We start from the raw sequence: 57,671 nt of genomic DNA on the forward strand, positions 1-57,671 counted from the left end.
TATCACGGTCGTGTACGATGAACGAATCCATCTGCTTGAACTCTTCTTCCGTGTAGTCTTCCAGCAGATGATTGTCGTATTTACCCAGCTCAACCATTTTCACTACATGATCGTAAAGCGCTGGCGGTTCGAACTCGCCGTAAGCCTTTTTACGCAGGTGGAAAATCGCCAGGCGCGCGGCCAGGTACTGATAATCCGGCGCATCGCGGGAGATCAGGTCGGCAGCGGCCTTAATGATGGTCTCATGGATATCGGACGTCTTGATACCGTCGTAGAACTGGATATGAGAACGCAGTTCAACCTGGGAGATGGATACGTTATTCAGTCCTTCTGCCGCCCAATCCAGAACTCGATGGATTTTGTCGAGATTGATGCGTTCAGTACGACCATCACGCTTTGTCACCAGCAGACTCTGATTCATGTGGGTTTTACCTGTCCGTGAAAGAAAAAATATCCCCCGTTTATCCACAATGCCACGTTGTGACTAAGTCTGTGGATAAATACTATATATAGGGGGTAACTGATAAATGAAACGCTATATGGTGAGTATTCTAGTAGGGATTCTTTTCAGTACAAGAGTTGATTTTGAGGTTAAATTGAGGTTGCAAAAGGGTGATAATCGCTAAGTGCGCGTCTTATAAGGCCTGGAGGGCATGTCAATAATTCATAAAAAAAAATGAAAATTTGATCGAGTGCTGATTTCTTCATCTAAGGCAGGAAAAGTTCCTATGATCTGGCGCAAAAATTGCCCTGACGATCCTACTCAGGATTGGTAGGCGATACGTAGGCCCGAAAGCTGCGCGCCTTATCCGGCCTGCGATGGTTTGTAGGCCCGGCAAGCGCAGCGCCCCGGGCAAAATTGCCGGATAGCGGCGTAAACGCCTTATCCGGCCTACAGACGCAGTTAGTCAACTTGTGCGGTAGTGTGAACCATATAGTTAACATCAACGCCCGGCCCGAGCTTGAAGGTGTTGGTAATCGGATTGTAGTGCAGCCCGGTCATGTGACGCTCTTTCAACACGGTCTGATCGACCCAGTTCAGCAACTCCGCAGGCTTAATAAATTTTTTCACATCGTGCGTGCCTTTCGGCACCATGCGTAAAATATACTCCGCTCCTACCACCGCCATCAGCCACGACTTGCCGTTGCGATTAAGGGTTGAGAAAAAGACTTCACCGCCCGGTTTAACTAATTGCGCACAGGCCCTGACGACCGATTGCGGGTCCGGTACGTGCTCCAGCATCTCCATACAGGTCACGACGTCGTACTGGTGCGCATGTTTCGCTGCGTGCTCTTCAACCGTCTCCTGCACGTAATCAACCTGAATACCGCTTTCCAGCGCGTGCAGTTTCGCGACCTGCAAAGGCTCAAAGCCCATATCCAGCCCCGTTACCGTCGCACCTTCACGCGCCATGCTCTCAGCCAGAATGCCGCCGCCGCAGCCAACGTCGAGCACCTTTTTGCCGAACAGACCGCCGGAACGCTCGGCAATGTAGCCCAGGCGTAGCGGGTTAATGCGGTGCAGAGGCTTAAATTCACCCTCAAGATCCCACCAGCGTGACGCGACAGCTTCAAATTTGGCGATTTCTTCGTGATCAACGTTATGCGTCACCGGGGGTTTTTCGGCATTCATTGGCGCTTTTACTCCTTATTTGGCAAGTCGCCTGAGTATATCAGCACGACGGGATGAATAAAGCCTCCGTAGAAGACCATTCCATTTACCTGTCTCATTGCGATTGTGTTATAATTTGCGACCTTTGAATCCGGGATACAGTAGAGGGATAGCGGTTAGATGAGCGACCTTGCGAGAGAAATTACACCGGTCAACATTGAGGAAGAGCTGAAGAGCTCTTATCTGGATTATGCGATGTCGGTCATTGTTGGCCGTGCGCTGCCGGATGTCCGAGATGGCCTGAAGCCGGTACACCGTCGCGTACTATACGCCATGAACGTATTGGGCAATGACTGGAATAAAGCCTATAAAAAATCTGCCCGTGTTGTTGGTGACGTAATCGGTAAATACCATCCTCATGGTGATTCCGCGGTGTACGACACTATCGTCCGTATGGCGCAGCCTTTCTCGCTGCGTTACATGCTGGTGGATGGTCAGGGCAACTTTGGTTCTATCGACGGCGACTCTGCCGCGGCAATGCGTTATACGGAAATCCGTCTGGCGAAGATTGCCCATGAACTGATGGCCGATCTCGAAAAAGAGACGGTGGATTTCGTTGACAACTATGACGGCACGGAAAAAATTCCTGACGTCATGCCGACCAAAATTCCTAACCTGCTGGTAAACGGCTCGTCCGGTATCGCGGTAGGTATGGCCACCAACATCCCGCCGCACAACCTGAAGGAAGTGATCAACGGTTGCCTGGCGTATATCGATGATGAAGACATCAGCATTGAAGGGCTGATGGAACACATTCCTGGCCCGGACTTCCCGACCGCCGCGATCATCAACGGTCGTCGCGGTATTGAAGAAGCCTATCGTACCGGTCGCGGGAAAGTGTACATTCGCGCTCGCGCGGAAGTGGAAGCTGGCGCGAAAACCGGCCGCGAAACCATCATCGTTCATGAAATTCCGTACCAGGTGAACAAAGCGCGCCTGATCGAGAAAATCGCTGAACTGGTGAAAGACAAACGCGTTGAAGGCATCAGCGCGCTGCGCGACGAGTCTGATAAAGACGGGATGCGCATCGTGATTGAAGTGAAACGCGATGCCGTCGGGGAAGTGGTGCTTAACAACCTTTATTCCCAGACCCAGTTGCAGGTTTCTTTCGGTATCAACATGGTTGCGCTGCACCACGGCCAGCCGAAGATCATGAACCTGAAAGAGATCATTTCCGCGTTCGTGCGTCACCGCCGCGAAGTGGTGACGCGCCGTACTATTTTCGAACTGCGTAAAGCCCGCGATCGCGCGCATATCCTTGAAGCGTTGGCGATTGCGCTGGCGAACATCGATCCGATCATCGAGATGATCCGCCGTGCGCCAACGCCGGCAGAGGCAAAAGCGGCGTTAATCTCCCGTTCATGGGATCTGGGCAACGTGGCGTCTATGCTGGAACGCGCCGGTGATGATGCTGCCCGTCCTGAGTGGCTGGAGCCGGAATTTGGCGTGCGTGATGGTCAGTATTACCTGACTGAACAACAGGCACAGGCGATTCTGGATCTGCGCTTGCAGAAACTGACCGGCCTTGAGCATGAAAAACTGCTCGACGAGTACAAAGAGCTGCTGGAACAGATTGCAGAACTGCTGCACATTCTGGGCAGCGCCGATCGTCTGATGGAAGTGATTCGCGAAGAGATGGAACTGATCCGCGATCAGTTTGGCGATGAGCGTCGCACTGAAATCACCGCTAACAGCGCCGATATTAATATCGAAGATCTGATCAGCCAGGAAGATGTGGTTGTAACGCTGTCTCACCAGGGTTACGTCAAATATCAGCCGCTGACCGATTACGAAGCGCAACGTCGTGGCGGGAAAGGTAAATCTGCCGCGCGTATAAAAGAAGAAGACTTTATCGACCGTCTGCTGGTGGCTAACACCCACGACACGATTCTCTGCTTCTCCAGCCGTGGCCGTCTGTACTGGATGAAGGTCTATCAGCTGCCGGAAGCGAGCCGTGGCGCGCGTGGCCGTCCGATTGTCAACCTGCTGCCGCTGGAAGCCGACGAACGTATCACCGCCATTCTGCCGGTACGCGAGTACGAAGAGGGCGTTAACGTCTTTATGGCGACCGCCAGCGGTACGGTGAAGAAAACGGCGCTGACCGAGTTCAGCCGTCCGCGTTCCGCCGGTATCATCGCGGTGAACCTGAACGAAGGCGACGAGCTGATCGGCGTGGATCTGACCTCCGGTTCCGACGAAGTCATGCTGTTCTCCGCTGCCGGTAAAGTGGTGCGCTTTAAAGAAGATGCCGTTCGTGCGATGGGTCGTACCGCGACCGGCGTACGTGGCATCAAGCTGGCGGGCGAAGACAGCGTCGTTTCTCTGATTATTCCGCGTGGTGAAGGCGCTATCCTGACCGTGACGCAGAATGGTTACGGTAAACGTACGGCGGAAGGCGAATACCCAACCAAGTCTCGTGGCACGCAGGGCGTTATCTCCATTAAAGTCACCGAGCGCAACGGTTCCGTTGTTGGCGCGGTACAGGTGGATGATGCCGACCAGATCATGATGATCACCGATGCCGGTACGCTGGTTCGTACCCGCGTATCGGAAATCAGCGTCGTTGGCCGTAACACCCAGGGCGTAATCCTCATCCGCACGGCGGAAGATGAAAACGTGGTGGGTCTGCAACGTGTTGCTGAGCCGGTGGATGATGAGGAACTCGACTCCATCGACGGCAGCGTAGCGGAAGGGGACGAGGATATCGCCCCGGAAGCGGAAATCGATGACGACGCAGCGGATGACGCTGACGAGTAATTCGGCGTTGTGAATTGTGTGTGAAAGGAGGCCATTGCGCCTCCTTTTTTTTGCCGGATGGCGGCGTAAACGCCTTATCAGGCCGCCATCCGGCAAAGGTGCAAATCCTTAATTCATCCTTTCCACTATCATCGCAATACCCTGACCGCCGCCGATGCAGAGCGTGGCCAGCCCGAGCGTTTTATCGTGCGCAGAGAGGGCGTGCAGCAGCGTCACCAGAATACGCGCGCCGCTGGCGCCGATGGGGTGTCCCAGGGCGATAGCCCCACCGTTGACGTTCACCTTCTGCGGATCAAAACCGAGCGTCTTACCTACGGCAAGGAACTGTGCGGCAAACGCCTCGTTGGCTTCGATCAGATCGATATCCGAAAGCGTTAAACCGCTCAGTTGCAGCGCCTTCTGCGTGGCGGGAACCGGCCCCATCCCCATCAACGCCGGGGCGACGCCGCCGCTGGCGTAGGCTTTGATACGAGCCAGTGGGGTCAGGCCCGCCGCCAGCGCTGCGGATTCTTCCATCACTACCAGCGCTGCCGCGCCGTCATTGATCCCAGAGGCGTTTCCTGCCGTTACCGTACCCGCCTTGTCGAAGGCCGGGCGTAATGCAGCAAGACCTTCCGCCGTTGAATCGGCTTTCGGAAACTCGTCGCGCTCAAACACCACGGTTTTCTTACGGGATGTGACGCTAACCGGCACAATTTCGGCCTGGAATGCGCCGGAATCAATAGCGGCAACGGCTTTGCGCTGTGAGAGCAGCGCCAGCTCATCCTGCATCTCCCGGCTGATGCCGTATTCCCGGGCGACGTTTTCTGCCGTGATCCCCATATGGTAGCCGTGAGTGGCGCAGATCAGACCGTCGCGCAGGATCACATCGGAGAGCTGTCCGTCGCCAAGGCGATAGCCCCAGCGGGCTTTGGCATCCAGCAGATACGGCGCCTGGCTCATATTTTCCATACCGCCTGCGACAATCGCCTGTGCCTGTCCGGCCTGAATCGCCTGTGCGGCAAGCGCCACGCTTTTGAGGCCGGAGCCGCATACTTTGTTAACGGTAAAGCCGCAGACCGTCTCTGCGAGGCCGCTTTTGAGCAGTGCCTGACGCGCCGGGTTTTGCCCAAGACCAGCCTGTAGCACATTGCCCATAATCACTTCATCCACCCGTTGCGGGTCGAGCTGCGCGCGTTCAAGCGCCGCTTTAATCACGGTGGCGCCAAGGTCGATGGCGCTGGTGGTTGCCAGTGCGCCGTTAAAACTGCCGATTGCGGTACGCGCCGCGCTGACGATGACACAGTTTTTCATCTTCTGTTCCTTAAAAGTGCGTGGTTGCCGTCAGAAAAAGGTCAAACCGATGACAAAAATGATCCCGGAGAAGAGCAGGGCGGTGATGCAGTAGCCCATAATGTCGCGTACCCCGAGTCCGGCGATTGCCAGGGCGGGCAGCGCCCAGAATGGCTGCGCCATATTCATCCACTGCTCACCGTAGGCGATTGCCATGACTGACTTGCCGAGGTCTGCCCCCAGCGCCTGAGCCGCAGGCATGACGAATGGCCCCTGGATAACCCAGTGGCCGCCGCCTGATGGCACGGCAAAGTTAATCAGCGCAGAGCTGAAAAAGGTCATCACCGGGAAGGTGTCTTTGTTGGCGACGTTGATGAAGAATTCAGTGATAAGGCCACCGAGGCCGGAGTGTTCCATCATCAGTTGGATCCCGGCGTAGAAGGGGAACTGCACCAGAATACCGGCGGTACTGCGCGCTGCGGCGCTGATGGCGCGCATGTAGGCCATTGGCGTTTTGTGCAGCAGCAGACCGGCGATCATAAACATCAGATTGACGGTATTGATGGTGATGTTGAATCCCTTCTCGGCGAAGTAGAGCCCCAGATAGGCAATCCCTAATGCGCCAATGATCAGCGCGAGAATGCGGCTCTCTTCCAGTTTTTCCGACGGTGGCGCGTCAGCCGGCAGTTTCTTCTGAAAATCAGCCTCTTCCAGCAGCAACTTCGGATCGATGCTGACCACGTCGGAGGGTTTTGGCGTCATCATCCGGGTAATAAACGGCATTACCACGATGAGGCCGAGTGTGATGAAAATATTGAACCCGGTGAACAGGGTGTCGCTAACCGGGATCAACCCCGCGACGTGCTCTACCGGGTTGCCTGGCGTTGCGGCCAGCAGGGGCATAGAGCCAGAGAAGCCGCCGCCCCAGGTGAGAAAACCGATATAGGCGCAGGCGATAAGCAGCGGATAATCGGAACCCGGCACGCGACGGGCCACTTCACGGGCAAACATTGCGCCGACCACCAGACCAAAGCCCCAGTTGATCACGCAGGCGACCGAGCCAAAGAAGGTCACCAGCATGACGCCCTGGGCGGGCGTCTTAGCGGCTGAAGCGGCGGTACGCAGCAGGCTTTTAACCGGACCGGAACTGGCCAGGGCGTGGCCCGTCACGATAATCAGCGCCATTTGCATACCGAAAGCCAGCAGGTTCCAGAAGCCGTCGCCCCAGAACCTCACCATACTGACCGGCGTTTGCGGCGTCAGCCAGAGAGCGATCCCAAACGTCAGCAGGGTTAACAGCATTGCGAAGATCAGCGGATCAGGAAGCCAGCGGCTGACGACCCGCGTCATAAAGCGTGAAATACGCCCAATCATGCGTCACCTCTCTGAATGACCAGATCGGCCGTAACCTCAAAGTGCGCTTCAGTTTTTGCCCGCAGGGTTTCCAAATCACACCCTTCGGCGATTTCTGTCAGCCACATCTTGCCGTCGATAAAGCGAAATACAGCCAGTTCGGTAACCAGCATATGCACCGCGTGCTGGGCGGTGAGCGGCATGGTGCACTGGCGCAGAATTTTCGCCGAGCCGTCTTTCGCGCAATGTTCCATTGCAATGATCACTTTGCGCGCGCCGGTGACCAGATCCATTGCGCCCCCCATGCCGGGGACCATTTTGCCGGGAACCACCCAGTTGGCGAGGTTTGCCTGCTCATCCACCTGTAGCCCGCCGAGTACGCAGGCGTCAACATGGCCCCCGCGAATCAATGCGAACGACATGGCGCTGTCGAACATTGCCGCGCCGGGCAAAATGCCGCAGGGTTGACCGCCAGCGTTCACCAGATCCGGGTGGGCCGTCGTGACCGGCCCCAGTCCCAGAAAGCCGTTCTCAGATTGCAGGGTGATGTGAATGTCATCCGGCAGGTAGTTTGCGACCATCGTCGGCAAACCAATTCCCAGGTTAACCACGTCGCCATCATGCAGCTCTTGCGCCACGCGGCGCGCAATACGTTGTTTAGCATCCATTATTTGCTCTCCTGTGGAATAACGATGTGGTCGATAACGGCGCCAGGGGTGACAATCTGGTCAGGCAGTAGATCGCCTGTTTCAACCATTTCGTCAGGCTCAACCAGGGTGATGTCTGCGGCGAGAGCAATGAGGGGGTTAAAATTACGGGCACTGAGCTGGTAGGTCAGGTTGCCGAGCGGGTCGGCGCAGTGAGCGCGAATAAGCGCCAGATCTGCACGCAGTGGACGCTCCAGCAGCCAGGTTCTGCCATCGAGCTGAAGCGTTTGCTTTCCCTCTTCAACCACGGTGCCGACGCCAGTCGGGGTCAGAAAACCGCCCAGCCCGGCGCCGCCGCAGCGGATTTGTTCAATCAGGGTGCCTTGCGGAACCAGTTGAACCTCCATCTCTTTGGCAATCATCCGCCGACCCGTTTCCGGGTTGGTGCCGATATGGGAGGCGATGACCTTGCGCACCCGGCCATTTACGATAAGCGGGCCGATGCCGGTATCGACAAATGCGGTATCGTTGGCGATCAGCGTCAGGTCCCTGACACCGGATTCAAGTAAGGCTTCAACAAGGCGGGGCGGGGTGCCTACCCCCATAAAACCGCCGACCATGATGGTCATGCCGTCACGAAAGAAGCCTGAGGCGTTCTGTAAGGTAATCAGTTTTGTTTTCATTATGTTTCCCTTTTGCATACTCCATTTTGGGTACGCAAAGGGAATAGCAAGCGGGATGCCAGGATTAATAAACCGAAAAGAGAAGGGTTAACCTGATGAATATAAAAATTAATTTTTACTGTGAGGGGACGAGAGGGCGTGAGGCGCTATGCAGAATTTTGCGCACTGTGCAAAATTCTGCATAGCAACTTCTGGTATCAGAGGCCTGCCGGATCGATGCCGTACTCCTGCAATTTGTACATCAACGCGCGTCGGCTGATGCCCAGCATTAACGCGGTGCGCGTGCGGTTTCCCTCCTGCTGCTCCAGAACTTCCATAATGATTCGGCGTTCTTCGCGTTTAATCTCTTCTTTCAGGTTCCGTTCACCGGGTTGGGCTGGCTTTATTCCGCTGGCGTGACTCACCGACTGGCGGAACTGGGTAGGGAGGTCTTCGGCAAAAATCACCGCCCCGGTGTTCATCACTACCGCGCGCTCAATCACATTGGATAATTCGCGGATATTACCAGGCCACGGCCAGGCGGTGAGAAGTGACATAGCGGAAGGGTCGATTTCAATAATATCCCGCTGGTTTTCTGAGCTGAATTTCTGCAAAAAGTGGTTGGCCAACAGGGGGATATCTTCCCGCCGCTCACGCAAAGGAGGAAGCGTCAGATGAATCACATTTAGTCGATAAAACAGATCTTCACGGAAGGTGCCTTCTTTCACCATTTCCTGCAAATTCCGGTTGGTGGCGGCGACAATGCGGATATCAACCTGAATAGTTTGATGCCCGCCAATGCGTTCAAACTCCCTCTCCTGGAGGATTCGCAGCAGCTTAGCCTGTAACACCAGCGGCATTTCGCCTATTTCGTCCAGCAGCAGCGTTCCCTGATGAGCGCGCTCAAACAGCCCCTGACGTCGCGTTTGTGCGCCGGTAAACGCCCCTTTTTCGTGGCCGAACAGTTCGCTTTCCAGCAGTGATTCCGGCAGCGCCGCACAGTTAATCTTGATGAAGGGGCCGTTTGCCCGGCGTGAGTTATAGTGAATGGCGCGGGCGATCAACTCTTTTCCAGTGCCGCTTTCGCCGCTAATGAGCACGTTGGCCTGGGAAAGCGCGATTTTCGCGGTATCTTTGCAGATATCCATCATCCCCGGACTGTTGGTCAGGATATGTCCCCATTGCCAGCTGGTGCTCAGCGCCTGATGCAGGCTGCGGATCTCCTGTTTCATGGCCTGAAGCTGCAAGGCCCGCTGAATCAATAAGTTCAGTTCATCGAGGTCGAACGGTTTAATCACATAATCAAATGCGCCGCTGCGCAGTGCTTCTACGGCGGTTTCCACTTCAGCGTAGGCTGTCATCAGAATAATGGGAACCCGTGGATGCTGTGCGCGCATCACTTTCAGCGCTTCAATGCCGTTCATCTCCGGCATGCGGATGTCCATCAGCACCACGTCGGGCGGCGCGTCGGCAAAATGTTGCAGCGCTGTCTGACCGTTACTGGCGCACTGGGTTTCATGCCCTTGCAGCGAAAACGCGGTGGCGAGCATACGGCGAACATTATCTTCGTCATCAACGATGAGAATACGGTAGCGAGTTTTCATTCTGACGAGGTTTCCTGCGGGTTAATCGGTAAAATAAGGGTAAAGGTCGCGCCGCATCCGGGCATACTGGTAACGTATATGTCGCCCTGATGCGCATTGATGATGCGCTGACTTAACGCCAGCCCGAGGCCGGTTCCTGACGCTTTGGTGGTGAAGAACGGATCAAAGATTTTTTTCTGCAAAGCGACGTCAATACCGCAGCCATTATCTTCAATGGCGATCGCCAGATGCGTGGTCGTGTAGCGCCAGGTTCGGATACGAATTTCGCCGCGCGCGCCTATCGCCTGCACCGCGTTGATAAGCATGTTCAGGAGCACCTGTTTGAGCAGTTCGCGATCGGCGACGATCGTGGGCAATGCGGCGTTGAATTCCGTATTGAAGTTGATTCTCGCCTGTACCCCGGAAGTCTGCACCAGGATCAACGCCTCCTCGATCAGCGTATTAATGGATACCTGCTGCCACTGACTTTGTCGCGGTCGGGAGAAGTCCAGCAGTTGCTGGATGACTTTATTAATAGAATCAATTTCTTTCAGTACGACGGACAGATATTCCTGATGGGCAGGCAGATTGATTTGCTGGCGAATAATCTGCACATAACCCCGGATGGCGGTGAGCGGGTTGCGCACTTCATGCGCCACGCCTGCCATCAGTTCACCCAGCGTGGCGAGTCTCTCCGTTTGCGCCAGACGGCGCTGCGCCTCTTTACGGGCGGTTAAATCGGAAAACATCACCAGCGCGCCAATCAACTCACCGTCAGCGTTATGAATACGACTGGTGGTGACGCTGAGTTCAATTGTCCGGTCACGTGCGGGGAAGCTGACTTCCTGAGCCAGATGTTCGGTGCCGTTCTCCAGAGTGTCAAGCACAGGGCTGGAAAAATGAGGATCGGCGAACAGCGTTGAGTAGGGGCGCCCGGCCAGTTCATGCAGCGTATAACCCGTGATGGTCTCTGCGGCAGGATTCATCGTGGTGACATTACCTTGTCTGTCGATTGCGATAACCCCATCGGCGGCGTTCTCAATAATCAGATCGTTCAGCGTCTTAGTTTCCCGCAGTGTCTGCGCCAGAGCGTTGACGCTGCGGCTGATTTGCCCCAGTTCACCGGGGAGATCGGGTAACTGGGCCGGCGTTTTCTGCGCAAGAGTAGGCAAGCCTTCAGTGATGATATCGATATTGGCGCTCAGGCGGCGTGAGAAGAGAATGATCAGTAACAGGCTGCTGATAAGCCCCGCCGCCAGAACGGCAATAATACGAACATCCATTTTCCAGGCCTGTCGGCGAATATCTTCGGTCAACTCATTCGCCCAGATATAACCAATGACCTCGCCATGCCGCGCTATCGGAATCATTGAGTTGAGGATATCGCCGCGCACCTGCCGGCCTGAAAATACCACCGGGGCGTTGGTACTCATGACCTCCCGGCCAGGATGGTCGGGAGCGATAGTGACCCCGACGTTGTTTTGATACAGTGCCGAAGGGGCGTAGGTGATAATGGCGTCCAGCGCCTTATTGTAATAGCCCGCGCCAATTCCCGGGAACGCGCGAGTGATACGCTCAGTGACCGGTGATAACTGCGCATTCAGCGCGCGGATACGCTCATCGCGCGGCAGATTTTCCTGCTGGTTGAAGCTGTCGCCCAGCGCTTCATCAAGCAGATGCACGACAGCCGATAATTTTTTCTCTTTTTCAGATAAGACCGCTGATCGGCCTTCGGTTTCTACGATATAACCAATAGAGAGCGTCGGCACGATGACCATCAGGATAGCCATCAGTATCATTTGATTGCGTAAGCGTCGCGGGTAAAGCCGTCTCAGGTAGCGCATGCTGACATCCGTGTGGTCTTTATCAGGCAAACGCCGATTATCGGGGGTTGAGGCGCAGGTTTCTCAGCGGTATATCATATTCCCGCAAAGAGAGGGCATTGCGACGCCGGGCATTTACCGCTACCTTAACCACACTCTATTTATCGCCTGAGGCGGAGCTTCGCCCCTTTGAAATACCTTGCTTCCTTTCGTACAACCCTGAAAGTTTCGCGCTACCTGTTCAGAGCGTTGGCGTTACTGATCTGGCTGCTGATCGCTTTTGCTTCGGTGTTTTACATCGTCAATGCGCTGCATCAGAGAGAGTCTGAAATCCGTCAGGAATTCAATCTCAGTTCCGACCAGGCGCAGCGCTATATTCAGCGCACGTCTGACGTAATGAAAGAACTCAAATACATTGCCGAGAATCGCTTAACGGCGGAAAACGGCGTGATGTCCAGCCGGGCGCGCGACGATAAAACCGTGGTGCCCAATTTTGAGCCGCTGTTTGCCGACTCCGACTGTGCGGCAATGGGGAATGCCTGGCGCGGGTCGCTGGAGTCGCTGGCCTGGTTTATGCGCTACTGGCGCGACAATTTTTCTGCGGCCTACGATCTGAATCGTGTTTTCCTGATTGGCAGCGACAATCTCTGTATGGCGAATTTCGGCCTGCGCGATATGCCGGTCGAACGTGATAATGCGCTGAAAACGCTGCATGAGCGCATTGTTAAGTACCGCAATGCCCCGCAGGAAGAGAGCGGGAATAACCTTTTCTGGATTAGCCAGGGGCCGCGCCCCGGCATCGGCTATTTTTATGCCCTGACGCCGGTTTATCTGGCCAACCGCTTGCAGGCGCTGCTGGGCGTCGAGCAGTCCATTCGGATGGAGAACTTTTTCACGCCGGGAAGTTTGCCTATGGGGGTGACGATCCTCGATGAAAATGGTCATCCGCTGATTTCGCTAACCGGGCCGGAAAGCAACATCAGGCCGGAACCCCGCTGGATGCAGGAGCGCTCCTGGTTTGGCTACACGCCAGGGTTCCGTGAGCTGGTTCTGAAGAAAAGCCTGCCGCCATCGTCGCTCAGCATTGTCTACTCCGTACCGGTCGACCTGGTGCTGGAGCATATTCGAATGCTGATTCTGAATGCCATTCTGCTGAATGTGCTGGTGGGCGCCGCCTTGTTCACGCTGGCGCGTATGTATGAACGGCGTATCTTTATTCCGGCGGAAAGCGATGCTCAGCGGCTGGAAGAGCATGAGCAGTTTAACCGGAAAATCGTCGCTTCCGCGCCGGTGGGGATCTGCATCCTGCGCACCATTGACGGGGTCAATATTCTCAGTAATGAACTGGCGCATACCTACCTCAATATGCTCACCCATGAGGACCGGCAAAGGCTGACGCAAATTATCTGTGGTCAGCAGGTTAACTTCGTCGATGTGTTGACCAGCAACAATACCAATCTGCAAATCAGCTTTGTCCATTCGCGCTATCGTAATGAAAACGTGGCGATTTGCGTGCTGGTGGATGTGAGCGCGCGCGTCAAAATGGAAGAGTCGTTGCAGGAGATGGCGCAGGCGGCGGAGCAGGCGAGCCAGTCCAAATCAATGTTCCTTGCGACCGTGAGCCACGAGCTGCGCACGCCGCTGTACGGGATTATCGGTAACCTCGATCTGCTGCAAACCAAAGCGTTGCCGAAAGGGGTCGACAGGCTGGTTACGGCGATGAACAACTCCTCCAGCCTGCTGCTGAAAATCATCAGCGATATTCTCGACTTCTCAAAAATCGAATCCGAGCAGTTGAAGATTGAACCGCGTGAGTTCTCGCCGCGTGAGGTGATGAACCATATTACGGCCAACTATTTACCGCTGGTGGTGAGAAAACAGCTTGGCCTGTACTGCTTTATTGAACCGGATGTACCGGTTGCGCTGAACGGCGACCCGATGCGTCTGCAACAGGTGATTTCTAACCTGCTGAGTAACGCCATCAAATTTACCGATACCGGTTGTATTGTGCTGCATGTGCAGTGTGATGGCGATTATCTCAGTATTCAGGTACGCGATACCGGCGTGGGGATTCCGGCGAAAGAGGTTGTGCGTTTGTTCGATCCTTTCTTCCAGGTGGGAACCGGCGTGCAGCGTAATTTCCAGGGAACCGGCCTGGGACTGGCGATTTGTGAAAAACTGATCAGCATGATGGATGGGGATATCTCCGTCGATTCAGAGCCCGGGATGGGCAGCCAGTTTACGTTACGCATTCCACTTTATGGCGCGCAGTACCCGCAGAAAAAAGGCGTCGAAGGGCTGGCTCAAACGCGTTGCTGGCTGGCGGTACGCAACGCGTCGCTGTGTCATTTTATTGAGTCCAGCCTGGCGCGAAGCGGTGTCGATGTGCTTCGTTACGAAGGGCAAAAACCGGCGCCGGAAGATATTCTGATTACGGACGATGTGCTGGAGCAGGCATGGCAGGGGCGTGCGGCGGTTGTTTTCAGCCGCCGCCATATTGGTATTCCGCAGGAAAGAGCGCCGGGCGAGTGGGTACACAGCGTGGCGTCGCCGCATGAATTGCCTGCGCTGCTGGCGCGGATTTACAGTATTGAGCTTGATAACGACGCGCTTGCAACGGCGCTGCCTGCGCCGGATAAAACCGACGCGACGAATGACGACATGATGATCCTCGTGGTGGACGATCATCCGATCAACCGTCGTTTGCTGGCCGATCAGTTGGGATCGCTGGGGTATCAATGCAAGACCGCGAATGACGGCGTCGATGCGTTGAACGTGCTGAGTAAAAACCATATTGATATCGTGCTGAGCGACGTCAACATGCCGAATATGGACGGCTACCGTCTGACGCAGCGCATTCGCCAGCTGGGGTTGACGTTGCCGGTGGTCGGCGTCACGGCTAACGCGCTGGCGGAAGAGAAACAGCGTTGTCTGGAGTCCGGTATGGATAGCTGCCTGTCCAAGCCGGTGACGTTAGATGTGCTTAAGCAGACGCTGGCGGTGTATGCGGAGCGGGTGAGAAAGACGCGGGCATAAAAAAGGCCGGATGGCGGTTTCGCCTTCTCCGGCCTACTGCGGTCATCAACGTCGGCCTGATAAGCGCAACGCCATCAGGCACCTGACGTTTGATCAGTCTTTGTCCGCCGGGCTCAGCGTGACGGAAGAGAGGTAATTCAGCAGCGCGATATCGTTTTCGACGCCCAGCTTCATCATCGCCGATTTTTTCTGGCTACTGATGGTCTTAATGCTGCGGTTCAGTTTCTTGGCGATTTCCGTCACCAGGAAACCTTCTGCGAACAGACGCAGGACTTCACTCTCTTTCGGAGACAGACGTTTGTCGCCATAACCGCCCGCGCTGATTTTCTCCAGCAGGCGGGAGACGCTTTCCGGGGTAAACTTCTTGCCCTTTTGCAGCGCGGCCAGCGCTTTAGGCAAGTCAGTCGGCGCGCCTTGTTTCAGCACAATCCCCTCAATGTCGAGATCCAGCACCGCGCTCAGAATTGCCGGGTTGTTGTTCATCGTCAGAACGATGATCGACAGGCTCGGGAAATGACGTTTAATGTATTTGATGAGGGTAATCCCGTCACCGTATTTATCTCCCGGCATGGAGAGGTCGGTAATCAACACATGCGCATCTAATTTAGGCAGGTTGTTGATCAGTGCTGTGGAATCTTCAAACTCGCCGACAACATTCACCCACTCGATTTGTTCAAGTGATTTGCGAATACCGAACAGTACAATCGGATGGTCATCGGCAATAATTACGTTCATATTGTTCATGTATTGGGCTACCTTGCTACAGCAAGCTCTTGACGTAGCTGTCAATGTCGCTGATGTATTTTTCTATACCTGGAGCATCTTTCTCACGAATAAGATGTTCCAGCGTTTCACATAACTGCTTGCCGGGTACCAGATTAAGCATAGCAAACACGCCTTTCAGGCGGTGGGCTGTCTGCGCCAGCGCAGCGAAATCACTGGTCGCTGCCTCAGTATACAACCTCTTAACATCATCCGGTACTGTGTCTACAAAGAGCGCGTAATAACCGCTGGCATGAAGTTCGGCGTTTTCATCTCCGCCGAGGGGCGACTCTGGAATCTCTTCCTGCGCCAGTTGCTCTTCTATCAGTTGTAGTACAGCTTCCTGCATAGCGTTGCTCATATTAAAGTTGACGCGCAGTTGGCCAGGACCCATTTTCCGCACGCCTGACTCATCATCGCTTAAAAGCAAGCCGGAGGCAGTAAGATTAGACGGATTATCAGTTAAAAAGAGATCATATTCTTGACTTATTTGCCGATCATCCGGCGTGATGCAGGTGGCTCCCCAGTTTTCCAGCTGACGCAACACAATATTGCGCACGTCATTAGAGGTGACGTCAACCATTACGCAAACGTCATCCAGCAAGCGCTCTTCATCATTTACATGTTGGTCATGCGGAGTCATTTTAACATGTACGGTATAGCGCGTCCCCAGCGCATCGCGTGCTTTAATATTCAGATGCCCGCCGAGCTTACGCGCCAGCTGATCGCACAACCAGAAGGTTAACGGATTCGCTTTCCCGTAGCGGTCGCTTTGCGTTTCATTGATATACGGGAAATGGAGATTGTCGATCTCATTGAGCGTCACGCCTTCACCGGTATCCAGAATGCGGAAGGTCAGGCGTTCTTCAGCCGACTCATCCTGATCGACTTCCAGCGTGATTTTCCCAATCTGCGTGGTCGTGACCGCGTACTGGATCAGCAACAGCAGAATGCGGCGCAGGGCGTCACGGTCGCCACGGCGTTCATCGTTGGCGCTAAGGTGGTTTTTGATCAGCAGTTGCAGACCTTTACGCTTAATCGCAGGCAGAACGTCCGGCACCACTTCGTCAATCAGATCCTGAATGGAGAACAGCGTCGGCTCGCTTTTCCAGGTATCATTCTCCAGAATATTCGCCAGCTGAATTTCATCTATCATACGCACCAGAACATCCGCCTGGTTCGCCAGCTTCTGGCTTTCCGGCGTGTCTGCGGCAGCGGCGTTGATCGCCAGTATCCGCACGGGTTCTTTCAGGGCATTGCCAATATTTTGCATAAACGCGGCGCGGCCCTGCTGGTTTTTCTCATACAGACGCTGCGCCTGCCTGAGCTTTTTGTTCACCAGCACTTCCCGGTCCTGATCGCGAATAATAAAGATCTGCGTGCGAGGGGCGACCTGGCTGCGGAACAGGCGAATTTCATACAGCTCGTTATTGATCGTCGCCTGAATGATGCCCTGATGCTGCTCCGCCATGCTGGTGATGTTTTGCAGATTTAAATGCGGCAGCAAATGGTCGGCGATTTTATTGCTGATGACGGTGCGATTGGCCTCCTGGTCATGCACCAGCAGCCCCAGCGGCAGCAGGGAGACGATCTCTTCATTAATCGCGCGCAGAATACGCAGTTCATTATTTGCGGTATTGTTTGTCGCCACTTCCGTTGAACGGCCAGGCTGGTGTCGGAAGGTGGTGTAGCCAAACAGCGCCAGCGCAAGCAGGCCGATATTCAACAGTAACGGCAGCAGGATATTTTGCAGCGTATCAAGCAATAGCGTGCCGAAAGGAACCTGCCAGACCAGCCGCATATCGGTTGAGTTCAGCGCGGAAGAAATCTCAATTTTGGCGCTGTTGAAGCTGATGCTGACGCTGTCTGGAGACTCTTTCTCCGTATTACGTACCGTCGTGGTTGAGGAGTCGGGTTCCAGGCGGAAGCTGTCCAGCGGCATTCCCGGCGGGATCAGGTCGTTGATCGGCAAATCGAACGCCACAACCGTCGCCAGATGCCCCGGCTGATTAAAAGTGGTGCGCAGCGTAAAGTAATGGCCGTTTTGCCACGCCAGACGACGTAACGAAGAGAAGCTTTCGCGTTCATCCAGCGCATTCGCCTGTTGCAGCATCTCCGCCCGACGGGAATCGACAATATTGCCAATCGCGGACTCTTTAAAGCCGGAGGAGAGATCCTTGAGCGGCAGGGTGGAGATGAGAATCAGGCTGTTGTCCTGCCCGTTCAGATAATACATCGACCAGGGCACGTTCTCCGCGCCCCACAGCGTATCGAGATAGGTGGAAATCCGCTGGGTCATTTCCAGCGTTGAGCTGTCATGCGAGCCAAAGATAAGCGCTTCGGTCTTACGGCGCGGTTTTTCAAGGTAGTAGACGTCTTGTTTCAGACGCGTTTCCTGCAAACCCTCGCTCGTGGATGGGCTAGCCGTCGCGGCAATGTTGTCATAGATTTGCCTGGTCACGTAACGCCAGGTGTCTACGCGCTTATGAATAGCATGGGTGATATCGACAATCTGATAGCTCTTGTCTTTCAGCCAGGCGTTGACCGCGCTTTGCACCATCACGCCCATCGTTACAAGTAACACAATGATCAGTAATAAGAAGAAACGGGTAATGCTTCCCGGCAGAAGGGAGAATCGGGTAGAAACCGTTGTATCAGACTGACTCATTCGTGTTTATGACCTGTTAAAACAACGCTAAAGAGGAAAGGGCAGTATAAAGGGTACTGTGTGAATTTCCATACTCTCGCTCATCAGACACGCTGCATTTTTCCGCCCGCGCCGCGAAGGTGTTTCCCTAAGCAAAACGTGTACAGCGTTGGCGCAGATGTATAAATATAAACACAATGAAATAAAATTTAGCACTAAATAACAAGAAATTATTTGTTGGCAGGAATGGTGATTATCACGGAGGGGGTAGTAAACCGTTGTGATTATTTAAACCCGGTAGCACAAGAAGATAAAATTTGTGTAAAGAAGGGTAAAAAAAAACCGAATGCGAGGCATCCGGTTGAAATAGGGGTAAACAGACATTCAGAAATGAATGACGGTAATAAATAAAGTTAATGATGATAGCGCTGTCTATTTTAGTTGCGAGTGAAGATTTTGTTTTATCATTCAGTGCTATGATTTTCATGAATATAATGCATTGAATTATAATGAAAAATAAATATGTTTTGATGATTCGTGCTTATTTGTCCCATTTTTTGCTTTTAAAAAAGTTCCATGCCATTAATAATTTGAAACACCTATGGCGATAAATGAAACATTTTAAAGATTTTAGTATCATATCCGTGTTGGATTATTCTGCATTTTTGCGGAGAATGAAATTGCCGACTGGTTAAGAGGGTTAATCAGTATGCAGTGGCAATAAAAAAGCAAATAAAGGCATATAACAGAGGGTTAATAACATGAAAGTTAAAGTACTGTCCCTCCTGGTACCGGCTCTGCTGGTAGCAGGCGCAGCAAATGCGGCTGAAGTTTATAACAAAGACGGCAACAAATTGGACCTGTTCGGTAAAGTCGACGGTCTGCACTATTTCTCTGATGACGATGGCAACGACGGCGATCAGACCTATATGCGTCTCGGCTTCAAAGGCGAAACCCAGGTTAACGATCAGATCACCGGCTACGGTCAGTGGGAATATCAGATTCAGGGTAACGACGCTGAAACCACTAACAACTCCTGGACCCGTGTGGCGTTTGCTGGTGTGAAATTTGGCGATGCAGGTTCCTTCGACTACGGTCGTAACTACGGCGTAATCTACGATGTAACGGCCTGGACCGACGTTCTGCCGGAATTCGGCGGCGACACCTACGGCGCGGATAACTTCATGCAGCAGCGTGCTAACGGCCTGGCAACCTACCGTAATACAGACTTCTTCGGTCTGGTTGAAGGTCTGAATTTTGCGTTGCAGTATCAGGGTAAAAACGGCAGCGCCAGCGGTGAAAACGACGTTGCGGATGGTCGTAGCCTGCTGAAACAGAACGGCGACGGCTTCGGCGGATCTCTGACCTATGATATCGGCGAAGGCTTCAGCGTTGGTGGTGCAATCACCTCTTCCAAACGTACTGCTGACCAGAATTCGGCTGGCGTATACGGCAGCGGCGATCGTGCGACCGTTTATACCGGTGGTCTGAAATACGACGCTAACAACGTTTACCTGGCAGCGCAGTACTCTCAGACTTACAACGCAACCCGCTTTGGTTCTTCCCAGAACAGCCGTAGCGACTCTTATGGCTTCGCTGATAAAGCGCAAAACTTCGAAGTGGTTGCACAGTACCAGTTCGACTTCGGTCTGCGTCCGTCCGTGGCTTACCTGCAATCTAAAGGTAAGGACATCTCCAACGGCACCACCAACTACGGCGATCAGGATATCCTGAAATACGTTGATGTTGGCGCGACCTACTACTTCAACAAAAACATGTCTACCTACGTTGATTACAAAATCAACCTGCTGGATGACAACACCTTTACCCGTAACGCGGGTATCAGCACTGACGACATCGTTGCTCTGGGCCTGGTTTACCAGTTCTGATTGCGAACAATGTCAACTAAAGGGCCTGCGGGCCCTTTTTTAATGCGTTTTTTACGGCGTACAAATAGCGATTTTTGGTGTACTCTTGCGCGCGTTCGCATGAGGATAATCACGTATGGAAATGACCTTTTGTCGGGCAGCGCTGCTGGCCGCGACGATCTTTTTTGTGGGGTGCGATGATGCCCCAAAACCGGCTGATACAGCGTCACCTGCTGCAACCGTACTGGAAGGGAAAACGATGGGCACCTTCTGGCGGGTCAGCGTGGTGGATGTGGACGCCAGCCGTGCTGAGGAATTACGTAACAGAATTCAGACGCAGCTTGATGCCGACGATCAGCTGTTGTCCACGTACAAAAATGACTCGGCGCTGATGCGCTTCAACCATTCGCAAAGTCTTTCTCCCTGGCCGGTTAGCGAAGCAATGGCCGATATCATTACCTCGGCGCTGCGCATTGGCGCGAAAACCGACGGCGCGATGGATATCACCGTGGGGCCGCTGGTGAATCTGTGGGGGTTCGGCCCGGAGCAACAGCCGGTTAATGTGCCCACACAGCCGCAGATTGACAGCGCAAAAGCAAAGACCGGGCTGCAACATCTGCGGGTTATCAATCAGGCGCGACAGCAATATCTGCAAAAAGATCTGCCGGATCTGTTCGTCGATCTCTCAACAGTGGGGGAAGGGTATGCGGCCGATCATCTGGCGCGCTTGATGGAACAGGAAGGCATTGCCCGCTATCTGGTCTCCGTCGGCGGCGCCCTGAACAGTCGCGGCATGAATGCGCAGGGGCAACCCTGGCGTGTGGCGATCCAAAAACCGACCGATCAAGAAAACGCGGTACAGGCGATTGTCGATATTAACGGGCATGGCATCAGCACCTCCGGCAGCTACCGTAACTATTACGAACTGGACGGGAAGCGCCTGTCTCACGTCATTGATCCGCAGACCGGGCGTCCCATAGAACACAATCTGGTCTCCGTGACGGTTATCGCCCCGACGGCGCTGGAAGCGGACGGCTGGGATACCGGGTTGATGGTGCTCGGCACGGAAAAGGCCAAAGAGGTGGTGCGCCGGGAAGGGCTGGCGGTGTACATGATCATGAAAGAGGGCGAGGGGTTTAAAACCTGGATGTCGCCGCAGTTCAAAAGCTTCCTCGTGAGTGATAAAAATTAAAAAGCAAGATTTCGGGTTTTCGTGCGCTGACTTACGGACACACTGAGACTAAGCACTATGCTTAATGAAGGAGTCCATGATGAAAAATCTCTCACGCATAAACGACGATGCACGCTGGCAGTCGGTGCTGGATCGCGATCCTGACGCCGATGGTCAGTTTGTTTTTGCGGTACAGACCACCGGCATCTTTTGCCGACCGTCCTGTCGGGCAAAACACGCGTTGCGGCAAAACGTTCGTTTCTTTGCCAGTGCGGAGCAGGCGCTGGCCGCAGGATTCCGCCCCTGCAAACGCTGCCAGCCAGACAAAGACAACGCCCGACGGCATCAGCTGGATAAAATCACGCACGCCTGCCGTTTACTGGAACAGGATGCCCCCATCACGCTGGACGCCCTGGCGCAGCAGGTGGCAATGAGCCCATTTCATCTGCACCGGTTGTTCAAAGCCACGACGGGGATGACGCCAAAAGCCTGGCAGCAATCCTGGCGCGCCCGCCGTCTGCGCGATGCGCTGGCGAAAGGAGAGACGGTAACGCAGGCGATCCTGAACGCCGGTTTTCCCGACAGCGGCAGTTACTATCGCAAAGCGGATGAGACGCTCGGCATGACGGCGAAGCAGTTTCGTAAGGGCGGCGATAATCTCCCCGTTCGCTATGCCCTCGCGGATTGTGCGCTGGGACGCTGCCTGGTTGCGGAGAGCGAGCGGGGAATCTGCGCGATTTTGCTGGGCGATGATGATGCCGGGCTTATCGCCAGCCTGCATGAACTGTTTCCCGCCGCGCAGGATGAACCCGCTGATCGCCCTTTCCAGCAGCGCGTGCGCCAGGTTATCGCCAGTATTAATGCACGCGATATGCCGCTGTCACTGCCGTTAGATATTCAGGGCACCGCGTTCCAGCAGCAGGTCTGGCAGGCGCTGCGCACGATTCCCTGTGGGGAAACCGTCAGCTATCAGCAGATCGCCAGCGCAATCGGCAAGCCGAAGGCGGTTCGTGCCGTTGCCAGCGCCTGCGGGGCAAATAAACTGGCGATTGTGATCCCGTGCCATCGAGTGGTGCGCGGCGACGGCGCGCTATCGGGTTATCGTTGGGGCGTGGCGCGCAAGGCGCAGCTTCTGCAACGAGAGGCGCGACATGAGGATAAATGATGCTGGACTTATTTGCGGATGCTGAACCCTGGCAAGAGCCGCTGGCGTCCGGCGCGGTTATCTTGCGCCGTTTCGCCTTTCGCGAGGCGCCATCGCTGATTGAGGCCATCGCGGTGGTCGCCGCGCAGTCGCCATTTCGCCAGATGGTGACGCCCGGCGGCTATACCATGTCGGTGGCGATGACAAATTGCGGTCAGCTCGGCTGGACGACGGATCAACACGGATATCTCTATTCTCCCGTCGATCCGTTAACCGGGCGGCGCTGGCCGCCGCTGCCTGAGATCTTTACCAGCCTGTGTCATCGCGCGGCGATCGCGGCGGGCTATGCTGATTTTCAGCCGGATGCCTGTCTTATCAATCGCTATGCGCCCGGCTCAAAGTTGTCGTTGCATCAGGATAAAGACGAACCGGATCTGCGCGCGCCGATTGTGTCGGTTTCTTTGGGCCTTCCGGCCATTTTTCAGTTTGGCGGCCTGCGTCGTAACGATCCGTTAAAACGCCTTTTGCTGGAGCACGGCGATGTGGTGGTCTGGGGCGGTGAATCGCGACTGTTTTACCACGGCATACAACCGCTTAAAGCGGGCTTTCATCCGCTGACGGCGGACTGTCGTTACAACCTGACGTTTCGCCAGGCGGGTAAAAAAGAATAAAAATAAGAATTATTATTGCTGTCGGCGTTGAGATGTTTAAACTGCGGGCTGTTATTCCTTGCCCGGGTTGTATGAATGGAACTACTTCTTCTTGTCTGGCGGCAGTATCGCTGGCCATTTATCAGCGTGATGGCGCTCAGCCTCGCCAGCGCTGCGCTGGGGATTGGTCTGATTGCCTTTATCAATCAGCGCCTCATCGAAACGGTAGATACCACGCTGATGGTGCTGCCGGAATTTCTCGCGCTGCTGCTTTTACTGATGGCGGTGACGCTGGGCTCCCAACTGGCCTTAACCGCGTTAGGGCACCATTTTGTCTATCGCCTGCGCAGCGAATTTATCAAACGTATTCTGGACACGCAGGTTGAGCGCATCGAACAACTGGGCAGCGCCTCGCTGCTGGCAGGGTTAACCAGTGATATCCGCAATATCACGATCGCGTTCGTGCGCCTGCCGGAGCTGGTTCAGGGGATCATCCTGACGGTGGGTTCCGCCGCGTATCTGGCGATGTTATCCACCAAAATGCTGCTGGTGACGGCAATCTGGATGGCAATCACCATCTGGGGCGGGTTTGTGCTGGTGGCGCGCGTGTATAAGCACATGGCGACGCTGCGCGAAACGGAAGATAAGCTGTATCAGGATTTTCAGACGGTGCTGGAAGGGCGCAAAGAGCTGACCCTGAACCGTGAGCGCGCGGAACATATCTTTAACCATTCGTATATCCCGGATGCGAAAGAGTATCGCCACCATATTATTCGCGCCGATACGTTCCACCTGAGCGCCGTTAACTGGTCAAACATTATGATGCTGGGCGCGATTGGTCTGGTGTTCTGGATGGCGAACAGCCTGGGCTGGGCGGATACCAACGTGGCGGCGATCTATTCGCTGACGCTGCTGTTCCTGCGCACGCCGCTGCTCTCTGCGGTTGGCGCGTTGCCGACGCTGCTCACCGCGCAGGTGGCTTTCAACAAGCTGAATAAATTTTCGCTGGCACCGTTTAAAGCGGAATTTCCTCGTCCTGACGCCTTTCCTGACTGGAAAACGCTGGAGTTACGCAATGTCGTTTTCCATTATCAGGATAATGCGTTTTCAGTAGGGCCGCTCAACCTGACCATCCAGCGCGGGGAACTACTGTTTCTGATTGGCGGCAATGGTAGCGGGAAATCGACGCTGGCGATGCTGCTGACGGGGCTGTACCAGCCTCAGTCAGGCGAAATTTTACTGGATGGCAAAACGCTTTCCGCAGAGCGTCCTGAGGACTACCGGAAACTCTTTTCCGCTGTGTTTACCGATGTCTGGCTGTTTGATCAACTGCTGGGGCCGGAAGGCAAACCGGCCAAAGCGGAACTGGTGGAAAAGTGGCTTGAGCAACTGAAAATGGCGCACAAGCTGGAGCTGCGCGATGGCCGGATTCTGAACCTGAAGCTGTCGAAAGGGCAGAAAAAGCGCGTGGCGTTGCTGCTGGCGCTGGCGGAGGAGCGTGACATCATTCTGCTGGATGAATGGGCCGCCGATCAGGACCCGCATTTCCGCCGTGAATTTTATCAGGTGCTGCTGCCGCTGATGCAGGAGATGGGCAAAACCATCTTTGCGATCAGTCATGACGATCATTACTTTATTCACGCCGATCGCCTGCTGGAGATGCGTAACGGGCAGTTGAGTGAGCTGGTCGGCGATGAACGCGACGCCGCCTCCCGCGATGCGGTTGCGCGTACCGCCTGATCCTGTAGGCCGGATAAGGATTAGCCGCATCCGGCCTGGTTGCCCGATGGCGCGACGCTTATCGGGCCTGCCATTCCCTGCATGATGCTGATTTTTTGTCCATTCGCGGTGCCGTTTATTGTTATTTATATAACCTCACGCCATGCTTAATGGCATCTCATTTCATGGATTTATAATTAATGTCCGCAATGACCAAAAACAGCGCCAGACTGCGCGATGAAGAGCGTGCGCGTCTTATCTGGCTGCTCACCACCGATAAAGCGATTATTTCCGCCCTGTCAGGCAAGCTCACCCTGGCTGAGCAATATGATGTCGGTACGCTGGCCGACGATATTGCTGAGGTAGGGGCGCTGGTGGCTCACCTGCCGCCGCCGGACCTGGCGGATACCCTTGAAGCGCTGCCTTCCGAAGAACGTCATGCCTTATGGCGGCTGGTCGAGAATGAAAAACGCGGCAAAGTGCTGCTGGAAGCGTCCGAAAACGTCTGGGATGACCTGATTGATGAAATGACCGACCGCGCGCTGTTGGACGCGCTGCAATACCTCGACATTGACGAACAGATTTATCTCGTTCAGCACCTGCCGCGTAACCTCACCGGGCGACTGCTGGCGACGCTGCCGCCGGAGGAGCGCGCCCGTGTCCGTCAGGTTATGCACTACGAGAAGAATCGCGTCGGGGCGATCATGGAGTTCGAGGTCATCACCGTGCGCCCGGACGTGACGCTGGAGGTGGTGCAGCGCTATTTACGCCGTCTGGGAAAAATGCCGGAAAACACCGACAAACTCTTTGTAACGAACCGGAATAAAATACTGGTCGGCGAGCTGTCTCTGACGCGTATTCTGCTCAGTGACGTGCAGCGTAAAGTCAGCGACGTGATGGATGACGATCCGCTGACCTTTGCCCCGGAAGATATCTCTGAGAATGCGGCGCGCACCTTTGAACGTGACAACCTGGTCAGCGCCGCCGTGATCGATCCTTCCGGCAAACTGATGGGACGCCTGACCATCGATGAGATCGTTGATGTGGTCTACGAAGAAACCGACACCGATCTGCGTCGCATGGGGGGGCTGAGCGCCGAAGAAGATGTCTTTGCGCCCGTCGCCAAAGCGGTAAAAACCCGTTGGGCATGGCTGGCGATAAACCTGTGCACGGCGTTTATCGCCTCCCGGGTGATCGACGGCTTTGAACACACAATCTCGCAGCTGGTGGCGCTGGCTTCTCTCATGCCGATTGTCGCCGGGATTGGCGGCAATACCGGGAATCAAACCATTACCATGATTGTTCGCGCGCTGGCGCTGCAAAATATTCAGCCCGGCAACCTGACCTTTCTCATTTTGCGTGAAATGGGCGTGGCGCTGGTCAATGGCCTTGTCTGGGGCGGCATCATGGGCGGCGTGACCTGGTGGCTCTACGACGATATCGCCCTTGGCGGCGTTATGACGCTGGCGATGGTGCTTAATTTATTGGTGGCGGCGCTGATGGGCGTGATCATCCCGATGACGATGGTAAAGCTCGGGCGCGACCCGGCGGTCGGCTCAAGCGTGATGATTACCGCCATTACCGATACCGGCGGTTTCTTTATTTTTCTGGGGCTGGCGACGGCATTTCTGCTTTAACCGCCTGATTACGCCTGATCATCCGTAGCAGCAAAAGCATGGCGATGAGCGATGCGGGAATGCTGTTGCCCCGTTAATCGTCAATAACCTTATAAATATTCAACGTATTACTAACGTTTTTAAAATCTTAATATAATTTATAAACAATATTTAAATCTTTTACCTGAAGTGTTAACGTTGATGCCGCTCGATTTTCACCTGCAAAAAGCAAAAAAACGATACTAAAAGTAAGGCATTAACATTATGAAAAAAGTGACTGCCATGCTCTTCACCATGGCTGTGGGGCTGAATGCTGTCTCGATGGCGGCAAAAGCGAAAGCGACCGAAGAGCAGGAAACGGATGTACTGTTGATTGGCGGCGGCATCATGAGCGCCACGTTGGGAACCTATTTGCAGGAGCTGGAACCGGAGTGGTCAATGACCATGGTTGAGCGACTGGATGGGGTTGCACAGGAGAGTTCTAACGGCTGGAACAACGCCGGAACAGGCCACTCCGCGCTGATGGAACTGAACTACACGCCGAAAAAAGCCGACGGTTCCGTCAGCATCGAAAAGGCAGTCGACATTAACGAAGCCTTCCAGGTTTCCCGCCAGTTCTGGGCGCATCAGGTACAGAGCGGCGTTCTGCACGAACCACACTCGTTTATCAATACCGTTCCGCACATGAGCTTTGTCTGGGGCGATGATAACGTCAATTTCCTGCGCGCCCGCTATACCGCGTTGCAGCAGAGCACGCTGTTCCGCGGTATGCGTTACTCCGAAGATCATGCGCAAATTAAAGAGTGGGCGCCGCTGGTCATGGAAGGTCGCGACCCGAAACAGAAGGTTGCCGCGACCCGCACTGAAATTGGTACTGACGTGAACTACGGGGAAATCACGCGTCAGCTGGTGGCATCGTTGCAGAAAAAACCGAACTTTGCGCTGCAACTGAATACCGAAGTCCGTGGATTTAAACGTAACGCGGATAACTCCTGGACCGTGACCGTCGCCGATCTGAAAAACGGTGAAGCAGAACATGCGATTAAGGCGAAATTTGTCTTTATCGGTGCGGGCGGCGCGGCGCTGAAGCTGTTGCAGGAGACGGGCATTCCTGAAGCGAAAGATTACGCGGGATTCCCGGTTGGCGGCCAGTTCCTGGTTTCAGAGAACCCGGATGTGGTTAACAACCACCTGGCGAAGGTATACGGCCAGGCGTCGGTCGGCGCGCCGCCGATGTCCGTACCGCACATCGATACCCGTATCCTGGATGGCAAACGCGTCGTGCTGTTTGGGCCGTTCGCGACGTTCTCCACGAAGTTCCTGAAAAACGGTTCGCTGTGGGATCTGCTGAGTTCGACCACGACCTCTAACTTTATGCCGATGGTCAACGTAGGGATGGATAACTTCGATCTGGTGAAATACCTGATTAGCCAGGTGATGCTGAGCGATGATGAACGCTTTGAAGCGCTGAAAGAGTACTATCCGCAGGCGAAGAAAGAAGACTGGCGTTTGTGGCAGGCGGGCCAGCGTGTGCAGATCATCAAGCGTGATGAAGACAAGGGCGGCGTACTGCGTCTGGGCACTGAAGTGGTCAGCGACAAAGACGGTACGATTGCCGCGCTGCTGGGCGCGTCTCCGGGGGCATCCACTGCTGCGCCGATCATGCTGCATCTGATGGAAAAAGTGTTTAAAGAGAAAGTGGCCAGCCCGGAATGGCAGGCGAAGCTGAAAACGATTGTTCCGTCTTACGGGACTAAGCTGAACGGCAATATTGAGGCCACGGAACAAGAGCTGCAATACACCAGCGACGTTCTGGGGCTGAAATATGACAAGCCGCAGGTGGTGGACGAAGCGCCAAAACCGCAGCTTAAGCCGCAGGTTCAACCGCAGCCGGCGCATAAAGCTGTCGCGGATATCGCGCTGTAAAAACGTATTGCGGCATGCCGGATGGCGCTGCACTTATCCGGCCTACAACGAGCAATATGTAGGCCGGATAAGGCGGTATGCCGCCATCCGGCAAAACGTTCCTTAACGCGTCACTGCGTCCTGTACTTTATCTTCCGCTTTCCAGATACGGTATTTCACCTCTACGTTAGCCGGGGTGTACACCACGATCGGCAGCTTGCTGTTATAACGCACCATTCCGGCATCGCCCAGATAGGCCGTCACAAACTTCTGCTCTTTCTTGCCATCCGGGCAGGCCATCATGGTAGAAACCGGGGAGGTTACTTTATCAAAAACGTAGTAGTCGTAACCCCAGCCTTCCAGCGTTTTGCTCGCCAGTTCGCCGCCAGGACGGTGATGGTTGCAATCCACTTCCAGCGTCTGGCCGATCAGCAGTTCCACTTTCAGGGTAGACTCATCTTCCTGGGGAGTAAGCTGGATAACCTGGCGCTTCATCCCTTTTTCCGCTTTCGGATACGGCGCGATTTTTTCCAGAGGTTGCGTATTGGCATCGCTGGTCGCCGCCCATGCGGAGGTACTGGCGAAAGCCGCTAACAGTACAGCAGGTACAATTGTCTTCATTTTCGAGTTCACAGCGTTTCCTTTCTTCTGTCTTCTGAACGATTCCCGGCAGGTTAACACATTCATATTGGCTATTAATCTAAATTTACTTATATTTTAAGATGGTTAATTGAATGTTTACTTGTTTGATAGCGATATATTCCATTTCTTACGCGTTAAATAGGATTATTCTCCAATTAAGCCTTTCGTTATATACTTATTGATATAACCCTTTGAAATGTGAACAAAAGCACATTCAGATACGCTAACCCCACACTCTTTTGATCCGGCGACAGCATTTACCCCAATCGGGGTATGCACCTCTAACACATCCTGAAATATCTTACCGATCATAATAATGACTTAGTGGTAGTGCGGTTTATTTAGTCGTTCACCTTCCGGTGTGAGCGTCGTGATGGAAGGGCGATGTCATGGTTGATCTATCCCGTCGAGGAATACTGACAGGCAGTTGGCGCAAAGCCAACAGCGGGCTCCGTCCGCCCTGGTCTGGGGACGAATCACACTTCCTGACGCACTGCATCCGTTGCGACGCCTGCATTCAGGCATGTGAAACCGACATTTTACAGCGGGGGCAGGGCGGCTATCCGGGCGTTAATTTTAAGCAGGGTGAATGCAGCTTTTGTTATGCCTGCGCGCAAGCCTGTCCTGAATCACTCTTCCTTCCGCGCCACACCAGGGCATGGGATCTGAACTTTACGATTGGGCAGAATTGTCTGGCGTATCAGTCCGTTGAGTGTCATCGCTGCCAGGATAGCTGCGAACCACTGGCGATAACGTTTCGCCCCACGCTGTCAGGCATTTATCAGCCGCAACTCGACAATCAGGCATGCAGCGGATGCGGGGCGTGTGTCGCTATTTGCCCGACATCAGCGATCAATGCGGAGTACAACCATGCAGCACAGTAACTGGCAGGTCTGTAGCCTGGTCGTCCAGGCCAAAAGTCAGCACATCACCGACATCAGCACGCAATTGCACCAGTTTCCGGGCTGTGAAGTCGCGCTGAGCGATGTCGACAGCGGTCAGTTGATCGTGGTGGTGGAAGCAGAACACAGCGGAACGCTGATGCAAACAATTGAGTCGGTACGCAACGTTGCGGGCGTGCTGGCGGTGTCGCTGGTTTATCACCAGCAGGATGAGCAAGGTGAGGAAACACCATGAAACTCAGTCGTCGTAGCTTTATGAAAGCTAACGCCGTTGCGGCCGCTGCGGCGGCTGCCGGGCTAAGCGTGCCGGGCGTCGCCCGCGCAGTGGTTGGTCAGCAGGAAGCCATCAAATGGGACAAAGCCCCGTGCCGTTTTTGCGGAACGGGTTGCGGCGTGCTGGTCGGTACTCAGCAGGGCCGTATTGTGGCCTGTCAGGGCGATCCTGATGCGCCGGTCAACCGTGGCCTTAACTGCATTAAGGGCTATTTCCTGCCCAAGATCATGTATGGCAAAGACCGTTTAACGCAGCCGATGCTGCGCATGAAAGACGGCCAGTACAACAAAGAAGGCGAATTTACCCCAATCAGTTGGGATCAGGCCTTCGATGTGATGGAAGAGAAATTTAAGGCCTCCCTGAAAGAAAAAGGGCCGGAAGCGATTGGTATGTTTGGTTCCGGGCAGTGGACGGTCTGGGAAGGTTATGCCGCCGCGAAGCTGTTCAAAGCCGGTTTCCGTTCCAACAATATCGACCCGAACGCGCGCCACTGCATGGCGTCGGCGGTGGTGGGCTTCATGCGTACTTTTGGTATGGATGAGCCGATGGGGTGCTACGACGATATCGAACAAGCCGACGCCTTTGTGCTATGGGGCTCTAACATGGCGGAGATGCACCCGATCCTGTGGTCGCGCATCACCAACCGCCGTCTGTCCGATCCGAACGTTAATGTCGCGGTTCTCTCAACCTTCCAGCATCGTAGCTTTGAGCTGGCGGATAACGGCATCGTCTTTACGCCGCAAAGCGATCTGGTGATCCTCAACTATATCGCCAATTACATCATTCAAAATAATGCGATAAATCAGGATTTCTTCAGCAAATACGTCAACCTGCGTAAAGGGACGACCGACATCGGTTATGGTCTGCGTCCAACGCACCCGCTGGAAAAAGCGGCGAAGAATCCGGGCTCCGACGCCTCTGAGCCGATGAGCTTCGACGAGTACAAAGCGTTTGTCGCGGAGTACACGCTGGAGAAAACCGCAGAAATGACCGGCGTGCCGAAAGATCAGCTGGAGCAGCTGGCGCAGCTGTATGCCGATCCGAAGAAAAAAGTGATCTCCTACTGGACGATGGGCTTTAACCAGCATACGCGTGGCGTATGGGCCAACAACCTGGTGTATAACCTGCACCTGTTGACCGGCAAGATCTCCCAGCCAGGCTGTGGTCCGTTCTCCCTGACCGGTCAGCCTTCCGCCTGTGGTACGGCGCGTGAAGTTGGGACATTCTCCCACCGCCTGCCTGCGGACATGGTGGTCACTAATGAAAAACACCGTGATATCTGCGAAAAACACTGGCAGATCCCAACGGGCACCATCCCGGCGAAAATCGGTCTGCACGCCGTAGCGCAGGATCGTGCGCTGAAAGACGGCAAGCTGAACGTCTACTGGGTGATGTGCAACAACAACATGCAGGCCGGGCCGAACATCAACGAAGAGCGTATGCCGGGCTGGCGCGATCCGCGTAACTTCGTCATCGTCTCCGATCCGTACCCGACCGTCAGCGCGCTGGCCGCTGACCTGATTCTGCCAACGGCGATGTGGGTGGAGAAAGAAGGGGCCTACGGTAACGCTGAGCGTCGTACCCAGTTCTGGCGTCAACAAATTAAAGCGCCGGGTGAAGCGAAATCAGACCTGTGGCAGCTGGTGCAGTTCGCTCGTCGTTTCAAAACGGAAGAGGTCTGGCCGGAAGATCTGCTGGCGCAAAAACCAGAACTGCGCGGCAAAACCCTCTACGACGTTCTGTTTGCCACGCCTGCGGTCAGCAAATTCCCGCTGACCGATCTGGCGGAAGACCAGCTGAACGATGAATCCCGTGAGCTGGGTTTCTACCTGCAAAAAGGGCTGTTTGAAGAGTACGCCTGGTTTGGTCGCGGACACGGCCACGATCTCGCGCCGTTCGATGATTATCACAAAGCGCGCGGTCTGCGCTGGCCGGTGGTTGACGGTAAAGAGACCCAGTGGCGTTACAGCGAAGGCCATGACCCGTATGTCAAAGCGGGAGAAGGCTACAAGTTTTACGGTAAGCCGGACGGCAAAGCGGTGATTTTCGCCCTGCCGTTTGAACCCGCCGCGGAAGCGCCGGATAAAGAGTATGACCTGTGGCTCTCTACCGGTCGCGTACTGGAGCACTGGCACACCGGCAGCATGACGCGCCGCGTGCCTGAGCTGCATCGCGCCTTCCCGGAAGCGGTGCTCTTTATTCATCCGCTGGACGCGAAAACGCGCGACCTGCGCCGTGGTGATAAGGTCAAAGTCATCTCCCGCCGTGGGGAAGTGATTTCGGTTGTTGAAACGCGCGGGCGTAACCGTCCGCCGCAGGGACTGGTGTACATGCCGTTCTTCGACGCCGCACAGCTGGTGAACAACCTGACGCTGGATGCGACGGACCCGCTCTCTAAAGAGACGGATTTCAAGAAGTGCGCCGTCAAACTGGCGAAGGTGTAACACACCATGTCCCGGTCAGCGAAACCCCAAAATGGCCGCCGCCGCTTTTTGCGCGATATGGTTCGCACGGCAGGCGGGCTGGCTGCCGTTGGCGTAGCGCTGGGGTTACAGCAGCAAACCGCTCGCGCAACGGGCGTGCGGTTGCGCCCGCCGGGGGCATTGAGTGAAGACGCGTTCGCCAGCGCCTGCGTGCGCTGCGGGCAGTGCGTTCAGGCATGTCCGTATGACACCCTGAAGCTGGCGACGCTGGCTTCGGGTTTGTCTGCCGGTACGCCTTACTTTGTCGCCCGCGATATTCCCTGCGAAATGTGTGAAGACATTCCATGCGCCAAAGTTTGCCCCAGTGGGGCGTTGGATCGAGAGATCGAATCCATTGACGATGCGCGCATGGGGCTGGCGGTACTGCTGGACCAGGAGAACTGCCTTAACTTCCAGGGACTGCGCTGCGATGTTTGTTATCGCGAGTGCCCAAAAATCGATGAGGCGATCACGCTGGAGCTGGATCGCAATATGCGTACCGGCAAACATGCGCGCTTTCTTCCCACCGTTCACAGCGACGCCTGCACCGGCTGCGGTAAATGCGAAAAAGTCTGTGTGCTGGAACAACCGGCGATAAAAGTGTTGCCGCTGTCGCTGGCGAAAGGGGAGTTGGGGCACCACTACCGCTTCGGCTGGCTGGAGGGGAAAGATGGCAAATCGTAAACGCGATGCCGGGCGCGAAGCGCGAGCGAAAAAAGGCTGGTGGCGCAGCCATCGCTGGCTGGTTTTGCGGCGGATAAGTCAGTTTCTGGTGCTGGGAATGTTTCTCAGTGGCCCGTGGGCGGGCGTCTGGATTCTGCACGGTAACTACAGCAGTAGCTTGTTGTTGGATACCATTCCTTTAACCGACCCGCTGATAACGTTGCAAAGCCTTGCCAGCGGGCATTTACCTGCCGCCGTTGCGCTGACTGGCGCCGCCATTATTACGGTGCTGTATGCCCTGGCAGGAAAGCGATTATTTTGCAGTTGGGTCTGTCCGCTGAACCCAATTACCGATTTTGCGAACTGGCTACGCAGAAGGTTTGACCTGAATCAGTCCGCAACGATTCCGCGTCATATACGGTACGTCCTTCTGGTTGTCGTGCTGGTGGGATCGGCGCTAACCGGAACGCTACTGTGGGAATGGATAAACCCGGTTTCCCTGCTGGGGCGTAGCCTGGTGATGGGATTCGGTAGCGGTGCACTGCTGATTATCGCTCTGTTTTTATTTGATTTACTGGTCGTTGAACACGGCTGGTGCGGACATATCTGCCCTTTGGGCGCGTTGTATGGCGTGCTGGGAAGTAAAGGCGCGCTAACGGTGGCGGCGAAAGATCGCGAGAAATGTAACCGCTGTATGGATTGTTTTCATGTTTGCCCGGAACCGCACGTCCTGCGTGCGCCGGTGCTGGATGAGCAAAGCCCGGTGCAGGTCACCAGCCGCGATTGCATGACGTGCGGTCGCTGCGTGGATGTCTGTTCTGAGGACGTATTTACAATAACAACACGATGGAGTTCGGGAGCGAAATCATGAAAAGCCATGACCTGAAGAAAGCGCTGTGTCAATGGACGGCCCTGCTTGCCCTGGTGGTGAGTGGTGCGGTTTGGGCAGCAAACGGAGTGGATCTGAGCCAGTCGCCGGAAGTTTCGGGGACGCAGGAAGGGGCGATTCGCATGCCGAAAGAGCAGGAACGTATGCCGCTGAACTATGTTAATCAGCCGCCGATGATCCCGCATAGCGTTGAAGGTTATCAGGTAACGACCAATACCAACCGCTGCCTGCAATGTCATGGTGTGGAAAGCTACCGTACGACCGGCGCGCCGCGTATTAGCCCAACGCACTTTATGGACAGCGACGGCAAAGTTTTAGGCGAAGTCGCGCCGCGTCGTTACTTCTGTTTGCAGTGCCATGTGCCGCAGGCGGATGCCGCGCCGATCGTGGGTAATACCTTTACTCCGTCGAAAGGTTACGGGAAATAAGAGGTCATTATGGAAAATTCTAACCGTAAACCTGGTGTGATTAAGCGGGTCTGGCAATGGTGGCGTCGCCCCAGCCGCCTGGCGATCGGCACGTTGCTGTTAATCGGTTTTGTTGGCGGCATTATTTTCTGGGGCGGTTTCAACACCGGGATGGAAAAGGCCAACACCGAAGAGTTCTGTATCAGCTGCCACGAAATGCGCAACACCGTCTATCAGGAATACATGGAAACCGTGCACTACAACAACCGCAGCGGTGTTCGCGCCACCTGTCCTGACTGTCACGTTCCGCACGAGTGGGGCCCGAAAATGATCCGTAAGATCAAGGCCAGTAAAGAGCTGTACGGGAAGGTGTTCGGCATTATCGATACTCCGCAGAAGTTTGAAGATCACCGTCTGACAATGGCGCAGAGCGAGTGGCGACGGATGAAAGACACCAATTCGCGGGAGTGCCGTAACTGCCACAACTTCGAATTTATGGATCTCACCGCTCAGAAAGGCGTTGCCGCCAAAATGCACGACCAGGCAGTGAAAGAGGGGCAAACCTGTATCGACTGCCACAAAGGGATTGCGCATAAACTCCCGGATATGCGCGAAGTGAAACCGGGCTTTTAATAATGAGTGGGTATGCTTGAAGCCAGAGAACTGCTCTGCGAGCGGGATGACAGAATACTGTTCAGTGGGCTGTCGTTTCGCGTGAACGCAGGGGAATGGGTACAAATTACCGGGGGCAACGGCGCGGGGAAAACCACCCTTTTGCGGTTGCTCACCGGGCTGGCGCGCCCCGACGCAGGGGAAGTGTGCTGGCAAGAGCAGGCGTTGCACCGCGTGCGCGACAGCTACCATCAAAATCTGTTGTGGATTGGACATCAGCCGGGGATTAAAACCCGGCTTTCGGCGTTGGAGAACCTGCGCTTTTTCCACCATGACGGCGATACGGCGCAGTGTCTGGCCGCGCTGGCGCAGGCGGGGCTGGCCGGATACGAAGACATCCCCGTCAACCAGCTTTCCGCTGGACAGCAACGGCGCGTGGCGCTGGCGCGTCTGTGGCTGACCCGCGCGACGCTCTGGATCCTCGACGAGCCGTTTACCGCCATTGATGTCAATGGCGTTGAGCGTCTGACGCAGCGCATGGCTGAACATACACAGCAGGGCGGGATCGTCATCCTCACCACGCACCAGCCGCTGAATGTCGCGACTGACAAAATACGGCGCATCGCGCTGACCGGCGAGAGGGCAGCGCAATGATGTGGCAAATCTTTCGTCTTGAGCTGCGCGTGGCGTTTCGTCATAGCGCGGAAATTGCTAACCCGCTGTGGTTCTTTCTGATTGTTATCACGCTTTTCCCACTGAGCATTGGCCCGGAGCCGCAGCTGCTGGCGCGCATTGTTCCCGGCATTATCTGGGTGGCGGCGTTGCTCTCCTCGCTGCTGGCGCTGGAGCGTCTGTTTCGCGATGACTTACAGGACGGCAGCCTGGAGCAACTGATGCTCCTGCCGCTGCCGTTACCGGCGGTGGTGCTGGCGAAAGTGATGGCGCACTGGGTGGTGACCGGTCTGCCGCTGCTGATCCTCTCCCCGCTGGTGGCGTTATTGCTGGGAATGGATATGTACGGCTGGCAAATCATGGCGCTGACTCTGCTGCTTGGCACGCCGACCCTGAGTTTTCTTGGCGCGCCGGGCGTGGGGTTAACGGTGGGCCTGAAGCGCGGCGGCGTATTGCTGAGCGTGCTGGTGCTGCCGCTGACCATTCCGTTACTGATTTTCGCCACTGCGGCGATGGATGCGGCCTCCATGCATTTGCCCGTTGAGGGATACATGGCGATTTTGGGCGCGTTGCTGGCGGGCAGCGCAACGTTAAGCCCTTTTGCTACGGCGGCAGCGTTACGTATCAGCATGCAGTAGCGCGGTCTTTGACTGGCGACAAACTGTAGGATGCCGGATGACGTTACGCTTATCAGGAAAGTCTGTAGGTCTGATAAGGCGTCTTTGCCGTCATCCGGCATAACTGAAGTTTCATTCGTTTTGATTGAATCTGGTGACTGAACTATGTGGAAAACTCTTCATCAACTGGCGATTCCCCCACGGCTTTATCAGATCTGTGGCTGGTTCATCCCGTGGCTGGCGATAGCCAGCGTGGTGGTGCTGGCGGCGGGCTGGGTCTGGGGGTTTGGCTTCGCGCCTGCGGATTATCAGCAGGGGCAAAGCTACCGCATCATCTACCTGCATGTCCCGGCGGCGATCTGGTCGATGGGGATTTACGCCTCGATGGCGGTTGCCGCATTCATCGGTCTGGTCTGGCAAATGAAAATGGCTAACCTGGCGGTGGCGGCGATGGCGCCTGTTGGCGCGGTGTTTACCTTTATCGCGCTGGTTACCGGTTCTGCCTGGGGAAAACCGATGTGGGGAACCTGGTGGGTATGGGACGCGCGATTGACCTCCGAACTGGTGCTGCTGTTCCTGTACGTCGGGGCGATAGCGTTGTGGCACGCCTTTGACGATCGCCGCCTGGCGGGGCGCGCTGCGGGCATTCTGGTGCTGATTGGCGTCGTTAATCTGCCGATCATCCACTACTCGGTGGAGTGGTGGAATACGCTACATCAGGGATCAACACGTATGCAGCAGAGCATTGACCCGGCGATGCGCGCGCCGCTGCGCCTGGCGATTATCGGTTATCTGCTGCTGTTTATCACGCTGGCGCTGATGCGGATGCGTAACCTGATTTTGTTAATGGAAAAACGTCGCCCGTGGGTGAGTGAACTGATTTTAAAAAGAGGCCGCCAATGACCAGCGCATTTGCATCCTGGAGTGATTTCTTTGCTATGGGCGGTTACGCCTTTTATGTCTGGCTGGCGGTTGTGATGACAGTGATCCCGCTGGCGGCGCTGGTGGTGCATACCGCCATGCAGCACCGCGTGATTTTGCGCGGTGTGGCGCAGCAGCGAGCGCGTGAAGCGCGGATGCGTGCGGCGCAGGCGCAGCGGGAGGCGGCATGAATATCCGTCGAAAAAATCGTTTGTGGATAGCCTGCGCGGTGCTGGCCGGTTTGGCTCTGACTATCACGCTGGTACTTTATGCGCTGCGTTCCAATATCGACCTGTTCTATACGCCAGGCGAAATTCTCTACGGTAAACGCGAAACGCACCAACTGCCTGAAGTGGGGCAACGCCTGCGCGTCGGTGGCATGGTCATGCCCGGAAGCGTGAAACGCGACCCGGATTCGCTGAAAGTGAATTTCAGCATCTACGACGCCGAAGGCGTGGTGGATGTGACGTACGAAGGCATTCTGCCGGATCTGTTCCGCGAAGGGCAGGGCGTGGTGGTGCAGGGGGAGCTGGGCGAGAAAAACCATGTGCAGGCGAAAGAGGTGCTCGCCAAACATGATGAAAACTATACCCCGCCGGAAGTTGAAAAAGCGATGCAGGAAAACCATCGTCGCCCGGAAAGCGTTTATAAGGATAAAGCATCATGATGCCTGAAATTGGCAACGCGCTGCTGTGTCTCGCACTCGGCGTGGCGCTGTTGCTGTCCGTTTATCCGCTGTGGGGCGTGGGGCGCGGCGATGTGCGCATGATGGCCTCGGCGAGGCCATTCTCCTGGCTGCTGTTTATCCTGGTGATGGGCGCGTTTCTGGTGCTGATCAATGCCTTCGTGGTGAATGATTTTACTGTTACCTATGTCGCCAGCAACTCCAACACGCAACTGCCGGTCTGGTATCGCGTCGCCGCGACCTGGGGAGCGCACGAAGGGTCGCTTCTGCTATGGGTATTGCTGATGAGCGGCTGGACGTTTGCCGTGGCCGTGTTCAGTCAGCGGATGCCGCTGGATATCGTCGCCCGCGTACTGGCGGTGATGGGAATGGTCAGCGTCGGTTTTCTGCTGTTTATTCTGTTCACCTCCAACCCGTTTTCCCGTACGTTGCCCAACTTTCCGATTGAAGGGCGCGACCTGAATCCGCTGTTGCAGGACCCGGGGCTGATCTTCCACCCGCCGCTGCTCTATATGGGCTATGTCGGTTTCTCGGTGGCGTTTGCGTTCGCGATCGCCGCGCTGATGAGTGGGCGTCTGGACAGCACCTTTGCCCGCTTTTCCCGTCCCTGGACGCTGGCCGCATGGGTATTCTTAACGCTGGGTATCGTGCTTGGCTCTGCCTGGGCCTATTACGAGCTGGGCTGGGGCGGCTGGTGGTTCTGGGACCCGGTGGAAAACGCCTCATTTATGCCGTGGCTGGTGGGCACCGCGTTGATGCACTCCCTGGCGGTGACTGAACAGCGCGCCAGCTTCAAAGCCTGGACGCTCCTGCTTTCAATATGCGCCTTCTCACTCTGCCTGCTCGGTACTTTCCTGGTGCGTTCTGGCGTGCTGGTGTCGGTGCATGCTTTTGCCTCCGACCCATCGCGCGGGATGTTTATTCTCGCCTTTATGGTACTGGTGATCGGCGGTTCGCTGCTGCTGTTCGCGACGCGCGGACACAAGGTTCGCTCGCGGGTGAATAACGCGCTCTGGTCGCGTGAGTCACTGCTGTTAGCCAATAACGTCCTGCTTATCGCCGCCATGCTGGTGGTGTTGCTGGGAACATTGCTGCCGCTGGTGCATAAACAGCTCGGTCTGGGCAGTATTTCAATCGGCGAACCGTTCTTTAATACCATGTTCACCTGGCTGATGGCGCCGTTCGCGCTGCTGCTGGGCATCGGGCCGCTGGTTCGCTGGGGACGTGACAGACCGCGCAAGTTGCAGCGGTTGTTGGTTATCGCGCTGGTGAGCACGTTAGTGCTGTCGATGCTGCTGCCGTGGCTGTTTGAAGACAAGATTGTCGCCATGACGGTGGTCGGGCTGGCGATGGCGTGCTGGGTATTTGTGCTGGCGGTAGCGGAAGTCGCGCAGCGCGTTTCGCGCGGTACGAAAATGACGCTCAGCTACTGGGGAATGGTCGCCGGGCATGTTGGGCTGGCGGTGACGATTGTCGGCATCGCGTTTAGCCAAAACTACAGCGTGGAACGTGATGTCCGCATGAAAGCGGGCGACAGCGTCAGCATCCACGACTATCAATTCACCTTCCGTGAAGTGAAGGAGATTACCGGCCCGAACTATCGCGGCGGGGTGGCGATTATCGGCGTGACGCGGGAAGGTAAAGCAGAAGCGACGCTGCATGCGGAAAAACGTTTTTATAACAGCACCAGCTCAATGATGACGGAAGCGGCGATCGATGGCGGGATCACCCGCGATCTGTATGCCGCTCTCGGCGAAGAGTTGGACAATGGCGCATGGGCGGTGCGCCTGTATTACAAACCGTTTATTCGCTGGATCTGGGCGGGAGGGCTGTTGATGGCGCTTGGCGGGTTGTTCTGCCTGTTTGATCCGCGCTATCGCCAGCGTTCATGCCCGCAAAAAACCGCGCCGGAGGCTGTATGAAGCGCAACGTACTGTTAATACCTTTCGTCATTTTTCTGGTTATTGCGGCGGCGTTGCTGTGGCAGTTGGCGCGTAATGCGGAAGGGGACGATCCGACGAATCTGGAATCGGCGCTGATTGGCAAACCGGTGCCGACCTTCCGTCTCGAATCGCTGGAAAATCCTGGTCAGCATTATCAGGCAGACGTGCTGACGCAGGGGAAACCGGTGCTGCTTAACGTGTGGGCGACCTGGTGCCCGACCTGCCGCGCTGAACATCAGTATCTGAATCAGCTGTCTGCGCAGGGAATTCGCGTGGTTGGTCTGAATTACAAAGACGATCGCCAGAAAGCGATTACCTGGCTGAAAGAGTTAGGGAATCCTTATGCGTTAAGCCTGTTTGATGGCGACGGTATGCTTGGGCTGGATCTGGGCGTTTACGGCGCGCCGGAAACCTTCCTGATCGACGGTAAAGGGATCATTCGTTATCGCCATGCAGGCGATCTGAACGCCAGAGTATGGGAAAGTGAAATAAAACCGCTCTGGGAGCAGTACAGCAAGGAGGCCGCGCAATGAGATTCTTACTGGGCGTGCTGATGCTGGTGATCTCCGGCTCGTCGCTGGCTGCCATTGATGTTATGCAGTTCAAAGATGAAGCGCAGGAGCAGCAGTTCCGCCAGCTCACCGAGCAGCTGCGCTGCCCGAAATGCCAGAACAACAGCATCGCGGACTCTAACTCGATGATTGCCACCGACCTGCGTCAGAAGGTTTATGAACTGATGCAGGAAGGTAAAAGCAAGCAGGAGATCGTTGATTACATGGTGGCGCGCTACGGTAACTTCGTCACCTACGATCCGCCGCTGACGCCGCTTACCGTGCTGTTGTGGATCTTGCCGATCGCCGCTATTGGCGCTGGCGGCTGGATTATCTTCGCCCGTTCGCGGCGGCGCGTACGTGTTAAACAGGAAACCTTTTCTGATGAGGTGACGCCGAAGGGACGCCAGGCCGGATTATGGCTGTTTGCTCCCGGGGTTGTGATCGCGCTGATTGTCGGGGCGGTAAGTTACTACCAGACCGGTAACTATCAGCAGGTAAAAATCTGGCAACAGGCTACGGCGCAGACGCCAGCGCTGCTGGAGCGTGCGCTGAACCCTGACGCGCAGCCGCTGAATGAAGAAGAGATGACACGCCTGGCGCTTGGTTTGCGTACCCGACTGCAAAGCGATGCTGGCAATGTGGAAGGCTGGATTATGCTTGGGCGTATCGGCATGGTGCTGGGGAATGCCAGCACGGCGACGGAAGCGTATGCCAATGCGTACAGACTGGATCCCAAAAATAGCGATGCCGCATTAGGGTATGCGGAAGCGCTGACCCGTTCTTCCGATCCTGATGATAATCGTCGGGGAGGGGAGCTGTTGCGCCAGTTGGTGAGAAGCGATCATGCCAACATTCGGACGTTGAGTATGTATGCGTTTAATGCCTTCGAGCAGCAGCGTTTCGGCGAGGCGGTCGCAGCCTGGGAGATGATGCTGAAATTGCTGCCCGCCAATGATTCCCGCCGGGCAGTGATTGAACGCAGTATTAAGCAGGCATTAGCGCAGCTTTCGCCGCAGGCGGAATAAATGAGTGTGGCAAGGCCGGATAGTACTTGCCACGCGACTTGTAGGCCCGATAAGCGTAGCGCCATCGGGCATATCTTGTTACTGCATTCCGCGTGTTTGTAAAAAGAGAATGGTCGCCGCGACGCGCGAGCGCACGTTCAGCTTTCGCAGTAAATTACGAATATGCACCTTAACCGTCTGCTCAGAAATATTCAGCACGGAGGCAATCTGTTTGTTCGACAGCCCCTGAGCCAGTTCGTGCAGCACGTCCAGTTCGCGTTCAGTGAGCACGCTAAAGGGATCTTCCTCTGCGCCAAACAGTTCCCGTTCGCGCAGGTATTCGCTGACGCGATCGCTGAATACCTTGCCGCCGTTGGCGCCAGCACGAATCGCTTCCAGCAGCACTTCCGGGTCGCTGTCTTTCAGTAAATAGCCATCCGCCCCGGCATCAATCAGCGCGTACACGTCACTGGCAGAGTCGGAAACCGTCAGGATAATGATCTGTGCGGTGACGCCATCCCGACGCAGCGCATTCAACGTATCAAGCCCGCTCAGGCCTTTCATATTCAGGTCAAGCAGGATCAGATCAAGATCGAGACGGCTTGCCAGATCGATAGCACTCGCCCCATCGCCAGCTTCGGCAACGACATTAAATGCGGTATCCAGTTCCAGTAATTGACGAATACCTCGTCGCATAAGTGGATGATCGTCCACAATAAGCACCTGAAAAGGCGTTGCTTCAGGCATACTATTCTCCTGAGTACATACTCGTATCATTATTGTTTTTAGCGCGAAAATCGTCCAGATTCATCGCGTTGATGAGAGAATAAATTTTACCCTATTTTGGGCATGGGTAAGTAGTAAAACCTTTTGATTATGCGGTGTTAGCACAGTACTGGAAGGGAACGGCAGACATAAAAAAACCAACCGTAAGAGGTTGGTTTTTCTAAGGGATTTTGGTCGGCACGAGAGGATTTGAACCTCCGACCCCCGACACCCCATGACGGTGCGCTACCAGGCTGCGCTACGTGCCGACTTGTGGATGCCAATACTACCGCTTTCCACCACGAATGCAAGGGGATGTCTTGCTAACTGATTTATAATTAATCAGTTAGCAATGAATCGTTTCTCGTCGGTCAGTACCTGCAACAACAGGCTCAGCTGCGGCTTCTGGTCTTTGATCTTCTCGCCGTGTAGATCGTACGTCTGATAGGTGCCGTTATTGTTCAGTACCAGCGTCATTTCCGGCGTGGTAATCGCCAGCGTACTGCCGTCCGCCGCGGTCACCCAGTAATGGCGGCGCGTGGCATTGAACAGATCCTGTCCCTGCGAGTACTCATTGGCTGGCGTACTGACGTGCAGCAGTCGCTGCATCAGCGTCGTCATCAAATCCGTATGGTCGGTCAGAGTGTTGATTCGCTGCGCTGGCGTGCCCGGCCAGTGAATGATCAACGGCACTTGCAGATGGCCGCGAGACCAGGCGAAATGGCTCTCTTCCTGCGCTAACGGTACGCCGCGACCGCCCGTAATGATCACCACGGTGTTGTTGAGTTTCCCTGCGTCACGCAGTGCGCTGAGCACCCGGTTAATCTGGGCATCCACGTTCTCTGCGGCGCGGGCATACCGTTTCGCAAAGTCTTTCTGGTTGCTGTCGTCAACGTTTGTGCCGTTGAAGGAAACCCATGAGAACCAGCGGTTATCTTCCTGGGCGTAACGTCCTAACCAGTTAATCCACTGGCTCGCCGTCTGCTCGTCGGACTGCGTTTGCACGGTTGGCATGGAGAAGTCAGACAGCAGCGCCTGGCGGTAGAGCGGGCTGGTGAAGCCGTCAGAAGAGAATAACCCTAACTGATAGCCTTGCTGGTTCAGCGCCGAGATCAGCGCGGCAGGCGTTCTGGTTGACAGAATACCGTCCATATAGCTGGGCGATACGCCATAGAACAGACCAAATATTCCATTGTCAGACGTGTTGCCTGAACTCATGTGGCGCGTGAACGACGTATTCTGTTCGGCGAATGCGGCCAACGCGGGCATCTGTTTTTCATAGCGGGAGTAGTTCAGCGCGTCGACCGTAATTAACAGTACGTTCTGGCCGGTACCCATGTCGCGATATTGCAAATCGCTCAGCGGATACTGAACGGAAACGGCTTCCGGGTTGCCTTGTTCCACCAGACGGCGCTGATACTCCTGCGCATCCAGCAGGCCATGTTTTTCCAAAAAACGGCGCGCCGTCATCGGGTATGACAGCGGTAAATTCGCGCGCTGCATGGTGATCGGGCGATAGAAGTTGGCGTCTGCCCAGATATACACCACATGCGAAGCGATAAATGAGACGAAAAAGAACGCGGCAAGCGGTTTGGCGAAATGGCGGCGTCGCGTCAGGCTGCGCAGCTTTTGCCAGCTCCAGGTCGCAAACAGCATTTCGATTAACAGGATGACCGGCACGCTAATAAACATCAGTTGCCAGTCGCGCGCCATCTCGTTCTGATCGGGGTTAATGACCAGTTCCCAGACAATGGGATTCAGGTGCAGGTGGAAGCGGGTAAAAACTTCGCTGTCGATCAGCAACAGCGTCATACCCGCCGTTGCCAGGATGGCTGACAAAAAACGCATCAGCCGCTGGGACATGACAATAAATGTCAGAGGAAACAGGATCAGCAGGTAGGCGGCGAACACCAGAAAGCTGAAGTGCCCGACAATGCTCAGGTACGAGTAAATACGCCCTGCAAGCGTTGTCGGCCAGTCTGCGACAAACAGGTAACGGCTACCGAGCACCATGGCCAGCAGAATGTTGAACAGTGCAAACCAGTGCCCCCAGCTAACCATCTGGGAGACTTTTTCACGGTAGCGCTGACGATGAGTTACCATAAATAGCCGTTCGTTTCCCTTAATGCGCTTTGTCGTCGTTAATTGAAGACTGTAATGCGCGGGCAAAAGAGTTCGCAATCGCCTGGCGTTGAGCCGGTGCGATGCTGGTGTTGATAAGGTTGGTGACCATGTTTCCCAGCACCATCAGGGAAAGGTCGGTCGGTGCCTTATGTTTTTCCAGTACGTTGAGCAGGTCACTCAGTAATTGTTCAACGTGTTCGTCACTATAGCGGGAGTGTTGTGGCATAAATCGCAATCAGTTTGTTCATGAAAGGGCAACATATTACCGTAGCAACAGTTTTTTTTCTGCTTTTTTATCTCCTGTTGCGTCACCGCCCGTCAGGTGATTGAATACCGCCCGGTCATAAAGGAGAGTTTATCATGAGTCTGGATATCAACCAGATTGCCCTGCACCAGCTTATCAAACGTGATGAGCAAAATCTTGAGCTGGTCTTGCGCGATTCATTACTGGAGCCGACAACCACCGTTGTCGATATGGTGGCTGAACTGCACCGGGTCTATAGCGCCAAGAACAAAGCGTACGGCCTGTTCAGCGAAGAGAGTGAACTGGCGCAAACGCTGCGGTTGCAGCGTCAGGGCGAGGAGGATTTTCTTGCCTTTAGCCGTGCGGCGACCGGCCGTTTACGCGACGAACTGGCGAAATACCCGTTTGCGGACGGCGGTATTGTCCTGTTCTGCCATTACCGTTATCTGGCGGTGGAGTATCTGCTGGTGGCGGTGCTGAACAACTTAAGCAGCATGCGCGTGAATGAGAACCTGGATATCAACCCGACGCACTATCTGGATATTAACCATGCGGATATTGTGGCGCGTATCGATTTGACCGAATGGGAAACGAACCCGGAATCCACCCGTTATCTGACCTTCCTGAAAGGCCGGGTAGGGCGCAAAGTGGCCGATTTCTTTATGGATTTCCTGGGCGCCAGCGAAGGGCTGAACGCGAAAGCGCAAAACCGGGGGCTGTTGCAGGCGGTGGACGATTTCACCGCAGAAGCGCAACTGGACAAAGCTGAACGTCAGAATGTCCGTCAGCAGGTGTACAGCTACTGCAATGAGCAATTGCAGTCTGGTGAAGAGATTGAGCTTGAATCGCTGTCGAAAGAGTTATCCGGCGTCAGCGAAGTCAGCTTCAGAGAATTTACCGCTGACAAAGGCTATGAGCTGGAAGAGAGTTTCCCGGCGGACCGCAGCACGCTGCGTCAGCTGACGAAATATGCCGGGAGCGGCGGTGGGTTAACCATCAACTTCGACGCCATGCTGTTAGGTGAGCGGATTTTCTGGGACCCGGCGACCGATACGCTGACGATCAAGGGAACGCCGCCAAACTTGCGCGATCAGCTCCAGCGTCGGACGTCCGGCGGTAATTAACGGTTTTGACGTTATGTGTTGTAACGCCGGATAGCGGTGCAGGCACCTTATTCGGCTTACGGTTCATCGCCTTGTCGCGCACCATAAAAAAACCCCGCCGTGGCGGGGTTTTTCTTCAACTTGTTGGCGATTACGCGCGAACGAAGTCGATGTGAGTCAGCTTCGGCTTGAACGCGTGACGCTGTACAGCCTGAGCTTTAACTTTTACTTCTTTACCGTCAACAACGATGGTCAGAACTTCGCTGTAGAACTCAGCTTTAGCTTGCATGTTCATAACCTGGTCGTGGTCCAGTTCGATAGCAATCGGGGCTTCAGCGCCACCGTAGATGATTGCCGGGAACTTGTTAGCGGCGCGCAGGCGGCGGCTCGCACCCTTACCCTGCTCTTTACGTACTTCTGCGTTGATAGTAAACATTTAAAATCTCTCTTAAATAATTCCTGTTACAGGCGACCCAGCAACAGGTAAGTGATCTGCTTTGCGTATGCAAAAGCGGGCGAGATTCTATACTCAAATGGCTATCACATCAATCAAAAGTACGATTAACCGCGCAATTCATGTGCCCGCCGGAAGCGGCCTTCATAATCGAAGACTTTTTCGCGCACCTGCCAGTACTGGCCTTTCATGCGGGCGACGACAAAATCAGGGTGGCGAAGCAGCGCCTGTTGCGCCAGGATATCCGCCGCAGCGATCCAGCGTAACGGAATACCCGGCGTGCGGGTATGCGGGCGAATAAACAACTGTTCAAAGGCGGTGCGTTGAGCGGGCGTCTGCAATCGGAAGCGCTCACTCACATCGGCGCCGTCCTCATCGTAGTAGGTGATTTTCAGCCATTCGCCTTTCTCATCATGCCCGTGTTGTAACGCCATCCCGCTACAGCGCAATACCAGCGCATCTTTGAGTTTTAGCGCCGCTTTCAGCATATCGTCCGGGTCAACCAGAATCGTGTCGCACTCCCGGCAGCGCCGGGCGGCGATATCGTTTTCCGCGTTGCATTGCGGGCAGTTTTTAAAGCGGAAGCGAAAATCGCACTGTTCGCGATGCCCGTCATCATCTTCAAACCAGCCCTGGCAGCGGCGACCGAAATGCTCAATCAGCGTGCCGTCAGCGGTGGTTTTCCCCCAGAAGGTATTGGCGAACCCGCAGGCAGGGCAGAACACCTGCACGGGAACGTTGTCACTTTTGCCTTTTGGCGTGCCCACTTCCGGCGCATACAGATCGTGCGGGTTTCCGGCATAGTCGAGGATCAGACAGTCGGTTTTTCCAGGCGCAAGCCGCAGACCGCGCCCCACGATTTGTTGGTAAAGACTGACTGACTCTGTCGGGCGCAGGATAGCGATAAGATCGACATGCGGCGCGTCAAACCCGGTCGTCAGCACGGCGACGTTCACCAGATAACGAAAGCGCTGGGCTTTGAAATCGTTAATCATCACGTCGCGCTCTGCGCCCGGCGTGTCCCCGGTAATCAGCGCCGCATCATCGGCGGGCAGCAAACCCACAATCTCTTTGGCATGTTCGACGGTGGCGGCGAAAATCATCACCCCTTTGCGGGTTTGGGCAAATTCAACAATCTGGCTGATGATGTGCGGGGTCACGCGCTGCTGCTTTTTCAGCTCGCGATTGAGGTCAGCTTCGCTGAACAGGCCGTTACTCTGTGCCTGCAGGCGGCTAAAATCATACTGCACCACGGGCATATCCAGACGCTCCGGCGGCGTCAGATAACCATGCTTAATCATGTAGCGCAGCGGTAACTCATAAATGCAGTCGCGAAAGAGCGCTTTTTCGTCGCCGCGCACCATGCCGTGGTAATGGAAATGATAAATCCAGCCTTTGCCTAGCCGGAAAGGGGTGGCCGTCAGGCCGAGCAGGCGTAAGTGGGGATTCACTTTACTCAGGTGCGCCAGGATTTGCTGATACTGACTCTCTTCATCGTCGCCGATGCGGTGACATTCATCGACAATCAACAGCGAAAACTCGCCCTGGAAGGCGTCAAGGTTACGGGCGACCGACTGCACGCTGCCAAACACCACCTTGCCGTGGCTCTCTTTACGCTTCAGACCGGCGGCGAAAATGTCGGCCTCCAGCCCCAGCGCGCAATATTTGGCATGGTTTTGCGCGACCAGCTCTTTTACATGCGCCAGCACCAGCACGCGCCCACGCGCCACTCGCGCCAGCTCGGCAATCACCAGACTTTTGCCTGCGCCGGTTGGCAGGACAATCACGGCAGGCGTGCGGTGGCGGCGAAAATGGTTGAGCGTGGCATCCACGGCTTCTTGCTGGTAAGGGCGAAGTGTAAAAATCATGGTCTCACTACGATGAACGGTACAGGGAATAGTATGCCATGAATCATTTCCCTTGAGCGATGGTTAGAGCCCGTTATACTGGATGGACAACGGCTTCATTTTTCGGGCGTTATGCCCGATTTCCGTATTATTACAGGCAAAATCAAACTCATGCGACTTGATAAATTTATCGCTCAGCAACTCGGCGTCAGCCGTGCTATTGCCGGGCGTGAGATTCGTAGTAACCGTGTTACCGTCGATGGCGAAATCATCCGAAACGCGGCGTTTAAACTCCTGCCAGAACATAATGTCGAGTACGATGGCAACACGCTGGTTCAGCAAAATGGCCCGCGCTACTTTATGCTTAATAAGCCTCAGGGCTATGTCTGTTCAACGGACGACCCGGATCATCCCACGGTACTCTATTTCCTTGATGAACCTGTCGCGTACAAGCTGCATGCCGCCGGGCGGCTGGATATCGACACCACGGGACTGGTGTTGATGACGGATGATGGCCAGTGGTCACACCGGATCACCTCTCCGCGCCATCATTGCGAGAAAACCTATCTGGTCACGCTGGAATCGCCGGTAGCTGCGGATACCGCCGAACAGTTTTCCAAAGGCGTGCAACTGCATAATGAGAAAGATCTCACCAAACCGGCCGTGCTGGAGGTGATCACCCCGACGCAGGTGCGTCTGACCATTAGCGAAGGGCGCTACCACCAGGTGAAGCGGATGTTCGCCGCCGTGGGGAACCATGTTGTCGAACTGCACCGCGAACGCATCGGCGCAATTGTGCTGGATGACGACCTCGAACCTGGCGAGTATCGCCCGTTGACCGAAGAAGAAATCGCCAGCGTCGGTTTATAGACCCGGTGAGCCAGGCGCTTTACGTCCCGCTAAATTCAGGAGTTCATTTGTGACCACCCGGCAGCACTCATCCTTTGCCATTGTTTTTATCCTTGGCCTGTTAGCCATGCTGATGCCGCTGTCGATTGATATGTATCTTCCGGCGCTGCCGGTGATTTCTGCCCAGTTTGGCGTACCGGCGGGCAGCGCGCAGATGACCCTCAGTACCTATATTCTGGGGTTCGCCGTGGGGCAGCTTATTTACGGCCCGATGGCGGACAGTCTCGGGCGCAAGCCGGTGATCCTCGGCGGGACGCTGGTGTTTGCGGCGGCGGCGGTGGCATGCGCGCTGGCGCAGACTATCGACCAGTTGATCATCATGCGTTTCTTCCACGGTCTTGCCGCCGCTGCGGCGAGCGTGGTGATCAATGCCCTGATGCGCGATATCTACCCGAAAGAAGAGTTCTCCCGCATGATGTCATTCGTCATGCTGGTAACGACAATCGCGCCGCTGATGGCGCCGATTATTGGTGGGTGGGTTCTGGTGTGGTTGAGCTGGCATTACATCTTCTGGATTCTGGCGGTGGCGGCGATTCTGGCATCGGTGATGATTTTCTTGTTGATTAACGAGACGCTTCCCGTTGAACGCCGTCAGCCGTTCCATATTCGTACCACGATAGGGAACTTTGCCTCGCTGTTCCGACACAAACGCGTACTGAGCTATATGCTGGCCAGCGGATTTAGCTTTGCGGGAATGTTCTCGTTCCTCAGCGCCGGCCCGTTTGTGTATATCGAGATTAACCATGTGTCGCCGCAGCATTTTGGCTATTACTTTGCGCTGAACATTGTGTTCTTGTTTGTGATGACCATTATCAACAGCCGCTTCGTGCGCCGGGTTGGGGCGTTGAATATGTTCCGTACCGGGCTATGGATTCAGTTTGTGATGGCGGCCTGGATGGTATTCAGCGCGCTGTTTGGCGTGGGCTTTTGGGCGCTGGTGGTTGGCGTCGCGGCGTTTGTCGGATGCGTTTCTATGGTCTCTTCAAACGCGATGGCCGTTATTCTGGATGAATTTCCGCATATGGCGGGCACCGCCTCGTCGCTGGCCGGTACGTTCCGGTTTGGCATTGGCGCGATTGTCGGGGCGCTGCTGTCGCTGGCAACCTTTACCTCCGCCTGGCCGATGATTTGGTCGATTGCTTTCTGCGCAACCTGCTCCATTCTCTTCTATCTCTACGCCAGCCGCCCGAAAAAACGGTGATCTAATACACAACATGGAAGCCGGAAGGCTTCCTTTGTTGACGTACATCAACGTCAAATCCATCATTTTTTCCATTTATGTTTATTTTATGTAAAATCAATTTATGTAAAAAGTCACATCATTGTAGTTAAAAAGGTTGAGTTAGATCGCAGAAACGGGTACATATAGCCCGCAAATACGTCCGGCACTGGCAAAAAATATTTTAATAACGGGCTGTACAGGCCGCTCAGACCAGGGATGTAAGCGTTTTCGATCTGTTTAAGGACGGGTTGTCAATGATGTGTTAATATGGATGTAAATAAATTGTGAAGTGAATGTGCTTCCGGGGAAAGAAAGTGACTACATTACAACTCTCAATCATTCATCGTTTACCGCAGAACTATCGGTGGTCAACGGGTTTTGCAGGTTCAAAAGTTGAACCGATTCCGCAAAACGGGCAGAACACAGAAAACAGTCTGGTGGCGCTCAAACTCCTGAGTCCCGATGGCGACAGCGCATGGCCGGTGATGCATACACTTAGCCAGGCGCTTAGCGACATCGAAGTGCCTTGCTCCGTTCTGGAGTGCGAAGGCGAGCCGTGCCTGTTTGTTAATCGTCAGGACGAATTTGCCGCGACCTGCCGCCTGAAAAATTTCGGCGTAGCGATAGCGGAACCCTTTTCGAACAACAATCCTTTTTGAGCGTCAGCTTAGCGCGAGCAACTGACGCGTATACTCCTGTTGCGGTGCGGTAAAGACACGCTCACATTGCCCCTGTTCCACCACTTCTCCTTGTCGCAGTACAATGACCTGATGGCATAATGCGCGCACAACATGCAGATCGTGGCTGATGAAAATGTAAGCCAGGCGATGCTTTTGTTGTAAAGATTTCAACAGCGCCAGGATTTGTGCCTGAACCGTTCTGTCCAGCGATGATGTCGGTTCATCCAGAATAATCAGCGACGGTTTCAGTATTAGCGCCCTGGCGATAGCGATACGCTGGCGCTGGCCACCGGAAAATTCCGCCGGGTAACGATGGCGCGTCTCAGCATCCAGACCCACTTCCTTCATGACGGCGATAACCTGTTCTTCGCGCTGCCCGGCAGAAAGGACCGGTTGATGAACGCGTAAGCCTTCTTCAATAATTTGCAGTACGTTGAGGCGGGGGTTCAGCGATGAGTTCGGGTCCTGAAATACCACCTGAATACGGTGACGAACCGGCAGCAACTGACGGCGGGTTAAATTTTGCAACGGCTGGCCGTCAAAAGTGATGCTGCCCTGCGAGCGAATCAACCGCAGTAAGGCCAGACCGGTAGTGCTTTTTCCTGACCCGGATTCACCGACCAGCCCCAGCGTTTCACCGGGTCGAAGCGCGAAACTCACCTCGTTAACCACGACGTTATGATCCACCACGCGTTTCAGAACCCCTTTTCGAATCGGGAATGCGACGCGAAGCTGGTTCACTTCCAGCAGCGGCGACGACTCACCGGGCAATGGAACCGGGGAGCCGGTGGGTTCGCTGTTCAGCAACTTCTGCGTATAGGGATGCTCAGGCGTGCTAAGCAACGGCAACGCACGGTTTTGCTCCACGCATCGTCCGTTTTGCATCACCGCCACGGTGTCCGCCAGTTTTTTCACAATGCTGAGATTATGGGTGATAAACAGCATACCCATATTCAGTTCGCGTTGCAGTTCACGCAGCAGTTGCAGGATTTGCGCCTGTACGGAGACATCCAGAGCGGTCGTGGGTTCATCGGCGATTAACAGTTCAGGATGCGTGAGCAACGCCATTGCGATCATCACGCGCTGGCGTTCGCCGCCTGAGAGTTGATGGGGATAATCGCTCAGCCGTTTCGCGGCCTGACGAATCCCTACGCGATCCAGGCAGCTCAGGATTTCGGCCCTGGCGGCCTCACGGCGCATTCCCCGGTGCAGGGACAGCACTTCGTAGAGCTGTTTTTCCAGCGTATGCAACGGGTTTAGCGATACCATCGGTTCCTGAAAAATCATGGCGATTTTATTGCCCCGCACGCCGCGCAGCGTCTGCTCGCTGGCGTGGAGCAATGACTCGCCATGAAAACGGATATCGCCCGCGAGATACACCGCAGGTGGAGAGGGCAGCAACCGCAGAATCGACAGCGCGGTGACGCTTTTACCGGAGCCGGATTCGCCCACCAGCGCCAGCGTTTCGCCTGCGTCAACCTGTAGAGAGATGTCGTTAACAACCGTGCGCACGTTCTCCTGATGGCGAAAACCTACCGATAAATTCTCAATAGTTAACAGAGGATGCGTCATCTTATACCGCCTTGTTGGGATCAAACGCGTCGCGTACTGCTTCGCCAATAAAAATCAGCAGCGACAATAACACCGCGACGGACAGGAACGCGGTGATCCCAAGCCACGGCGCCTGCAAATTATTTTTACCTTGCAGAAGTAATTCGCCGAGGGAAGGGGAGCCGAGCGGCAGGCCAAATCCGAGAAAATCCAGCGACGTCAATGTGGTAATCGAACTGCACAAAATGAACGGTAAAAAGGTCAGCGTGGCGACCATCGCGTTGGGCAGCATGTGACGCAGGATAATGCTGCGATCGCTGACGCCCAGCGCCTGTGCGGCGCGGATGTAGTCAAAATTGCGCGTGCGCAGGAATTCCGCGCGAACCACCCCGACCAGGCTCATCCAGCCAAACAGAACGGTAATGGCCAGCAGCCACCAGAAATTGGGTTGCACCACGCTTGAGAGCAGAATAATCAGAAACAGCGTCGGCATTCCTGACCACACTTCGATGAACCGTTGCCCCCACAGGTCGATTTTTCCGCCGTAATACCCCTGCAACGCACCCGCCAGCACGCCCATTACGCTGGAACAGAGGGTAAGCATCAAACCAAACAGGATAGAGATTCGCGTGCCGTAGAGGATACGCGCCAGCACGTCGCCGCCATTCGCGTCGGTTCCCAGCCAGTTTTGTGTGGACGGCGGAGAGGGGAAGGGTTTATCAGTGGCAAAGTTGATGCTGGTGGCGCCAAAACGCACGGGCGCCCACAGCACCCATCCGTGGTTTTCAAGCTGCTTTTGCAGCCAGGGGTCCTGATAATCCGCCTGCGTTGCGAACGGCCCGCCGAAATCGCTTTCGCTGTAGTTTTTGACCAGCGGAAAGTACCAGCTTCCCTCATAGCGCACCAGCAGCGGTTTATCGTTGGCGACCAGTTCGGCGCACAGACTCAGGCCAAACAGCACCAGGAAAATCCACAGTGACCAGTAGCCCCGGCGATTATGACGAAAACGCGCCCAGCGGGCCTGGTTTGCAGGGCTTAATCGCGGCATCAGCGTCCCTCAAAATCAATGCGTGGATCAACCAGCGTATAGCTGATATCGCTCAGGATATTCAGCAGCAAGCCGATCAGGGTGAAAATGTATAACGTGCCAAACATTACCGGGTAGTCGCGTGACACGGTCGCTTCGTAGCCCAGCAACCCCAGCCCGTTTAAGGAAAACATCACTTCAATGAGCAGCGAACCGGTGAAAAACATGCTGATAAAGGTGGCCGGAAAACCGGCGATCACCAGCAGCATGGCGTTGCGGAAAACGTGCTTCCACAGAATGTTTTTTTCGCTCACCCCTTTTGCGCGCGCGGTGACAACGTACTGTTTGCGGACTTCATCCAGAAAAGAGTTTTTGGTCAACATGGTCAGCGCGGCGAACCCGCCGATCACCGTCGCCAGTACCGGTAACGTGATATGCCAGAGGTAGTCGGTAATTTTCTGATACCAGGGCAGGGAATCAAAATTGGCGGATACCAGGCCGCGCAGCGGGAAGAGGTCGTAATAGCTACCGCCAGCAAAGAAAACGATCAATAAGATGGCGAACAGGAAGGCGGGGATAGCGTAGCCAACGATGATAAAAGCGCTGCTCCAGATGTCGAAACGGCTGCCGTTATATACCGCTTTGCGGATGCCCAGCGGGATCGACACCAGATAAATGATGAGCGTACTCCACAATCCGAGCGTAATGGACACGGGCAGACTGTCTTTGATTAACGTCAGTACGGATGCGCTGCGAAACAGGCTGTCGCCGAAATCAAAACGAACATAGTCCCAGAGCATTTTAAAGTAGCGCTCATGAACCGGCTTATCAAAGCCGTAGCGATGCGTGATCTCCGCGATCACCTCGGGATCTAACCCACGTCCGCCGCGATAGTGGCTGTCGCTAATATTCCCTACGCCGGTCTGGGCGTGGCTGGCGCGAACGCCTTCGCTACCGGTGCCGGGCAAGGCGCCAGACTGGCCGAATTCAATGGCCGCGATCGCCTGGTCAACCGGGCCGCCCGGTGCGATCTGGACAATAAAAAAGTTGATTGTAATGATGGCCCACAGCGTCGGGATCACCAGTAACAGACGTCGAATCAGGTAGGCGCCCATTTATTCTCCCTGTCGTCTGGCGGCGGGAAGTTTTGCCGCTTTGTTGACGTCATACCACCAGGTATCCAGTCCAATGGTGTAGATCGGCCGAATGGCCGGATGGGAAAATTTATCCCACCAGGCGAGCCTGTCTTCCGCCATATACCACATTGGCAGCATGTAGTAATTCCAGGTCAATACCCGATCCAGCGCCCGCCCGAGGGGAACCAGCTTTGTTTTATCGCCCTGGGCGGCAATGATTTGGGCAATCAGTTTATCAATGACCGGGCTTTGCACGCCTGGCGCGTTATAGCTGGAGTCAATGTATTCAGACGCCCAGGATATTTGTAGATCGGAGCTGGGCCACGGCATGGCGCGCCACAGTCGCGGCATCATGTCGTAGTCGCGACTGCGCATACGGTTGGTGATTTGCGAGTTATCAACCTGGCGGATGTTCATCGTGATGCCAAGACGCTGCAAATTATGCTGGAAGGGGAGAACCCACTGGCTGTTGCCGCCTGCCGGAAGCAGCAGTTCAAAGCTCAGCGTTTTGCCGGTCGCGCTGTTAACGCGTCGCTGACCTTTCAGTACCCATCCCGCCTCTGTGAGTAATTTATCGGCCTTCAGCAGGTTTTCCCGATCGTAGCCATCGCCGTTTGAGACTGGCGGCTGATAAATCCGGGTAAAGACCTCCGGCGGTAGATCCTTTTTCATGGGTGCGAGTAAGACCAGTTCGTCTGCACTGGGGTAGTTTCTGGCGGCATACTCGGTATTCTGGAAATAGCTGTTTGCCCGGCTCCAGGCATTATAAAACAATGCCTTGTTCATCCATTCGAAATCAAATGCCAGGGTTATCGCTTCACGCACGCGACGATCGTTAAATACCGGACGCTGAATATTAAAGGCCAGCCAGCGCGTATCCTGTGCGGATTCATTTTTCTGTTCGTCTTTAACGATGTAATGGTTATCGAAGTTTTTACCGGTGTAGCGCGTCGCCCAGTTTTTTGCGTCATTCTCCAGACGCAGGTCAAACGCCCCGGCCTTAAAGGCTTCAAACGCAACGTTGTCATCAAGGTAGTAGTCGTAGCGGATGGTATCAAAGTTCCAGCGCCCCCGGTTTACCGGCAGGTTAGCAGCCCAATAGTTTTTTACCCGGGAATAGACAATATACTGGCCCATTTTCCACTGGGTTATGCGATACGGGCCGCTGGCAAGAGGAGGCTTAGAGAGTGGGTCGCTGAGCTTATGATCCTTCCAGAATTTTTCCGGCATGACCGGTAAAGAAAACAGGCTGAGCATATCCTCTTTACCGGGTTTGGCTAATTCAATGCGGACGGTAAGCGGAGCGATGGCTTTGACGGTCGTGCCTTTGTATACCAGACGAAATTGCGGCACGCCCTCGGTCATAAATTTATGGAAGGTGAAGGCGACGTCGCGGGCAGTGATGGGCGAACCATCATGAAAACGGGCGCGTGGGTTGATGGTCACTTCCACCCAGGAGTAATCCTCCGCATATCGCGCGTTGTCGGCAATGAGCGGGTAGTAGCTGCCGGGTTCATCGTCAGAGGTGGTAAAAAGCGTGTCGTAAAGCTGCTCGGTACGTGCGCCAGGATTACCGCGCATGGAATAGCGGTTGAAATTATCGAATGTCCCGGTCGCGGAAAGCGTTATCCGCCCCCCTTTTGGCGCCGCCGGATTGACATAATCGAAATGATTAAAATTGAAGGCGTATTTGGGTTCGCCAAGCACGGAAAAGGCGTAACTTTCTTTGATGGCCTGAGCCTGTACGCCAAAGCTGGCCAGGGCGACAAACAGAAGCATTACGCGAGCAATCATCGGAAAATGGTTTCCTTTTCTTATCACCTGCCACCGTCAGGCAAGCGTCAATCCTGAATAATAAGTGACGCAGCCTCTGTTGTGAATCCATTCGGGCAGAAGAGTGCCGTCACCATTTCGGCGCGGGCCGGGTATTCATCCAGTGAACGAAGTCCTCAAGCGCTAAAGGGCGGCTAATCCAGTACCCCTGGAGGAAGTTGACGCCATGATCGCGTAGCCATCGGGCCTGCTCCGGGGTTTCCACCCCTTCCGCAACGGTCAGCATATGCAGGCGCTTAGAGAGCATCAAAACCGCATCCAGAACTGGAGAGGTCACGGTTTCCGTACCAATCGCATTAATAAAGCCCCGGTCGATTTTCAGGTAGTCCAGCGTAAAGCGTTCCAGATAGATGAGGGCGCTATGGCCGGTGCCAAAATCATCAATTGCGATTTCGAATCCAGCACAGTGCAGCCACTCAAATAATTTAGCCGCTTCATGTTGATTGAGCATATCGCGTTCGGTAATTTCCAGTACGATCTGAAAATGATGCGGCGGTAAGGATTCCGCCAGGAGACGGATGTCCTCTTTAAAGCTGTTGCTGTGCAGGTGGTCAGGCGCGATATTGATGCCAAACTTTGCCCCGACAGGCAGTACCTTCTGCAACGCGGGGGCGTCGCGCGCCACGAGTTTAAACAGATGCTGGGTGAGCGGCACAATAAGCTGCTGGGCTTCCGCATAATGAATAAACGCGTCAGGTGGAATTTCGCCTGCCGTAGGGTGACGCCAGCGTAACAGCACTTCCAGACCCGTGACCCTGAGCGTTTGGGTATCAACGACCGGTTGATAGACCACATAAAATTGTTCGCGCTTGATAGCCACCAGGATCTCTCGCCCCGGCTTCAGGCGGATAGAGCTGATGTAGTAGCAGAGCAGGGCGGCGATGATACCACTCATACTGCCCAGCAGCAGGGCATAGCCCACGTCGTTATAGGTCCAGCTGTCGGCGTATAGCTGTATCTTCAGCGGCAGCCCTTTTATTGTCGCCTGGCGCGAAGGCGTACCCGACAGCTCTTTCACGGTCATTAAATGCGAAGAAAACGTCGAGAGCACGGTATCGCCAATAATTAATGCGATGCCATCAAAATCTTCCTGTCGGGCGGTGTAAATAAGGTAGGGCGTCAGGTTGATATTCAGCGAGGTAAATACGCCGCTCTCTTTTAATAACGGGTTGCGATACCAAATCGCCATAGCCGGTTTATCCGGCATCATCGGCGTGCCGGGAAGTATCGCCATATCAATCT

The 57,671-nt window shown here is 55.0% G+C and carries 50 protein-coding genes and 1 tRNA gene (2 of these 51 only partly in view); 28 read left to right on the top strand and 23 right to left on the bottom strand.

Translation table 11 applies throughout. The features are described 5' to 3' along the window. Together nrdA and ubiG are read right to left on the bottom strand one after the other, a co-directional pair. On the bottom strand, positions 1-421 hold the beginning of the coding sequence (gene nrdA / locus OGX80_RS17770; RefSeq protein WP_012131522.1) for a class 1a ribonucleoside-diphosphate reductase subunit alpha. It extends 1,865 nt beyond the left edge of the window; only the first 421 of its 2,286 coding nucleotides appear in the window; its start codon is at positions 419-421; its stop codon lies beyond the left edge, outside the window. A gap of 483 nt (positions 422-904) precedes the next feature. Next, positions 905-1,633 carry a bifunctional 2-polyprenyl-6-hydroxyphenol methylase/3-demethylubiquinol 3-O-methyltransferase UbiG gene (gene ubiG, locus OGX80_RS17775; protein ID WP_012131523.1) on the bottom strand — a complete coding sequence of 243 codons (729 nt, stop codon included), beginning with the start codon at positions 1,631-1,633 and terminating at the stop codon, positions 905-907. Positions 1,634-1,792: 159 nt separating this feature from the next. On the opposite strand from ubiG, the gene gyrA reads away from it, so the two are divergent. Next, entirely contained in the window at positions 1,793-4,429 is a 2,637-nt protein-coding gene (gene gyrA / locus OGX80_RS17780) for a DNA topoisomerase (ATP-hydrolyzing) subunit A (protein WP_233644092.1), read from the top strand. Between the two features lie 108 nt (positions 4,430-4,537). On the opposite strand, the gene OGX80_RS17785 is transcribed toward gyrA, so the two are convergent. From OGX80_RS17785 to atoS, 6 genes are all read right to left on the bottom strand, one after another. Next, positions 4,538-5,722: an acetyl-CoA C-acetyltransferase gene (locus tag OGX80_RS17785; protein WP_012131525.1), complete on the bottom strand. Its 1,185-nt coding sequence runs from the start codon at positions 5,720-5,722 to the stop codon at positions 4,538-4,540. 30 nt (positions 5,723-5,752) lie between these two features. Beyond that, positions 5,753-7,075, bottom strand: coding sequence for a TIGR00366 family protein (locus OGX80_RS17790; protein WP_012131527.1), 1,323 nt, complete (start codon positions 7,073-7,075; stop codon positions 5,753-5,755). Continuing rightward, complete coding sequence (locus OGX80_RS17795; protein WP_115181375.1) at positions 7,072-7,722, bottom strand: 3-oxoacid CoA-transferase subunit B; 651 nt, start codon at positions 7,720-7,722, stop codon at positions 7,072-7,074. Before OGX80_RS17795 ends, OGX80_RS17790 begins: the two co-directional genes overlap by 4 nt. Further along, positions 7,722-8,384, bottom strand: coding sequence for an acetate CoA-transferase subunit alpha (gene atoD / locus OGX80_RS17800; RefSeq protein WP_024130160.1), 663 nt, complete (start codon positions 8,382-8,384; stop codon positions 7,722-7,724). The genes OGX80_RS17795 and atoD overlap by 1 nt, the downstream gene beginning before the upstream one ends. Positions 8,385-8,581: 197 nt before the next feature. Then, positions 8,582-9,967, bottom strand: coding sequence for an acetoacetate metabolism transcriptional regulator AtoC (gene atoC, locus OGX80_RS17805; protein ID WP_012131530.1), 1,386 nt, complete (start codon positions 9,965-9,967; stop codon positions 8,582-8,584). After that, entirely contained in the window at positions 9,964-11,790 is a 1,827-nt protein-coding gene (gene atoS, locus OGX80_RS17810; RefSeq protein WP_233644093.1) for a two-component system sensor histidine kinase AtoS, read from the bottom strand. Before atoS ends, atoC begins: the two co-directional genes overlap by 4 nt. Before the next feature lie 168 nt (positions 11,791-11,958). Here atoS and rcsC point away from each other — a divergent pair, with 168 nt between their 5' ends. Next, the gene (rcsC, locus tag OGX80_RS17815; protein ID WP_012131533.1) at positions 11,959-14,805 is read left to right on the top strand and encodes a two-component system sensor histidine kinase RcsC; all 2,847 of its coding nucleotides are present in this window, start codon (positions 11,959-11,961) and stop codon (positions 14,803-14,805) included. Between the two features lie 93 nt (positions 14,806-14,898). On the opposite strand, the gene rcsB is transcribed toward rcsC, so the two are convergent. Both rcsB and rcsD read right to left on the bottom strand, forming a co-directional pair. Then, the gene (gene rcsB / locus OGX80_RS17820; protein WP_001061917.1) at positions 14,899-15,549 is read right to left on the bottom strand and encodes a response regulator transcription factor RcsB; all 651 of its coding nucleotides are present in this window, start codon (positions 15,547-15,549) and stop codon (positions 14,899-14,901) included. A 16-nt stretch (positions 15,550-15,565) separates the two neighbouring features. Next, positions 15,566-18,235 carry a phosphotransferase RcsD gene (rcsD, locus tag OGX80_RS17825; RefSeq protein ID WP_286471368.1) on the bottom strand — a complete coding sequence of 890 codons (2,670 nt, stop codon included), beginning with the start codon at positions 18,233-18,235 and terminating at the stop codon, positions 15,566-15,568. Positions 18,236-18,975: 740 nt separating this feature from the next. Here rcsD and OGX80_RS17830 point away from each other — a divergent pair. The 7 genes from OGX80_RS17830 to mqo all read left to right on the top strand — a co-directional run bounded on the left by OGX80_RS17830 (position 18,976) and on the right by mqo (position 28,308). Beyond that, positions 18,976-20,103, top strand: coding sequence for a porin OmpC (locus OGX80_RS17830; RefSeq protein WP_012131537.1), 1,128 nt, complete (start codon positions 18,976-18,978; stop codon positions 20,101-20,103). A gap of 115 nt (positions 20,104-20,218) precedes the next feature. After that, on the top strand, positions 20,219-21,274 hold the full coding sequence (apbE, locus tag OGX80_RS17835) for an FAD:protein FMN transferase ApbE (RefSeq protein ID WP_115181378.1): 1,056 nt from the start codon (positions 20,219-20,221) through the stop codon (positions 21,272-21,274). Positions 21,275-21,353: 79 nt separating this feature from the next. After that, the gene (ada, locus tag OGX80_RS17840; RefSeq protein ID WP_115181379.1) at positions 21,354-22,418 is read left to right on the top strand and encodes a bifunctional DNA-binding transcriptional regulator/O6-methylguanine-DNA methyltransferase Ada; all 1,065 of its coding nucleotides are present in this window, start codon (positions 21,354-21,356) and stop codon (positions 22,416-22,418) included. Then, the gene (gene alkB, locus OGX80_RS17845; RefSeq protein WP_115181380.1) at positions 22,418-23,068 is read left to right on the top strand and encodes a DNA oxidative demethylase AlkB; all 651 of its coding nucleotides are present in this window, start codon (positions 22,418-22,420) and stop codon (positions 23,066-23,068) included. Before ada ends, alkB begins: the two co-directional genes overlap by 1 nt. A 75-nt stretch (positions 23,069-23,143) precedes the next feature. Then, positions 23,144-24,787, top strand: a complete 1,644-nt coding sequence (locus tag OGX80_RS17850; RefSeq protein WP_115181381.1) for a multidrug ABC transporter permease/ATP-binding protein — start codon at positions 23,144-23,146, stop codon at positions 24,785-24,787. A gap of 179 nt (positions 24,788-24,966) precedes the next feature. Further along, positions 24,967-26,403: a magnesium transporter gene (gene mgtE / locus OGX80_RS17855; RefSeq protein WP_115181382.1), complete on the top strand. Its 1,437-nt coding sequence runs from the start codon at positions 24,967-24,969 to the stop codon at positions 26,401-26,403. 243 nt (positions 26,404-26,646) lie between these two features. Continuing rightward, complete coding sequence (gene mqo, locus OGX80_RS17860; RefSeq protein ID WP_012131544.1) at positions 26,647-28,308, top strand: malate dehydrogenase (quinone); 1,662 nt, start codon at positions 26,647-26,649, stop codon at positions 28,306-28,308. 102 nt (positions 28,309-28,410) lie between these two features. Here the strand turns inward: mqo and eco are convergent, their stop codons facing one another. Together eco and yojO are read right to left on the bottom strand one after the other, a co-directional pair. After that, positions 28,411-28,908 carry a serine protease inhibitor ecotin gene (gene eco / locus OGX80_RS17865; protein ID WP_115182318.1) on the bottom strand — a complete coding sequence of 166 codons (498 nt, stop codon included), beginning with the start codon at positions 28,906-28,908 and terminating at the stop codon, positions 28,411-28,413. A 165-nt stretch (positions 28,909-29,073) separates the two neighbouring features. Beyond that, positions 29,074-29,241 carry a protein YojO gene (gene yojO / locus OGX80_RS22455; protein WP_487490358.1) on the bottom strand — a complete coding sequence of 56 codons (168 nt, stop codon included), beginning with the start codon at positions 29,239-29,241 and terminating at the stop codon, positions 29,074-29,076. A 77-nt stretch (positions 29,242-29,318) separates the two neighbouring features. Between yojO and napF the strand changes: the two genes are divergently transcribed. The 15 genes from napF to OGX80_RS17940 all read left to right on the top strand — a co-directional run bounded on the left by napF (position 29,319) and on the right by OGX80_RS17940 (position 41,555). After that, positions 29,319-29,813 (top strand): ferredoxin-type protein NapF, encoded by a 495-nt coding sequence (gene napF / locus OGX80_RS17870; protein WP_024130164.1) that lies wholly within the window; start codon positions 29,319-29,321, stop codon positions 29,811-29,813. Then, the gene (napD, locus tag OGX80_RS17875) at positions 29,800-30,066 is read left to right on the top strand and encodes a chaperone NapD (protein WP_012131547.1); all 267 of its coding nucleotides are present in this window, start codon (positions 29,800-29,802) and stop codon (positions 30,064-30,066) included. Before napF ends, napD begins: the two co-directional genes overlap by 14 nt. Beyond that, entirely contained in the window at positions 30,063-32,549 is a 2,487-nt protein-coding gene (napA, locus tag OGX80_RS17880) for a nitrate reductase catalytic subunit NapA (protein WP_012131548.1), read from the top strand. Before napD ends, napA begins: the two co-directional genes overlap by 4 nt. Positions 32,550-32,555: 6 nt before the next feature. Then, positions 32,556-33,251 carry a ferredoxin-type protein NapG gene (napG, locus tag OGX80_RS17885; RefSeq protein WP_024130165.1) on the top strand — a complete coding sequence of 232 codons (696 nt, stop codon included), beginning with the start codon at positions 32,556-32,558 and terminating at the stop codon, positions 33,249-33,251. Next, complete coding sequence (napH, locus tag OGX80_RS17890) at positions 33,238-34,101, top strand: quinol dehydrogenase ferredoxin subunit NapH (protein ID WP_047462425.1); 864 nt, start codon at positions 33,238-33,240, stop codon at positions 34,099-34,101. The genes napG and napH overlap by 14 nt, the downstream gene beginning before the upstream one ends. After that, the gene (napB, locus tag OGX80_RS17895) at positions 34,098-34,547 is read left to right on the top strand and encodes a nitrate reductase cytochrome c-type subunit (protein ID WP_024130166.1); all 450 of its coding nucleotides are present in this window, start codon (positions 34,098-34,100) and stop codon (positions 34,545-34,547) included. The genes napH and napB overlap by 4 nt, the downstream gene beginning before the upstream one ends. A gap of 9 nt (positions 34,548-34,556) precedes the next feature. Next, complete coding sequence (napC, locus tag OGX80_RS17900; protein ID WP_012131552.1) at positions 34,557-35,159, top strand: cytochrome c-type protein NapC; 603 nt, start codon at positions 34,557-34,559, stop codon at positions 35,157-35,159. 6 nt (positions 35,160-35,165) lie between these two features. Then, positions 35,166-35,792, top strand: coding sequence for a cytochrome c biogenesis heme-transporting ATPase CcmA (gene ccmA, locus OGX80_RS17905; protein WP_102949630.1), 627 nt, complete (start codon positions 35,166-35,168; stop codon positions 35,790-35,792). Continuing rightward, a complete protein-coding gene (gene ccmB, locus OGX80_RS17910; protein ID WP_012131555.1) occupies positions 35,789-36,448 on the top strand; it encodes a heme exporter protein CcmB in 660 nt (219 codons plus the stop codon). The genes ccmA and ccmB overlap by 4 nt, the downstream gene beginning before the upstream one ends. A 144-nt stretch (positions 36,449-36,592) precedes the next feature. Continuing rightward, entirely contained in the window at positions 36,593-37,330 is a 738-nt protein-coding gene (locus tag OGX80_RS17915; protein WP_012131556.1) for a heme ABC transporter permease, read from the top strand. Next, positions 37,327-37,539 (top strand): heme exporter protein CcmD, encoded by a 213-nt coding sequence (ccmD, locus tag OGX80_RS17920; RefSeq protein WP_012131557.1) that lies wholly within the window; start codon positions 37,327-37,329, stop codon positions 37,537-37,539. Before OGX80_RS17915 ends, ccmD begins: the two co-directional genes overlap by 4 nt. Next, positions 37,536-38,015 (top strand): cytochrome c maturation protein CcmE, encoded by a 480-nt coding sequence (ccmE, locus tag OGX80_RS17925; RefSeq protein ID WP_012131559.1) that lies wholly within the window; start codon positions 37,536-37,538, stop codon positions 38,013-38,015. Before ccmD ends, ccmE begins: the two co-directional genes overlap by 4 nt. Continuing rightward, the gene (locus tag OGX80_RS17930) at positions 38,012-39,955 is read left to right on the top strand and encodes a heme lyase CcmF/NrfE family subunit (RefSeq protein WP_047462438.1); all 1,944 of its coding nucleotides are present in this window, start codon (positions 38,012-38,014) and stop codon (positions 39,953-39,955) included. Before ccmE ends, OGX80_RS17930 begins: the two co-directional genes overlap by 4 nt. Continuing rightward, positions 39,952-40,509: a thiol:disulfide interchange protein DsbE gene (gene dsbE, locus OGX80_RS17935; protein ID WP_012131561.1), complete on the top strand. Its 558-nt coding sequence runs from the start codon at positions 39,952-39,954 to the stop codon at positions 40,507-40,509. Before OGX80_RS17930 ends, dsbE begins: the two co-directional genes overlap by 4 nt. Further along, entirely contained in the window at positions 40,506-41,555 is a 1,050-nt protein-coding gene (locus OGX80_RS17940) for a cytochrome c-type biogenesis protein CcmH (RefSeq protein ID WP_114848230.1), read from the top strand. The genes dsbE and OGX80_RS17940 overlap by 4 nt, the downstream gene beginning before the upstream one ends. 78 nt (positions 41,556-41,633) lie before the next feature. On the opposite strand, the gene narP is transcribed toward OGX80_RS17940, so the two are convergent. The 4 genes from narP to OGX80_RS17960 form a co-directional block, all read right to left on the bottom strand. Then, on the bottom strand, positions 41,634-42,281 hold the full coding sequence (narP, locus tag OGX80_RS17945) for a nitrate/nitrite response regulator protein NarP (RefSeq protein ID WP_012131563.1): 648 nt from the start codon (positions 42,279-42,281) through the stop codon (positions 41,634-41,636). A 210-nt stretch (positions 42,282-42,491) separates the two neighbouring features. Beyond that, a tRNA-Pro gene (locus tag OGX80_RS17950) sits at positions 42,492-42,568 on the bottom strand. Between the two features lie 73 nt (positions 42,569-42,641). Then, a complete protein-coding gene (gene yejM / locus OGX80_RS17955; protein WP_012131564.1) occupies positions 42,642-44,402 on the bottom strand; it encodes an LPS biosynthesis-modulating metalloenzyme YejM in 1,761 nt (586 codons plus the stop codon). A 19-nt stretch (positions 44,403-44,421) separates the two neighbouring features. Beyond that, positions 44,422-44,649: a YejL family protein gene (locus OGX80_RS17960; protein WP_012131565.1), complete on the bottom strand. Its 228-nt coding sequence runs from the start codon at positions 44,647-44,649 to the stop codon at positions 44,422-44,424. Between the two features lie 134 nt (positions 44,650-44,783). Between OGX80_RS17960 and yejK the strand changes: the two genes are divergently transcribed. Further along, positions 44,784-45,791 (top strand): nucleoid-associated protein YejK, encoded by a 1,008-nt coding sequence (gene yejK / locus OGX80_RS17965; protein ID WP_012131566.1) that lies wholly within the window; start codon positions 44,784-44,786, stop codon positions 45,789-45,791. Positions 45,792-45,921: 130 nt separating this feature from the next. Here the strand turns inward: yejK and rplY are convergent, their stop codons facing one another. Next, a complete protein-coding gene (rplY, locus tag OGX80_RS17970; protein ID WP_012131568.1) occupies positions 45,922-46,206 on the bottom strand; it encodes a 50S ribosomal protein L25 in 285 nt (94 codons plus the stop codon). 125 nt (positions 46,207-46,331) lie between these two features. Then, positions 46,332-48,092 carry a DNA repair helicase RadD gene (gene radD, locus OGX80_RS17975; RefSeq protein ID WP_047462446.1) on the bottom strand — a complete coding sequence of 587 codons (1,761 nt, stop codon included), beginning with the start codon at positions 48,090-48,092 and terminating at the stop codon, positions 46,332-46,334. A 150-nt stretch (positions 48,093-48,242) separates the two neighbouring features. Between radD and rsuA the strand changes: the two genes are divergently transcribed. The 3 genes from rsuA to OGX80_RS17990 all read left to right on the top strand — a co-directional run bounded on the left by rsuA (position 48,243) and on the right by OGX80_RS17990 (position 50,861). Further along, positions 48,243-48,941: a 16S rRNA pseudouridine(516) synthase RsuA gene (rsuA, locus tag OGX80_RS17980; RefSeq protein WP_115182319.1), complete on the top strand. Its 699-nt coding sequence runs from the start codon at positions 48,243-48,245 to the stop codon at positions 48,939-48,941. 49 nt (positions 48,942-48,990) lie between these two features. After that, positions 48,991-50,181: a Bcr/CflA family multidrug efflux MFS transporter gene (locus OGX80_RS17985; protein ID WP_024130168.1), complete on the top strand. Its 1,191-nt coding sequence runs from the start codon at positions 48,991-48,993 to the stop codon at positions 50,179-50,181. A 335-nt stretch (positions 50,182-50,516) separates the two neighbouring features. Beyond that, positions 50,517-50,861 (top strand): YejG family protein, encoded by a 345-nt coding sequence (locus OGX80_RS17990; RefSeq protein WP_024130169.1) that lies wholly within the window; start codon positions 50,517-50,519, stop codon positions 50,859-50,861. Between the two features lie 3 nt (positions 50,862-50,864). Here OGX80_RS17990 and yejF read toward each other — a convergent pair whose 3' ends face one another. The 5 genes from yejF to OGX80_RS18015 all read right to left on the bottom strand — a co-directional run. After that, positions 50,865-52,454, bottom strand: a complete 1,590-nt coding sequence (yejF, locus tag OGX80_RS17995) for a microcin C ABC transporter ATP-binding protein YejF (protein ID WP_115181383.1) — start codon at positions 52,452-52,454, stop codon at positions 50,865-50,867. A 1-nt stretch (position 52,455) separates the two neighbouring features. After that, on the bottom strand, positions 52,456-53,481 hold the full coding sequence (locus OGX80_RS18000) for an ABC transporter permease (protein ID WP_012131577.1): 1,026 nt from the start codon (positions 53,479-53,481) through the stop codon (positions 52,456-52,458). After that, entirely contained in the window at positions 53,481-54,575 is a 1,095-nt protein-coding gene (locus OGX80_RS18005) for a microcin C ABC transporter permease YejB (protein WP_115181384.1), read from the bottom strand. Before OGX80_RS18005 ends, OGX80_RS18000 begins: the two co-directional genes overlap by 1 nt. Continuing rightward, positions 54,576-56,390 (bottom strand): extracellular solute-binding protein, encoded by a 1,815-nt coding sequence (locus OGX80_RS18010; RefSeq protein WP_110494017.1) that lies wholly within the window; start codon positions 56,388-56,390, stop codon positions 54,576-54,578. A gap of 109 nt (positions 56,391-56,499) precedes the next feature. After that, on the bottom strand, positions 56,500-57,671 hold the 3' portion of the coding sequence (locus OGX80_RS18015; RefSeq protein WP_012131580.1) for a cyclic di-GMP phosphodiesterase. The gene runs 385 nt beyond the window's last position; only the last 1,172 of its 1,557 coding nucleotides appear in the window; the start codon falls outside the window, past its right edge; the stop codon is at positions 56,500-56,502.

Origin of the sequence: Citrobacter sp. CK194, assembly GCF_030333395.1 — a bacterium.
In the GTDB taxonomy this organism is placed as follows: Bacteria; Pseudomonadota; Gammaproteobacteria; order Enterobacterales; family Enterobacteriaceae; genus Citrobacter_B; species Citrobacter_B koseri.

Coding starts and splice junctions, on each gene's coding strand:
- ubiG (WP_012131523.1), bottom strand. CDS start 1,633: ATGAATGCCGAAAAACCCCCGGTGACGCATAACGTTGATCACGAAGAA.
- gyrA (WP_233644092.1), top strand. CDS start 1,793: ATGAGCGACCTTGCGAGAGAAATTACACCGGTCAACATTGAGGAAGAG.
- OGX80_RS17785 (WP_012131525.1), bottom strand. CDS start 5,722: ATGAAAAACTGTGTCATCGTCAGCGCGGCGCGTACCGCAATCGGCAGT.
- OGX80_RS17790 (WP_012131527.1), bottom strand. CDS start 7,075: ATGATTGGGCGTATTTCACGCTTTATGACGCGGGTCGTCAGCCGCTGG.
- OGX80_RS17795 (WP_115181375.1), bottom strand. CDS start 7,722: ATGGATGCTAAACAACGTATTGCGCGCCGCGTGGCGCAAGAGCTGCAT.
- atoD (WP_024130160.1), bottom strand. CDS start 8,384: ATGAAAACAAAACTGATTACCTTACAGAACGCCTCAGGCTTCTTTCGT.
- atoC (WP_012131530.1), bottom strand. CDS start 9,967: ATGAAAACTCGCTACCGTATTCTCATCGTTGATGACGAAGATAATGTT.
- atoS (WP_233644093.1), bottom strand. CDS start 11,790: ATGCGCTACCTGAGACGGCTTTACCCGCGACGCTTACGCAATCAAATG.
- rcsB (WP_001061917.1), bottom strand. CDS start 15,549: ATGAACAATATGAACGTAATTATTGCCGATGACCATCCGATTGTACTG.
- rcsD (WP_286471368.1), bottom strand. CDS start 18,235: ATGAGTCAGTCTGATACAACGGTTTCTACCCGATTCTCCCTTCTGCCG.
- OGX80_RS17830 (WP_012131537.1), top strand. CDS start 18,976: ATGAAAGTTAAAGTACTGTCCCTCCTGGTACCGGCTCTGCTGGTAGCA.
- apbE (WP_115181378.1), top strand. CDS start 20,219: ATGGAAATGACCTTTTGTCGGGCAGCGCTGCTGGCCGCGACGATCTTT.
- ada (WP_115181379.1), top strand. CDS start 21,354: ATGAAAAATCTCTCACGCATAAACGACGATGCACGCTGGCAGTCGGTG.
- alkB (WP_115181380.1), top strand. CDS start 22,418: ATGCTGGACTTATTTGCGGATGCTGAACCCTGGCAAGAGCCGCTGGCG.
- OGX80_RS17850 (WP_115181381.1), top strand. CDS start 23,144: ATGGAACTACTTCTTCTTGTCTGGCGGCAGTATCGCTGGCCATTTATC.
- mgtE (WP_115181382.1), top strand. CDS start 24,967: ATGTCCGCAATGACCAAAAACAGCGCCAGACTGCGCGATGAAGAGCGT.
- mqo (WP_012131544.1), top strand. CDS start 26,647: ATGAAAAAAGTGACTGCCATGCTCTTCACCATGGCTGTGGGGCTGAAT.
- eco (WP_115182318.1), bottom strand. CDS start 28,908: ATGAAGACAATTGTACCTGCTGTACTGTTAGCGGCTTTCGCCAGTACC.
- yojO (WP_487490358.1), bottom strand. CDS start 29,241: ATGATCGGTAAGATATTTCAGGATGTGTTAGAGGTGCATACCCCGATT.
- napF (WP_024130164.1), top strand. CDS start 29,319: ATGGTTGATCTATCCCGTCGAGGAATACTGACAGGCAGTTGGCGCAAA.
- napD (WP_012131547.1), top strand. CDS start 29,800: ATGCAGCACAGTAACTGGCAGGTCTGTAGCCTGGTCGTCCAGGCCAAA.
- napA (WP_012131548.1), top strand. CDS start 30,063: ATGAAACTCAGTCGTCGTAGCTTTATGAAAGCTAACGCCGTTGCGGCC.
- napG (WP_024130165.1), top strand. CDS start 32,556: ATGTCCCGGTCAGCGAAACCCCAAAATGGCCGCCGCCGCTTTTTGCGC.
- napH (WP_047462425.1), top strand. CDS start 33,238: ATGGCAAATCGTAAACGCGATGCCGGGCGCGAAGCGCGAGCGAAAAAA.
- napB (WP_024130166.1), top strand. CDS start 34,098: ATGAAAAGCCATGACCTGAAGAAAGCGCTGTGTCAATGGACGGCCCTG.
- napC (WP_012131552.1), top strand. CDS start 34,557: ATGGAAAATTCTAACCGTAAACCTGGTGTGATTAAGCGGGTCTGGCAA.
- ccmB (WP_012131555.1), top strand. CDS start 35,789: ATGATGTGGCAAATCTTTCGTCTTGAGCTGCGCGTGGCGTTTCGTCAT.
- OGX80_RS17915 (WP_012131556.1), top strand. CDS start 36,593: ATGTGGAAAACTCTTCATCAACTGGCGATTCCCCCACGGCTTTATCAG.
- ccmD (WP_012131557.1), top strand. CDS start 37,327: ATGACCAGCGCATTTGCATCCTGGAGTGATTTCTTTGCTATGGGCGGT.
- ccmE (WP_012131559.1), top strand. CDS start 37,536: ATGAATATCCGTCGAAAAAATCGTTTGTGGATAGCCTGCGCGGTGCTG.
- OGX80_RS17930 (WP_047462438.1), top strand. CDS start 38,012: ATGATGCCTGAAATTGGCAACGCGCTGCTGTGTCTCGCACTCGGCGTG.
- dsbE (WP_012131561.1), top strand. CDS start 39,952: ATGAAGCGCAACGTACTGTTAATACCTTTCGTCATTTTTCTGGTTATT.
- OGX80_RS17940 (WP_114848230.1), top strand. CDS start 40,506: ATGAGATTCTTACTGGGCGTGCTGATGCTGGTGATCTCCGGCTCGTCG.
- narP (WP_012131563.1), bottom strand. CDS start 42,281: ATGCCTGAAGCAACGCCTTTTCAGGTGCTTATTGTGGACGATCATCCA.
- yejM (WP_012131564.1), bottom strand. CDS start 44,402: ATGGTAACTCATCGTCAGCGCTACCGTGAAAAAGTCTCCCAGATGGTT.
- OGX80_RS17960 (WP_012131565.1), bottom strand. CDS start 44,649: ATGCCACAACACTCCCGCTATAGTGACGAACACGTTGAACAATTACTG.
- yejK (WP_012131566.1), top strand. CDS start 44,784: ATGAGTCTGGATATCAACCAGATTGCCCTGCACCAGCTTATCAAACGT.
- rplY (WP_012131568.1), bottom strand. CDS start 46,206: ATGTTTACTATCAACGCAGAAGTACGTAAAGAGCAGGGTAAGGGTGCG.
- radD (WP_047462446.1), bottom strand. CDS start 48,092: ATGATTTTTACACTTCGCCCTTACCAGCAAGAAGCCGTGGATGCCACG.
- rsuA (WP_115182319.1), top strand. CDS start 48,243: ATGCGACTTGATAAATTTATCGCTCAGCAACTCGGCGTCAGCCGTGCT.
- yejF (WP_115181383.1), bottom strand. CDS start 52,454: ATGACGCATCCTCTGTTAACTATTGAGAATTTATCGGTAGGTTTTCGC.
- OGX80_RS18000 (WP_012131577.1), bottom strand. CDS start 53,481: ATGCCGCGATTAAGCCCTGCAAACCAGGCCCGCTGGGCGCGTTTTCGT.
- OGX80_RS18005 (WP_115181384.1), bottom strand. CDS start 54,575: ATGGGCGCCTACCTGATTCGACGTCTGTTACTGGTGATCCCGACGCTG.
- OGX80_RS18010 (WP_110494017.1), bottom strand. CDS start 56,390: ATGATTGCTCGCGTAATGCTTCTGTTTGTCGCCCTGGCCAGCTTTGGC.